This is a genomic window from Veillonella ratti (genome assembly GCF_003992115.1).
Taxonomy (GTDB): Bacteria; Bacillota; Negativicutes; order Veillonellales; family Veillonellaceae; genus Veillonella_A; species Veillonella_A ratti.
In genome coordinates, this window is sequence record NZ_RQUX01000010.1 from 1 (window position 1) to 57,671 (window position 57,671).

At 44.6% G+C, this 57,671-nt stretch carries 50 protein-coding genes and 2 pseudogenes (1 of these 52 running past the window's edge); 44 read left to right on the forward strand and 8 right to left on the reverse strand.

Translation table 11 applies throughout. The features are described 5' to 3' along the window. Window positions 1-364 precede the first annotated feature (364 nt). The 5 genes and pseudogenes from EO124_RS05540 (at window position 365) to EO124_RS05555 (ending at window position 10,274) form a co-directional block, all read left to right on the forward strand. The gene (locus EO124_RS05540; RefSeq protein ID WP_127058749.1) at window positions 365-3,595 is read left to right on the forward strand and encodes an ESPR-type extended signal peptide-containing protein; all 3,231 of its coding nucleotides are present in this window, start codon (window positions 365-367) and stop codon (window positions 3,593-3,595) included. Window positions 3,596-4,254: 659 nt separating this feature from the next. Next, window positions 4,255-5,184: pseudogene (locus tag EO124_RS05545) on the forward strand (hypothetical protein); the annotation flags it as partial. Window positions 5,185-5,262: 78 nt separating this feature from the next. Continuing rightward, window positions 5,263-5,364, forward strand: a pseudogene (locus EO124_RS10475) (hypothetical protein); the annotation flags it as partial. 118 nt (window positions 5,365-5,482) lie between these two features. Then, window positions 5,483-7,765 carry a YadA-like family protein gene (locus tag EO124_RS05550; RefSeq protein ID WP_127058698.1) on the forward strand — a complete coding sequence of 761 codons (2,283 nt, stop codon included), beginning with the start codon at window positions 5,483-5,485 and terminating at the stop codon, window positions 7,763-7,765. 340 nt (window positions 7,766-8,105) lie between these two features. Continuing rightward, window positions 8,106-10,274 carry a YadA-like family protein gene (locus tag EO124_RS05555; RefSeq protein WP_127058699.1) on the forward strand — a complete coding sequence of 723 codons (2,169 nt, stop codon included), beginning with the start codon at window positions 8,106-8,108 and terminating at the stop codon, window positions 10,272-10,274. A 182-nt stretch (window positions 10,275-10,456) separates the two neighbouring features. Here the strand turns inward: EO124_RS05555 and EO124_RS05560 are convergent, their stop codons facing one another. After that, the gene (locus EO124_RS05560; protein ID WP_127058700.1) at window positions 10,457-11,341 is read right to left on the reverse strand and encodes a LysR family transcriptional regulator; all 885 of its coding nucleotides are present in this window, start codon (window positions 11,339-11,341) and stop codon (window positions 10,457-10,459) included. Window positions 11,342-11,546: 205 nt separating this feature from the next. Between EO124_RS05560 and EO124_RS05565 the strand changes: the two genes are divergently transcribed. Together EO124_RS05565 and EO124_RS05570 are read left to right on the forward strand one after the other, a co-directional pair. Next, entirely contained in the window at window positions 11,547-12,029 is a 483-nt protein-coding gene (locus tag EO124_RS05565; protein ID WP_127058701.1) for a flavodoxin, read from the forward strand. Window positions 12,030-12,151: 122 nt separating this feature from the next. After that, complete coding sequence (locus tag EO124_RS05570) at window positions 12,152-13,138, forward strand: carboxymuconolactone decarboxylase family protein (protein WP_127058702.1); 987 nt, start codon at window positions 12,152-12,154, stop codon at window positions 13,136-13,138. A gap of 82 nt (window positions 13,139-13,220) precedes the next feature. On the opposite strand, the gene EO124_RS05575 is transcribed toward EO124_RS05570, so the two are convergent. From EO124_RS05575 to ispE, 3 genes are all read right to left on the reverse strand, one after another. After that, on the reverse strand, window positions 13,221-14,723 hold the full coding sequence (locus EO124_RS05575; protein WP_127058703.1) for a DASS family sodium-coupled anion symporter: 1,503 nt from the start codon (window positions 14,721-14,723) through the stop codon (window positions 13,221-13,223). Window positions 14,724-15,269: 546 nt separating this feature from the next. After that, the gene (locus EO124_RS05580; RefSeq protein WP_021841633.1) at window positions 15,270-15,959 is read right to left on the reverse strand and encodes a GntR family transcriptional regulator; all 690 of its coding nucleotides are present in this window, start codon (window positions 15,957-15,959) and stop codon (window positions 15,270-15,272) included. Further along, window positions 15,959-16,843 (reverse strand): 4-(cytidine 5'-diphospho)-2-C-methyl-D-erythritol kinase, encoded by an 885-nt coding sequence (gene ispE / locus EO124_RS05585; protein ID WP_127058704.1) that lies wholly within the window; start codon window positions 16,841-16,843, stop codon window positions 15,959-15,961. The genes EO124_RS05580 and ispE overlap by 1 nt, the downstream gene beginning before the upstream one ends. A gap of 182 nt (window positions 16,844-17,025) precedes the next feature. On the opposite strand from ispE, the gene EO124_RS05590 reads away from it, so the two are divergent. From EO124_RS05590 to EO124_RS05685, 20 genes are all read left to right on the forward strand, one after another. Then, complete coding sequence (locus EO124_RS05590) at window positions 17,026-17,982, forward strand: YitT family protein (RefSeq protein ID WP_127058705.1); 957 nt, start codon at window positions 17,026-17,028, stop codon at window positions 17,980-17,982. Between the two features lie 115 nt (window positions 17,983-18,097). Continuing rightward, window positions 18,098-19,006 (forward strand): YitT family protein, encoded by a 909-nt coding sequence (locus tag EO124_RS05595; protein WP_127058706.1) that lies wholly within the window; start codon window positions 18,098-18,100, stop codon window positions 19,004-19,006. Between the two features lie 105 nt (window positions 19,007-19,111). Beyond that, complete coding sequence (locus EO124_RS05600; RefSeq protein WP_127058707.1) at window positions 19,112-20,794, forward strand: phosphoglucomutase; 1,683 nt, start codon at window positions 19,112-19,114, stop codon at window positions 20,792-20,794. A gap of 97 nt (window positions 20,795-20,891) precedes the next feature. Further along, entirely contained in the window at window positions 20,892-21,161 is a 270-nt protein-coding gene (locus tag EO124_RS05605; RefSeq protein ID WP_021841628.1) for an ACT domain-containing protein, read from the forward strand. An 8-nt stretch (window positions 21,162-21,169) separates the two neighbouring features. Then, complete coding sequence (locus tag EO124_RS05610) at window positions 21,170-22,528, forward strand: PFL family protein (RefSeq protein ID WP_127058708.1); 1,359 nt, start codon at window positions 21,170-21,172, stop codon at window positions 22,526-22,528. A gap of 24 nt (window positions 22,529-22,552) precedes the next feature. Continuing rightward, window positions 22,553-23,602, forward strand: a complete 1,050-nt coding sequence (locus EO124_RS05615) for a glycosyltransferase family 4 protein (protein WP_021841626.1) — start codon at window positions 22,553-22,555, stop codon at window positions 23,600-23,602. Between the two features lie 83 nt (window positions 23,603-23,685). Then, complete coding sequence (gene wecB, locus EO124_RS05620; RefSeq protein ID WP_127058709.1) at window positions 23,686-24,831, forward strand: non-hydrolyzing UDP-N-acetylglucosamine 2-epimerase; 1,146 nt, start codon at window positions 23,686-23,688, stop codon at window positions 24,829-24,831. Between the two features lie 425 nt (window positions 24,832-25,256). Beyond that, window positions 25,257-25,463 carry an AtpZ/AtpI family protein gene (locus EO124_RS10435; RefSeq protein WP_021841624.1) on the forward strand — a complete coding sequence of 69 codons (207 nt, stop codon included), beginning with the start codon at window positions 25,257-25,259 and terminating at the stop codon, window positions 25,461-25,463. A 12-nt stretch (window positions 25,464-25,475) separates the two neighbouring features. Further along, window positions 25,476-25,862 (forward strand): ATP synthase subunit I, encoded by a 387-nt coding sequence (locus EO124_RS05630; RefSeq protein WP_021841623.1) that lies wholly within the window; start codon window positions 25,476-25,478, stop codon window positions 25,860-25,862. Window positions 25,863-25,927: 65 nt separating this feature from the next. Further along, on the forward strand, window positions 25,928-26,602 hold the full coding sequence (atpB, locus tag EO124_RS05635; RefSeq protein ID WP_127058710.1) for a F0F1 ATP synthase subunit A: 675 nt from the start codon (window positions 25,928-25,930) through the stop codon (window positions 26,600-26,602). 74 nt (window positions 26,603-26,676) lie between these two features. Continuing rightward, a complete protein-coding gene (atpE, locus tag EO124_RS05640; protein WP_127058711.1) occupies window positions 26,677-26,934 on the forward strand; it encodes a F0F1 ATP synthase subunit C in 258 nt (85 codons plus the stop codon). 73 nt (window positions 26,935-27,007) lie between these two features. Next, the gene (gene atpF / locus EO124_RS05645; protein ID WP_127058712.1) at window positions 27,008-27,499 is read left to right on the forward strand and encodes a F0F1 ATP synthase subunit B; all 492 of its coding nucleotides are present in this window, start codon (window positions 27,008-27,010) and stop codon (window positions 27,497-27,499) included. A gap of 5 nt (window positions 27,500-27,504) precedes the next feature. Continuing rightward, window positions 27,505-28,071: an ATP synthase F1 subunit delta gene (gene atpH, locus EO124_RS05650; protein WP_127058713.1), complete on the forward strand. Its 567-nt coding sequence runs from the start codon at window positions 27,505-27,507 to the stop codon at window positions 28,069-28,071. 2 nt (window positions 28,072-28,073) lie between these two features. Further along, window positions 28,074-29,612 (forward strand): F0F1 ATP synthase subunit alpha, encoded by a 1,539-nt coding sequence (gene atpA / locus EO124_RS05655; protein WP_127058714.1) that lies wholly within the window; start codon window positions 28,074-28,076, stop codon window positions 29,610-29,612. 3 nt (window positions 29,613-29,615) lie between these two features. Then, entirely contained in the window at window positions 29,616-30,482 is an 867-nt protein-coding gene (gene atpG / locus EO124_RS05660) for an ATP synthase F1 subunit gamma (protein WP_021841617.1), read from the forward strand. 31 nt (window positions 30,483-30,513) lie between these two features. Further along, complete coding sequence (gene atpD / locus EO124_RS05665) at window positions 30,514-31,938, forward strand: F0F1 ATP synthase subunit beta (protein ID WP_021841616.1); 1,425 nt, start codon at window positions 30,514-30,516, stop codon at window positions 31,936-31,938. A gap of 3 nt (window positions 31,939-31,941) precedes the next feature. Further along, window positions 31,942-32,355: an ATP synthase F1 subunit epsilon gene (gene atpC, locus EO124_RS05670; protein WP_127058715.1), complete on the forward strand. Its 414-nt coding sequence runs from the start codon at window positions 31,942-31,944 to the stop codon at window positions 32,353-32,355. A gap of 934 nt (window positions 32,356-33,289) precedes the next feature. Continuing rightward, window positions 33,290-34,249: a homoserine O-acetyltransferase MetA gene (metA, locus tag EO124_RS05675; RefSeq protein ID WP_127058716.1), complete on the forward strand. Its 960-nt coding sequence runs from the start codon at window positions 33,290-33,292 to the stop codon at window positions 34,247-34,249. A gap of 135 nt (window positions 34,250-34,384) precedes the next feature. Then, window positions 34,385-35,656 (forward strand): O-acetylhomoserine aminocarboxypropyltransferase/cysteine synthase family protein, encoded by a 1,272-nt coding sequence (locus tag EO124_RS05680; protein WP_021841613.1) that lies wholly within the window; start codon window positions 34,385-34,387, stop codon window positions 35,654-35,656. A 314-nt stretch (window positions 35,657-35,970) separates the two neighbouring features. Further along, complete coding sequence (locus tag EO124_RS05685; protein WP_127058717.1) at window positions 35,971-36,369, forward strand: MerR family transcriptional regulator; 399 nt, start codon at window positions 35,971-35,973, stop codon at window positions 36,367-36,369. A 370-nt stretch (window positions 36,370-36,739) separates the two neighbouring features. Here EO124_RS05685 and EO124_RS05690 read toward each other — a convergent pair whose 3' ends face one another. Then, a complete protein-coding gene (locus tag EO124_RS05690; RefSeq protein ID WP_206512542.1) occupies window positions 36,740-37,111 on the reverse strand; it encodes a winged helix-turn-helix transcriptional regulator in 372 nt (123 codons plus the stop codon). A gap of 265 nt (window positions 37,112-37,376) precedes the next feature. On the opposite strand from EO124_RS05690, the gene EO124_RS05695 reads away from it, so the two are divergent. Then, window positions 37,377-37,892 carry a flavin reductase family protein gene (locus EO124_RS05695; protein ID WP_127058719.1) on the forward strand — a complete coding sequence of 172 codons (516 nt, stop codon included), beginning with the start codon at window positions 37,377-37,379 and terminating at the stop codon, window positions 37,890-37,892. An 832-nt stretch (window positions 37,893-38,724) separates the two neighbouring features. Here the strand turns inward: EO124_RS05695 and EO124_RS05700 are convergent. Then, the gene (locus EO124_RS05700) at window positions 38,725-40,161 is read right to left on the reverse strand and encodes an aminoacyl-histidine dipeptidase (RefSeq protein WP_127058720.1); all 1,437 of its coding nucleotides are present in this window, start codon (window positions 40,159-40,161) and stop codon (window positions 38,725-38,727) included. 286 nt (window positions 40,162-40,447) lie between these two features. On the opposite strand from EO124_RS05700, the gene EO124_RS05705 reads away from it, so the two are divergent. After that, window positions 40,448-41,431, forward strand: coding sequence for an asparaginase (locus tag EO124_RS05705; RefSeq protein WP_127058721.1), 984 nt, complete (start codon window positions 40,448-40,450; stop codon window positions 41,429-41,431). A 154-nt stretch (window positions 41,432-41,585) separates the two neighbouring features. Here EO124_RS05705 and EO124_RS05710 read toward each other — a convergent pair whose 3' ends face one another. Beyond that, window positions 41,586-42,380, reverse strand: coding sequence for an adenosylcobinamide amidohydrolase (locus EO124_RS05710; RefSeq protein WP_127058722.1), 795 nt, complete (start codon window positions 42,378-42,380; stop codon window positions 41,586-41,588). Between the two features lie 222 nt (window positions 42,381-42,602). Here EO124_RS05710 and EO124_RS05715 point away from each other — a divergent pair, with 222 nt between their 5' ends. From EO124_RS05715 to yfbR, 3 genes are all read left to right on the forward strand, one after another. Beyond that, entirely contained in the window at window positions 42,603-43,526 is a 924-nt protein-coding gene (locus EO124_RS05715) for a mechanosensitive ion channel family protein (RefSeq protein WP_127058723.1), read from the forward strand. Between the two features lie 13 nt (window positions 43,527-43,539). After that, window positions 43,540-44,505 (forward strand): D-alanyl-D-alanine carboxypeptidase family protein, encoded by a 966-nt coding sequence (locus EO124_RS05720; RefSeq protein WP_206512543.1) that lies wholly within the window; start codon window positions 43,540-43,542, stop codon window positions 44,503-44,505. Between the two features lie 108 nt (window positions 44,506-44,613). Further along, on the forward strand, window positions 44,614-45,225 hold the full coding sequence (yfbR, locus tag EO124_RS05725) for a 5'-deoxynucleotidase (RefSeq protein WP_127058724.1): 612 nt from the start codon (window positions 44,614-44,616) through the stop codon (window positions 45,223-45,225). On the opposite strand, the gene EO124_RS05730 is transcribed toward yfbR, so the two are convergent. Next, window positions 45,204-46,184 carry an epoxyqueuosine reductase gene (locus EO124_RS05730; protein ID WP_127058725.1) on the reverse strand — a complete coding sequence of 327 codons (981 nt, stop codon included), beginning with the start codon at window positions 46,182-46,184 and terminating at the stop codon, window positions 45,204-45,206. The genes yfbR and EO124_RS05730 overlap by 22 nt on opposite strands. A 122-nt stretch (window positions 46,185-46,306) precedes the next feature. Here EO124_RS05730 and EO124_RS05735 point away from each other — a divergent pair, with 122 nt between their 5' ends. The 12 genes from EO124_RS05735 to glmM form a co-directional block, all read left to right on the forward strand. Then, complete coding sequence (locus EO124_RS05735) at window positions 46,307-47,095, forward strand: FAD binding domain-containing protein (protein ID WP_127058726.1); 789 nt, start codon at window positions 46,307-46,309, stop codon at window positions 47,093-47,095. Continuing rightward, entirely contained in the window at window positions 47,086-47,541 is a 456-nt protein-coding gene (locus EO124_RS05740; RefSeq protein WP_127058727.1) for a (2Fe-2S)-binding protein, read from the forward strand. Before EO124_RS05735 ends, EO124_RS05740 begins: the two co-directional genes overlap by 10 nt. Further along, a complete protein-coding gene (locus EO124_RS05745) occupies window positions 47,538-49,850 on the forward strand; it encodes a xanthine dehydrogenase family protein molybdopterin-binding subunit (RefSeq protein ID WP_127058728.1) in 2,313 nt (770 codons plus the stop codon). Before EO124_RS05740 ends, EO124_RS05745 begins: the two co-directional genes overlap by 4 nt. Before the next feature lie 53 nt (window positions 49,851-49,903). Continuing rightward, a complete protein-coding gene (gene yqeC / locus EO124_RS05750) occupies window positions 49,904-50,662 on the forward strand; it encodes a selenium cofactor biosynthesis protein YqeC (RefSeq protein WP_021841596.1) in 759 nt (252 codons plus the stop codon). Window positions 50,663-50,721: 59 nt separating this feature from the next. After that, entirely contained in the window at window positions 50,722-51,333 is a 612-nt protein-coding gene (locus EO124_RS05755; protein WP_127058729.1) for a nucleotidyltransferase family protein, read from the forward strand. Then, entirely contained in the window at window positions 51,330-52,178 is an 849-nt protein-coding gene (yqeB, locus tag EO124_RS05760; protein WP_127058730.1) for a selenium-dependent molybdenum cofactor biosynthesis protein YqeB, read from the forward strand. Before EO124_RS05755 ends, yqeB begins: the two co-directional genes overlap by 4 nt. A gap of 19 nt (window positions 52,179-52,197) precedes the next feature. After that, a complete protein-coding gene (locus EO124_RS05765) occupies window positions 52,198-52,914 on the forward strand; it encodes an XdhC family protein (protein WP_021841593.1) in 717 nt (238 codons plus the stop codon). A 2-nt stretch (window positions 52,915-52,916) separates the two neighbouring features. After that, window positions 52,917-53,231, forward strand: coding sequence for an XdhC family protein (locus EO124_RS05770; RefSeq protein WP_021841592.1), 315 nt, complete (start codon window positions 52,917-52,919; stop codon window positions 53,229-53,231). A 124-nt stretch (window positions 53,232-53,355) separates the two neighbouring features. Next, window positions 53,356-54,174, forward strand: a complete 819-nt coding sequence (gene cdaA, locus EO124_RS05775; RefSeq protein WP_021841591.1) for a diadenylate cyclase CdaA — start codon at window positions 53,356-53,358, stop codon at window positions 54,172-54,174. Continuing rightward, entirely contained in the window at window positions 54,171-55,127 is a 957-nt protein-coding gene (locus EO124_RS05780; RefSeq protein ID WP_127058731.1) for a CdaR family protein, read from the forward strand. Before cdaA ends, EO124_RS05780 begins: the two co-directional genes overlap by 4 nt. After that, window positions 55,111-56,736 (forward strand): NAD(P)/FAD-dependent oxidoreductase, encoded by a 1,626-nt coding sequence (locus EO124_RS05785; RefSeq protein ID WP_127058732.1) that lies wholly within the window; start codon window positions 55,111-55,113, stop codon window positions 56,734-56,736. Before EO124_RS05780 ends, EO124_RS05785 begins: the two co-directional genes overlap by 17 nt. Beyond that, window positions 56,736-57,671 carry the 5' portion of a phosphoglucosamine mutase gene (gene glmM / locus EO124_RS05790; protein ID WP_127058733.1) on the forward strand. Its footprint extends 420 nt past the window's final position, so only the first 936 of its 1,356 coding nucleotides appear in the window; the start codon lies at window positions 56,736-56,738; the stop codon falls past the right edge of the window. The genes EO124_RS05785 and glmM overlap by 1 nt, the downstream gene beginning before the upstream one ends.

Genomic DNA, 57,671 nt, shown 5'->3' on the forward strand with positions numbered 1-57,671 from the left:
AGCCTGGCCTTGTGCATTTACTACTTCACCAAGTACACCGATTGCTGCCGTATTCGTTTCAACCTGAGTTTTAATTGATTGACATGATTATTGAATGAATTATATAATACACTTTAATAGAAAAAGAAATCTAATTATTTAAATATAAACATATAATTTTAGTATGAAAATTATATGTTTATATTTTCAAATTTAGTGAAAAAATTTTTAAAAAATTATATTTTAAATTTGTAATAAAAAAGTGGTTGGGTGATTTTTGTATTAAATTTTATGAATAACTCGTCGTGTTTTTGTTTATTGGTAATGGATAAATCTTGTGAAATGGGAGAAGTTTGCAAGATAAAGAAGTTTGGAGGCGTGCTGAATGAATAAGATTTTTAAAATCGTTTGGAGTAAAACAAAGGGATGCTATGTTGTGGCTTCGGAGTTTGCTAAATCTCACCAAGGTGGTGTAACGCGTGCATCGCGCAAGGCTGTAGCGGCTCTATTATTGAGTAGTATGGTGTTAATGCAGCATTCTGTATACGCAAGTTATATCACCGCTGATAAGGGTTTTATGGATGGAGATAACTCCGTAGGATTTGATACTGGTAATGTAGGTTCGTATCGTTTATTATTACGTGGTATTAACGGGATTACTACAACATTGACAACATATAATAGTTCTGCTGCAGATGGTGTTGGTAACGGTAATGCTACGACGAGTTCAAATAAACAAGTATTAACTATCGGTTTAAGTACGGAATCTCAAGAGAAATTGAATCAAGCGGCGTCTTCTGCAGCATCGTCGGCGGCAAGTGCAGAAAGCTCTGCATCGAGTGCAACTGTGGCTGATAGCAGTGCATCTAGTGCTGTTTCTAGTGCAAGTGATGCTGAAGATAGTGCAAGTAGCGCGGAATCTAGTGCTAGCTCTGCTGCATCAAGTGCAGAAAGTTCTGCATCGAGTGCCACTGCTGCTGATAGTAGTGCGTCAAGTGCATCATCAAGTGCAACAGCAGCAGATAGCAGTGCATCAAGTGCATCATCAAGTGCAACAGCCGCCGGTAGCAGTGCGTCAAGTGCATCATCCAGTGCCGCAGCAGCAGATAGCAGTGCATCCAGCGCCTCATCAAGTGCTACGGCAGCTGATAGTAGTGCATCCAGTGCATCATCAAGTGCAACAGCGGCTGATAGCAGTGCATCTAGTGCATCATCAAGTGCAACAGCAGCAGATAGAAGTGCATCAAGAGCATCGTCGAGTGCGACCTTAGCTGATAGCAGTGCCAGCAGTGCCGCGTCTAGTGCTGCGGCTGCCGATAGTAGTGCAAGCAGTGCCGCATCGAGTGCGACATCCGCAGATAGCAGTGCGTCTAGTGCCGCTTCAAGTGCAACAGCAGCCGATAGTAGTGCCAGCAGTGCCGCGGCGAGTGCGACAACGGCTAATAGTAGTGCTTCTAGTGCATCATCTAGTGCTACGGCTGCCGATAGTAGTGCAAGTAGTGCGGCCTCTAGTGCAACGGCTGCTAATAACAGTGCAAGCAGTGCGGCATCCAGTGCCGATGCATCGGAGGGGTGGGCTAAACAGGCAGCTAGCAGTGCAGTAAGCGCAGCGACAAGTGCAGAAGCATCTTCAACGAGTGCATCCTCATCCTTATCTAGTGCTATTGTTTCTGAAGAATGGGCCAAACAATCTGCATCCAGTGCAAACAGTGCGGCCTCTAGTGCGATGGCTGCAGATAGTAGTGCAAGTAGTGCGGCCTCTAGTGCAACAGCAGCCAATAGCAGTGCAAGCAGTGCCGCATCGAGTGCAACATCCGCTGATAGTAGTGCCAGCAGTGCGGCCTCTAGTGCAACAGCAGCCGATAGTAGTGCAAGTAGTGCCGCATCTAGTGCAACAGCAGCCGATAGCAGTGCCAGCAGTGCGGCATCGAGCGCAACAGCAGCTGATAGCAGTGCCTCTAGTGCGGCATCGAGTGCAACATCCGCTGACAGTAGTGCGTCCAGTGCATCAACGAGTGCGTCTAGCGCTGCGTCTAGTGCAACAGTAGCATCTACTAGTGCATCTAATGCGGCCTCTAGCGCGACTGAAGCCTCAACAAGTGCAAGTAGTGCCGCGTCTAGTGCCACTGAAGCCTTTACGAGTGCGTCCAGTGCCACTTCTAGTGCTAGCTCCGCATCAACAAGTGCGTCCAGCGCAGAATCCAGTGCCACCGAAGCATCCACAAGTGCAAGCAGTTCAAAATCTAGCGCAACTGAAGCCTCTACAAGCGCCTCTAGTGCCGCATCGAGTGCTACTGAAGCTTCTACAAGTGCCTCTAGCGCCGCCTCTAGTGCTAGCTCCGCATCAACAAGTGCGTCTAGTGCTGAATCTAGTGCAACAGTAGCCTCCACCGGCGCCTCTAGCGCCGCCTCTAGTGCTACTTCTGCCTCAACAAGTGCAAGTAGTGCAGCATCGAGTGCCACGGAAGCTTCTACGAGTGCGTCCAGTGCTGCGTCTAGTGCTACTTCTGCATCAACAAGTGCATCTAATGCTGAATCCAGTGCAACAGTAGCATCTACTAGCGCATCTAATGCGGCCTCTAGTGCAACTGAAGCTTCTACGAGTGCATCTAGTGCAGCGTCGAGTGCAACAGCAGCCGATAGTAGTGCAAGTAGTGCAGCGTCGAGTGCAACCGCCGCTGATAGCAGTGCAAGCAGTGCCGCATCGAGTGCAACGTCCGCTGATAGTAGTGCATCGAGTGCAGAGTCTAGTGCGACCGCCGCAGATAGCAGTGCACAAATAGCAGTTGATGCAGCGTCCACGGCAACAAGTGCGGCTTCTACCGCCAATAGTATTTTAGATACATTAAATCAGGGTGGTATTGCCGGCGGCACAATTGATGGTGAAGGTGCATTAGCAACCGGTAAAAATTCACAAGCAATTGGTGATTATACTTCAGCTTATGGAACCAATGCTGCAGCTACTGCTGATAATGCAACGGCTATAGGTGCTAACTCTCAAGCAACTGCTGAAAATTCGGTAGCTTTAGGTGCCAATTCTGTGGCTTCTGAAGCAAATACTGTATCTATTGGTTCGGCGGGTAATGAACGTCGTTTAACCAATGTGGCCGATGGTGTTAATGATACGGATGCTGTAAACGTACGTCAATTGAATGAGGTATCTAATAAGGTTGGCGAAGTACAAAGTGAAGTTAAAAATGTTGGGGCATTAAGTGCCGCATTGAGTGGTTTAAAACCAATTCAATATGATCCGGCAGAACCAACTCAGATTATGGCAGCTCTTGGTACTTATCGCGGCCATAATGCAATGGCATTAGGTGTTGCTCATTATGTAAATGATTCGACCATGTTTAATGCAGGTCTTGCTTATGGCAGTGATGATTCTAAAGTGATGGCAAATGCCGGTGTGACATGGAAATTTGGTACGTCCTCACAAAAAGAAGCTGCAGCAAATCAGCAATTGGCTGGTAAGGAAGCGCAACAGCGGATTAATCAATTGACAGCGGCTAATCAGGCACAGGCTACGCAGATTCAGAATCAGCAAGCTGAATTAACTGCTCAGAACGATCGCATTGCTAAATTGGAAGCTTTGGTACAGCAGTTAGTTCAAAAATAATTTTCCTATACTATATTAATAGTTTTAACTAAGAGAACTTAAGAGAGATATAATTCAAGTTAAAATAGAAAAATATTTCTCTAAGTCCTCTGTAGAAGGACAACTAAATAACACTAAAGAACTCGCTTAAAAGCCATGACTAGTGGTTTGCAAATATGCATGAAAATTGTTTATTTCTAACCTCAGTCATGGCTTTTTTGTATTCTTAAACAATTCGTGTAAAAATAATGCTAAAATGATATAAATTTATTTACTAAATGGCAAAAATATATTGAGAGTAAGATGAAAGTCATAGTGGCAAAAAACACAGATTTCATATAGATAGATTTAAATATTAAGATATATAGCTAAATGATAATGAACTGAAAAAGTGATTAAAAAAACAATAAGTGGCATTAAAATGGAAAAATAGAGAATGAAATTCCTATTGTGGAGATAGGATTAATGTGATATTATGAATTGGCAATGAAACGAAAAATATCGATTTAGAAAGTTCGAGCTTTATGATGGAATTGTAATTAAAGTTTAGATAGTCCTTCATAAGTTTTTTTGATTGTTTGAGTTTATTTATTGAAAAATAGAACGAAATTATTATTCGAGTGAGTAAGGAGAAAAAAATAATGAAAAAAAGATTAAGTGTGGGTAAACGTTTAGCGGTAATGGGAACAGTACTTGCTGTAACAGGTACTTTCTGGGGTGGACAATCTGTGTTGGCTGCAACTAATACAGAAGGTACCGGATTAGGTGTAGCAATTGGTCAAGGATCGGCTGCTTCGGTGGCCAATGCTGTGGCTGTAGGTCAGAATGCATCTGCTCCGGGTGGGTCGGCAACCGCTGTTGGCTCCGGATCTCAAGCAACAGGTGGTTTTGCTACTGCTATTGGCAACTCTGCTGCGGCAACTGATACTTACGCAACAGCCTTAGGCTATAAAGCGACCAGTGCGGGGTCCTCTGTATCAATTGGTAGTGAATCGAAGTCTAATCAGATTGGTGGTGTTGCATTAGGTGCAGGTGCTAGTACTACTGCAACAAATACACAAACTATGAGAATGGCTGTTGCTATTGGTTATTCAGCGGCTGCTAGTAATGCTAAAGCAATTGCGCTTGGGGCTCAATCTGTAGCTTCTGGTAATGAAGGTGTAGCCCTTGGCGGTAGTGCTACTGCATCCGGTAATCTTGCTGTGGCAGCTGGTGGTGGAGCAAAAGCAACTGGTTATAAAGCAATATCTCTAGGTAATTTAGCTAACGCTAGTGCCGAGAGCGCTACAGCATTTGGCTACCAGTCAAAGGCTCAGTCCAAGAATAGCATTGCGATAGGTGAAACTGCCACAGCCGGTACTACTGCTACTAATACCACTATGGCTATAGCTGTTGGTTATAAAGCTACAGCTACTAATAATGAAGCAATTGCGATTGGTCAAAGCGCCACTGTTAGCGGTAATAAAGGTGTAGCTGTTGGTGGCGGTTCAAGTGTGACCGGTAACCTTTCTGCAGCACTTGGCGCTAATTCCGCTGTTAGTGTGATGAACGGTACTGCTGTTGGTAATGGTGCTAATGTTTCTTTGGCGAATTCCGTGGCGTTAGGTTCCGGTTCGGTAGCAGAATCCAGAACAAGCTTTAATACAGCCGCTTATTTATCCGGTGAAAGTTTTAAAGCTACACAAGGTGTTGTATCTGTAGGTAGTTCTACTAATACACGTCGTATCGTAAACGTAGCCGGTGGTTATGATGATACTGATGCCGTTAACGTTGCACAGTTAAAAGCCGCTGTAAGTAGATAAAGGTACGGGAGACGGTTTATCTGTAGGTGGATCGGCAGTAACCGGTTCTGCTAATGCGGTTGCAATTAGTCCTAACCATGAGAGAAATATCTTTGCTGCAAGAGCTTTGGCCGGTTCTTCGACAGCTGTTGGTAGTTACACACTTGCAGATCAAGCTTTTGCTACGGCTTTAGGCGCTAGTGCTAAAGCGCAAGGAAATTCTTCACTCTCGCTTGGCTATGCTGCTAATAGTTCAGGTACAAGAGCGGTTGCATTAGGCTCTATGTCTAATGCTGCTGGTGATGACTCTTTTGCTATGGGGAATAAAGCTTTTGCAAATAGAAAATTAAGCATGGCTATGGGTCAGAATGCATTAGCCAACGGCACGCAATCTACGGTAATTGGTGTAAGTGGTGAGACTGCAGTAGGTGCACATAACGCTATCGCAATGGGGTATAAATCCTATGTAGGTGCCATTAATGCTGATCATCCTTCTGTAGTTGCGACAACTAATACAGGAACAACTGATCCAATTGATAATAAAACATCTGTAAGTCCTATTGATGGTACCGTGAATTATGAACTTAGTGAAGACTACTATCCTGTTACGACTAATGATAGAACTTCCACTGATCCTGAAAAAATTTATGAAAACTCTATTGCTCTTGGCATGGGGGCGAAATCTTATGGTTTCCAAACATTGGCTATCGGTGGTGTTGCCGAAGCACATGATTCTAATACAATTGCAGTAGGTCTTGCTGCTATTGCACAAGGTCACTACTCTGTAGCTATGGGTCAACAGGCTCGTACATCCTCCAATAATGCCTTGGCGATTGGTCATTATGCAGAATCCCATGGTGAAGAGTCTACCGCTATCGGTTACTTCTCCCGAGTTGCCGGTGCGAATAATATTGCCTTAGGTAATAACACTCGTTTACAAGGCGTTAACAATTCCGTGGCTCTTGGTTCAAGTGCACGTGCTCAGCTTAACAACTCTGTAGCTATCGGTCATAACTCGGCAGTCCTTCCGGATTTGTCTTTAAACGAAGCAGCTTACTTGACTGGTGAAGACTATGATTTAAGCCATGGTGCCGTATCCGTAGGTAACATTCAATACACGGTAACTGCCGGCAATACAAGCACTACATACCTTGCGAATACTCGTCGTATCATGAATGTAGCCGGTGGTTTCTTAGATACTGATGCGGTTAACGTGGCACAGTTGAAAGCGGCTCTTGCAGATATCAACATTCAGGCAGCTGACGGTATTACTGTAAACCGTGAAGGTAACAAATTCACTATCGGTTTAAATGTTGAAGGTGTAGAAAATCCTTCCAATACTGTAATTATTAAACCAAGTGAAACTGCCACTGAAAACCCAACAAATCCTACAGAACCTACTGAGCCTACTGATCCTACAACTCCAGCTGAATCTGCGAACCCAAGCTATCCTAACTCCGGCAATCCGGTACAAATCGGCGTAGATATTAAACCAATCGCTGTAGGTGGCGATAGAGGTAATGCTAATGTTACCCCAGGTGCTGCATTCAATGTAGTTGGTGGTGACAATATTACTACAACTGCGAGCGAAGTAACTGTTAACGGAACTACAGTTCCTAAATTAGAGGTAGCTCTTAACAAAGACTTAACCGGTTTAAACAGCGTATCTACTAATGGTTTAACTATTAAAGGTGCTGACGGTAAAGATACTGTTGTTATCAAAGGTGATAACATTAGCATGGGCAACAATATCATTCATGATGTGAAAGCCGGTGTGAAAGATAACGATGCTGTTAACGTAAGTCAGCTTCGTCAAGAAATTCAAGGTGAAACTCGTGTATCTGCTGATGGTGCGTTCATTAAGAAAGACAACACGGTAGCTCAGAACATTACTGCTTTGGACAACCAAGTACAGGCTAACAGCGAAAGCATTAGCTCCATCAATGATAGCATCACCAACCTCAACGGTGGTGTATCCAACTTGAGCAACCAAGTAAGCAAATTAGACAATCGTCTTGATCGTGTAGGTGCCGGTGCCGCCGCGTTGGCAGCCTTGCATCCACAGGATTTCGATCCAAGTGCAAAATGGGACTTCGCAGCCGGTTACGGTAACTACAAAGGTGCTAATGCGGTAGCGTTAGGTGCGTTCTATCGTCCGTCTAACGACGTAATGTTCTCCGTTGGTACCAGCATGGGTGGCGGTGAAAACATGTTCAACGCCGGTGTAAGCATTAAATTCGGTAGCAGCAATGAGTACTCCAACTACTCCAAATCTGCTTTGGCACAAGTTGTTTCCGACCAGGCTTCTACAATTGAAAACTTGAATAGCCGTGTGGCAAAACAGGAACAAGAAAACCAAGAATTGCGTGCACAGATTCAAGAAATCTTGAACCAGTTGGCTAGCAAATAATAATTAAATAATACATTTACATCTTTCGTGTAAATAAAATAAAAAAGACTGATTAAGGCAAGGATTATTGCCTTAGTCAGTCTTTTTTGGAATACAGAATTTATTATTTTGAGATTATATTAACCAAAAATAGCATTATATATGATATATAATGTCAAAAAATATTGTTAAAATTAAATTGATATGATATTCTGAAAACAGGATGAATTCAAAAAAATCGATTTATGGTTTGCGGATTCAAAAAGCATCAAAATCTAATAAGCAGTTCATAATTTGTTGTTCGTTTTATTTATTGGCAATTGGTATTTAAATTGTTATTTAGACGAGTAGGGGGAAGATTATGAAAAAGATTTTTGGCAGAAGAAAACGTTTAATCGTAATGGGAACTATCTTTGCTATTATGGGGAGTTTGTTTAGTACTAATACGGTGTGGGCGGCTTTAAATGATGCCGGAACAGGAAATGGTGTAGCCTTTGGTACTGGCTCTAAGGCTCCCGGCGGTAATTCTATTGCTATAGGCTTTAATGCTAATACAATTGAAGGGAAAGCCTCTAATATCGCTATTGGTTCTAGCGCATCTGCTAAAGAGGCGTTTGCAATTGCAATAGGTAGTAGTTCGTCGGCTTCAGGCAACCGAGCAACAGCATTAGGCCCTACCGCGCAATCTGCAGGAGAAAGAGCTGTTGCTATAGGTGCTGAAGCTAAAGCTGATGCTAAAAACTCGCTAGCGGCTGGAAATAATGCTCGGGCTTGGCTAGAAGGAGGTGTGGCGATTGGTTACAAAGCAACGGCATTTGGGAAAGAGGCTGTAGCTTATGGATCCTCTGCTGGGTCGTACGGGGAGCAGTCTGTGGCTTTAGGCGTTTCAACCCAGGCTTTAGTAAAGCAATCTGTTGCGTTAGGGGCGGGATCTGAAGCAAGAACTGAAACGTCAATTGCTATTGGTGCTACCTCATTGATACACGGGCAAGCCGGCATCGGAATGGGAAGAAATACTAAAGTAATAGCAGGTGGTCAGAACTCTATTGCCATAGGCAATCAATCATATGTGGGTGCTCCGGACTCAACAACACCAACTATCACAACCCCACCGGAAAATCAGAATTATGATGTAGATTATACCATTAGCGAACGATATGAAGTTCCTCCGGAAAGTGATGCGGTGCCGGCAAATGCTAATGAAACTTATAAGAATTCAATAGCTTTAGGTTTTAACGCTAAATCTTTCGGATTCCAAACAACGGCTATTGGCTCCGGCTCGGAGGCTCATGATGCGAACACAATTGCCATGGGGATTGCTGCTGTGGCAAAAGGTAACTATTCTGTAGCCATTGGTCAGCAAGCTCATACCGGTTTTGCAAACTCAGTGGCAATCGGTCACTACACTGAGGCGTATGGTGAAGAATCAACTGCTATAGGATATCATTCGCATATCAGTGGTGTGAATAACGTAGCGTTGGGGAACTATGTGAGTTTATTAGGTGTTTCTGATTCTGTAGCGGTCGGTTCTCATACGCGCTCATTATTGAATAACTCGGTAGTATTAGGCAATGGCTCATTGGCTACACCAAGCGCTGATTTTGATAAAGCCGCCTATCTATCCGGTGAAGCGTTTGATAAAAAACAGGGTGTTGTATCAGTCGGTAATGTAGCTTATACAGCAACAATCAATGGTGTGCCGGAGGACTTTGAGGCTAATACGCGTCGGATTGTAAATGTGGCTGGCGGTTACGCCGATACGGATGCAGTTAACGTAAGACAGTTGCGCGCTTTGGCAGAACGTGTAGTACCTGTTTATTCCGGCGGTTCCGGTGAGTCCGGCAGTTATGTTGCAGGTAATACTATTAACAGTACCGGAACACTTAGTACGTTAGCCTTTGATTTTGGTGACGGCTTAAAAGCGGCCGAAGTAGGGGCAGAAGGGGATAAACGAGTATTCGTAAGTGTGGACTCTGATTATATTCAAAATGTTCCTAATGCTGCCGGCGTAACGATTGCAGATGGTCCAACAGTTACTAAAGAATTAGTGGATGTAAATGGTCAACAGATTCATAGTGTGGCTGATGGTACAGCCGTCAATGATGCGGTGAATTTAGGACAGTTGCGTGGTGTAGAGTCGAAACTGGATAAGAAAATTGAAAAAACAGGGGCGATGAGTGCAGCATTAGCGGCACTTAACGGCACTTATGACTTAGATAATAAGAGCACAGCGATTACAGCCGGTTTAGGTTATTATAAAGGTGAATCTGCACTAGCTCTCGGTGTGGCTCATCGCATTAATGATGATGTGCGTGTTAATGCCGGTTTATCTTTTAGCGGTAATAGTGATACCATGATTAATGCCGGTGTATCTTGGTCGGTAGGCAGTGGTGCCAGCACAAGTTCCAATATTCGAAAAGAAAACCAAGAATTGCGTGACCGCTTGGCTAATCAAGAAAGTCGTTTACAGGCTCAACAAGCCGAAATTAATGAATTGAAAGCTGCTATGCAGGCTGTTTTGAATAAGTAAGATTTAAGGTTCTTAAATTTTTATGTATTAATTCCTTTTAAGGATAATGCTTAATATTAAGTATAAGTATTAGATACTATATATTATATGTTATATGCTAAATCCTAACCTGATGCTCCCTAGAGGAAACTAGTCAGGGTAAAAAAACACTCCCAATCCGTTTGGATTGGGAGTGCTTTTGCTTATTCCGTACTAAAGAATTTTTTCAACTCGTCTAAAAATCGTGTCACTGTTGGCGAGAATAATCGGTGCGACGGGGTTACGAGATACCATTTATTCTCGAGGGTGGGCACGATGGGACGATAGGTAAGGGTAGGATGATGCGGCGGTAATAGGCCGCTCAAGGTAACCGCGTAACCCAAGCCTTGATCGACGAGGAACAGCATATTATTGATTAAATTATAGGTGGCCACAATGTTCAGGTTGGAACGGCTGGTGCCAAACAGTTCATAATCGACCGGATTGGCGAAGCCCTGGCGGGATAGAATCAAGGGCAACTCTTTCAGTTCTTCTTTTTGAAGTTCGGTTTTTTGAGTCAGTGAATCGTCCTGGCGCATAAGGAGAACGCTTTTATCGCTGCGACCGATGTAAAAGTAATCGTAGCCTTCACGGAAGTTAGGCTCTACCACGAGGCCGATGTCTAATAAGCCCTTATCCAGTCTGTCCATAACAACGGTGTGGTCGCCGGAATATAGGTGCAGGTGAATTTGCGGATATATTTCTTGTAAGTTCTTGAAGCACTGAGTGATATCTTTCATGTGATGGGTTTCGCCGCAACCAAAGTAGATATTGCCGTTTAAGAGTTCCGTGTCCTCTTTTAAAGCACCTTCCGTAGCGCTCACTAAATCAATGATTTCGCGTGCCCGTTGCTGTAGGTAACGCCCCTCTTCGGTGAGTGTTATTTTACGTTTGCCGCGGATAAAGAGAATTTTGCCCAGTTGATCTTCTAAGTCCTTCATCTGCTTGGATAAGGTGGACTGAGTAATATGGAGAGTTTCTGCCGCTTTACTGATAGTTTCTTCTTGCGCGATAGTTAAAAAATAGACTAGCAAACGTGTTTCTATCATGAGGTGCTCCTTTCAGCGAAGTTTTCATACTTTTTAAAAATGTTCAATATATGCACCTTTATTTTACCATTCCTAAAAACGATAGTAAACAAGTGCTAATAACTGTTAGTCATAAAAGTGAAAGTGGGTTACAATGTAAACAGCTCAAGAAGAGAGCGTATGAGAATAAAAAAGAAAGATATACATTGAGAAGGAGAGGATATATATGAGTAAATCGTTAGTGGCTTACTTCAGTGTAACCGGCACAACCAAGCAGGTCGCACAAAACTTGGCACAAGCAATCAATGCGGATTTATATGAAATTAAACCGGAAGTTGCTTATACGACAGCCGACTTGAATTGGACGAATAAGCAGAGCCGTTCATCGGTAGAGATGGCGGATATGTCATCTCGTCCGGCCATTCAAAAGGACTTGCCTGCTATGAGATATTCTGTTTTATATGTAGGTTTTCCAATCTGGTGGTATCGGGCGCCATCGATTATTAATACATTTTTAGAAAGCTTTGATTTAACAGATGTAGTGGTTATTCCGTTTGCTACGTCCGGCGGCAGTGCTATGGGTAAAACCAATGAAGCTTTGAGCCCATCCTGTGTGGGTGCCGTATTAAAAGAAGGCCGTCGTTTTTCAGTAAATACATCAAAAGATGAATTGAAACAGTGGTCCGAATCGTATAATTTAGGCAATTAAAAAGTGTTATAAACGAGATGATAGCTAGAGGGGTAAAACATTTGAAACGTATAATGCGAATTAGTAAAATGGCAGTTTTGGGATTGCTTTGCATGAGTTTACAAGTAGGAGGAATGAACGTAATGGCAGAAAATACACAAGAATTATCCAATAAAGAGATGCAATTAGTAAGTATCAGTAAGTATACGGCAACCGGTGATCAGGCAAAATTGAAAGACGCTGTTAATGAAGCGTTAAACAAAGGCGTGACAGTTAATGAAGTCAAGGACGCGATGGTACAGTTATATGCTTATACCGGTTTTCCAAGAAGCTTGAATGCACTTAATGTGTTGATGAATACAGTGAACGAACGCCGTGATAATGGCGTGGCAACTGAAGAAGGCAAGGCGGCTACTAAAACAATTTTAGGAGCTGACGCTATGGCGGAAGGGACTAAGACACAAACTGAATTAGTTGGCGGTGAAGTAAAAGGTGCACTCTTTGATTTTGCACCGGCGTCCAATCAGTATTTGAAGAGTCACTTGTTCGGCGATATTTTTGCCTCCGATGTGTTGAACTGGCGTGAACGTGAAATCGTAACAGTAGCTGCTTTAGAAGCCCTTTCTGATGTGGATTCGCAATTGAACGCACATCGCGGCATTGCTAAACACAATGGCGTGACTGATGCACAGCTTAAAGCAATTTCTGAGGCTGTTCATGATGAAAATAATGTATCACCGTTCCCAGCCGGTGCTTTTAATGAAGGCTATGCTCAATATTTCAGCGGCAAAAGCTGGTTGGCACCGTTAAATAGCGAAGAAGTAGGCATCCACAATGTAACCTTTGAACCGGGCAGTCGTAATGATTGGCATGTTCATCATGGGGCCGGTCAGATTCTCGTCGTAGTTGGTGGTAAAGGTTGGTACCAAGAAGCCGGTAAACCGGCACAAGCTTTAGCGGCCGGCGATGTGGTATATATTGCACCGGAAATTAAACATTGGCACGGAGCTACGGCTGACAGCTATTTCTCCCATTTGGCCATGACCGTACAAAAAGAAGGTATATCCGTTACTTGGATGGAACCTGTTTCTGAGGCGGAATATAACGAATTAAAGTGGACACATAAATAAGCATAAAACCCCGCTCCGAAATTTCGAAGCGGGGTTTTGTCTTTTCTATGCAATTAATTGAGCTTGATTTCTATATCTGGTTTTATACGAAACCAATCCAATGCCAGTAAGTGGCTGCGTAAATAAGTAACATAACGTAGCCGATGATGGTAATCGGAATACCGGTTTTCATGAAGGTTTTTACTTCATAGGTGCCGGAACTATAGGATACCATGCCTTGCGGTGAGTTAACCGGCAAGATGAAACCGAAGCAGATGGAGAACTGCGCAATTACCGTGAGGCCAATTGGGTTGATGCCCGGCATATTAACTGCCGTTACGATGGAGATTACAATCGGAATCATGGCCGAAGATAAAGCGGTGGCCGAAGCGAAACCTAAGTGAATCATAATCAAGAAGAGCGTAATTGTTGCCAAAAGAGCGAATATGGACAATGTTTCAAGGGCGAACATGTGAATGAACGCGTTGGCGAGCCACGTAGCGGCTTTTGTTTTCAAAAGTGCCGAACCAAGACTGATGCCGGCGCCGAACATAACGATAGAACCCCAATCGATACGGCTTTGAGCATATTTCCAGTCGATAATACCGATACCCGGCATTAAGAATAAGGCAATCGCTACGATAGTTGTGGTGGTCGTATCGTATTTGTGTAAATGACCGCCCGTAGCCCAGAAGCCGAGCAAGATAACGGAAAGCGTAAGTAATTTTTTTTCGTTAAAAGTCATCGGACCGAGGTTTTGCAGATGTTGCTGCAATTCTTTTTGAGAGCCTTCCAAATCGTGTTCATCCGGCTTTAAGAGCCACATAGACAAGAAGTAGTAGATTACAATCATGACCAAGGAGTAAGGTGCCGCAGCGAGCAACCAATCAAGCCAGGATACGGAGGTATTGAGCTGGGACGAAATGAAGCCGACGGCAACCAAGTTTTGGGCGGCTGCAGTCTGTACCATGATGTTCCAGAGCGTATCCGCTTGGGTGGCCCCGATAACGAGGAGGGCGGCGAGCTTACTTTGACGATTGATGCCCAAGCTGTCCAAAATACCAAGGATAATCGGAATCAAACAGGCTAGACGGGCTGTCGCACTCGGTACGAAGAAGGACAAGATAAAACCGGTGAAAATAACGCCGATGTAAATGTGACTCGTTTTAGTACCGATACGGGATAATACATTCAAGGCGATGCGTCGGTCAAGACCGGTTTTTGTCATGGCCACGGAAATGAACATGGCTGCCGCAACTAAAGCCCAAGCCGGTGTGGAATAACCGGAAATGGCAATTTTTAGCGCATTACTGGTGCCGAGAATTTTAGTCGGAGCATCGATATTAGGTGCCGTCCCCAATAAAACCGCTGTCAAAGCTGTTAACATGGTGGCACTTACCGGATAGGATACGGCACTGCTGATCCAAAGTACAATGGCGAAGAACAAGATGCCAATCATGCGGTGTCCGGCTGTGGATAAGTCGCTCGGCGTCGGTAGCAATAAAATACCGATTAATACAGCAAAACTGAGAATAAGACCGATTAATTTGCTTTTTGGATAACTCGAAGTTGGTGGCGTTGCCGCCGGAGTTGTCTGTGTACTCATGATTCATCATCTCCTTTTGGGAAGAGTTTATTCATATTAATAATAAACTCTGACGATAAACATTAATGAAGAAAAATAATAAAGTCGAAAATAATGACAAATTACTCATAAAATAAGTGTCGCAAAACAAATCGGTCGGATGTTTTGCGAAGGATTTAGAGCAATTAAGAACTCTCTTTTTTCTGTTGTAAAACAACACAATGTTCAGTAAATACACATTGTGTTGTTACTATAAGATTTCGACAATACGGTGGGAATTCCTTCATCGAATTGTTTAAATTTAATCGAAAATACACGAAATGTAAAAAACCTCCTATAACAGGAGGTTTTTTATTATAGTCTTTTGTTAATAAAAGCTAGTGGCTTATTATATGCGTATGTCGAATAAAAAGTTAATAATTGATTATAAATAATAAGCGGAAATAATAGAAAATTTACGGGTAATTAACTGTTATTGACTACTAAAGTGTAGTTAATAAGCTTTAATTATGTGAGTTAGACTGCATACTGCATATCTCATTATGAATACACGCTTCGTCAAAAAAATTATTGCTTATCGATGTTCATTCCTTTTAATAAGGCTTGTTCGGAATGCTCCATATGGATGCGGGCAATTTCACGGGCTTGCGCCGGATTGCGATCGGCAATGGCTTCAACGAGCAGGCGATGCTCTTCCCAGGTTTTTACCAAACGCCCCGGTTGATTCATCGACATGGTACGGAAACGCAAGGTTTGTTCGCGTAAGTTGTGGATGATTTCCACGAGACGTTCGTTACGAGATGCTTTATAGAGTACTTCGTGGAAGTTAATGTCCGCTTCAACCACTTTGTCCATATTTTTTTCTTCCATAAAGGTACCGATTTCGACGAGCATGCGTTCTAAAAACTCGATCTCATCCGGTGTGATGCGTTCCGCTGCTAATTGGGCTGCCAATTCTTCGAGGGCGGAGCGGATTTCGAATACTTGTGTTACGTCTTTTAACGAAATGTCGGCTACATAGGTGCCGCGATGGGGAATCATAACCACAAAGCCTTCCAATTCCAGCTTACGGATGGCTTCGCGCACCGGTGTACGGCTTACCCCTAATTCTTCGGCCAAAGGCACTTCCATTAATCGCTCGCCCGGTTTGAAAACACCGTCGCGAATGGCTTGACGCAAGGTTTCACATACAACTTCACGAAGCGGTTTGTAAGAGTTTAATACGATTGGTTGTAAACGTCCTAGATCTTTGTTCATTAAGCTAAAGCCTCCTTGCCGTGGGTTTTAGTAATTAAGGAAAGCCAATTATGGCCGGCCGCTTTGATTTCTTCTTGCAACGTCAGTGCTTCGCGAGCCGCATCGAGATAAACGACCATGGTAGGACCGCTGCCGGTCATGATAGTGGTATAACCGCGGTCAGTGAAAAATTTCTTGCAACTTTCGAGTTCCGGATGAAGCGGGAAAATTAATTCTTCAAAGGTATTGCCGCTGACCTTCATAGCCTCTTTAATGTCGCCGTCGTGAATGGCTTTTTCGACGGCATCGATAGTTTGGCTGTTAAATTGCGATTCGTTGTTAAAACGACTATAAGCCGCCGCGGTGGATATGGATAATTCCGGTTTTACCACGAGGAGCCAATGAGGCCGGCCGGTCGGCAAGTAGCTCAGTTCTTCACCGCGTCCTTTACCACGCGCTGTGCCGCCCTTCATAAGGAACGGTACATCAGAACCGAGACCGTTAGCGAGGGTCATGAGTTCGTCGTCGGTAAGGCGCAAGTCCCAGAATTTATTAAGCCCCAAGAGCATGGCGGCTGCATCGGAACTGCCACCGCCAAGTCCCGCTGCGGGCGGAACTCGTTTTAATAAGTGAATGGCACCGCCCATAGTGCAACCCGTATAGGTTTGTACGGCTCGTAAAGCTTTGAGGGCCAAGTTTGTTTCGTCGTAGGCCATCATGTCGTTCATGTACTGCGGTAATTCCGGCGCGGAACCGGAGAAAACGACCGAATGATGTTTGGCAAAATAAATGGAGTCCCCCAAATAGATGGACTGAAAAATAGTATCGATATTGTGATACCCGTCATCGCGCTTATTGAGAATAGCTAAACCGATGTTAATTTTGCTGAAGCTCAGTTGCTCCATGGATATCCTCCTTTGTGTGATGAATGGATAGATTACTCGCTTTCATAGGTTAATTATCTAGTTGAAATTATAAGTTGGTTAGGTTAAGATGAACATAGATATATTATACCTTAATAGCTTCTATATTTAACTATAAATTATACGCTATTAACGGACAAATTTCAATTTTTCTAGGAGGAACTATGCAGTTCAAGTGGGGTCAAACCGTAAACGCCATAGTTATGACGACCATCGGTTCATTAATTTTTGCCATAGGGCTTGATGCTTTTATTGTACCACACAAGTTGGTATCCGGTAGCTTAAGCGGTGTCGCATTAATGCTTTATTATCTGACGGGAATTCAGGTCGGTACCTTGAATCTCTTGCTCAACTTACCGATACTCTGGGCCGCCTATCGCTGGCTGGGCCGTTGGCATTTGATGATTACCATCTTCGGAACGGCGGTAATTTCCCTCTTAATCAACGTCTTTGAATTTATGGCCGATTATCATATGACGCAGGATCCTTTAATCGGTTCGTTACTCGGTGGTATTTTGTGTGGTCTCGGGCTCGGGGGTGTGTATCGCTCCGGCGGTAATACGGGCGGGTTGGACCCGATTGCTATGATTATTCGTAAATATTACGGCCTTCAGATGGGCAGTATTATTTTTGGTATTAACTTTGTCATCTTGGTGGCAGCAGCCATTGTCATCAGTGTGGAAGCGGCCGCTATTACGCTCGTAAGTATTTACGTACAAGCTATGGTTACCAATAAAGTGGTGGTGGGCTTTAACCAGCGTAAAGCCATTTTTATTATTTCCACATGTCCGTATAAAATTTGTGATGTTATTATTCATCAAATTGGTCGCGGTGCTACCATTTTAAATGGCGAAGGTGCCTATACGCATCAGCACAAACAGGTTATTTTGGTTGTGGTCGGCCTTATGCAGGTGGCAAAGTTGAAAGCGGCCGTGCAAAAAGAAGATCCGTCGGCGTTCATGATTTTATCCGATGCGGCGGAAGTTATCGGTCAAGGTTTTACGATTCCATTGGCCACGCCGGCTACGGTGAATGCCGCCATTGAACGATCCGTGCAAACCGGCACTATGAGTGAGGCGTTGCCGGAGCAACCGACCGGTACAGGCGAAAATAAAGCGTGAGCTGCTCGTAAAGGCCAGACTGAGTAGGCCTTTACTGCACTTAGCTATGTATTTTTATCCGGAATTGAGAGATGAGTGAGTCAGATTTTTGACAACAGAGAATAGGGGGAGCAACATGGAAAAAGACTGGCGTACAACGATAAAGGTCATGATTTTGGTGACGTTCGGGACGATGCTGTTTTCCTTTGGGGTCAATTCGTTTATTGTACCTCATAAGCTCGTGAGTGGTGGTATCAGCGGTATTGCGTTGATGTTATATTACTTAACGGGTATTCAAATCGGTACATTGAACTTAATTTTAAATATTCCGATTTTGTATGCGGCCTATCGTTGGCTCGGCCATTGGCATTTAATGATTACCATCTTCGGTACGGTTGTTTCATCGTTCATGATTAATGCGTTTAGTTTTATGAACGTGTATCATTTGACGACGGATCCGTTGGTGGGCGCTATTTTAGGCGGGATTTTTACCGGTCTCGGTATGGGGACTATTTATCGGTCCGGCGGTAATGCGGGCGGCCTTGATCCCATTGCGTTGATTATTCGTAAGTATTACGGGCTCCAAATGGGGAGTGTATCACTGGGCATCAACTGTGTGATTCTCTTTGTGGCCAGCTTCATAATCAGTGTGGAAGCGGCGGCCATTACGTTGGTTTGCATTTATATTGCGGCCATGATTACGAACCGTGTAGTAGTCGGTTTCAGTCAGCGTAAGGCAGTGTTTATTATTTCCTATAAACCATACAAGATTTGTGATTTGATTCTGTATCAATTCGGCCGCGGGGCTACGATTTTAAATGGTGAAGGGGCCTATACACATCAGCATAAGCAGGTGATTCTGGTGGTAGTCAGTCTCATGCAGGTGGCTAAGTTGAAAGAAGCGGTACAAAAAGAAGATCCTACGGCGTTCCTCATGGTTACTGATGTGGCGGAAGTTATTGGCCGCGGTTTTTCCATCAAATCTTCAGCAGCCACGCAACAAGCCATTGAGCGCGTTCGCGCACGCGTTGAAATGAATGATTAAATGAGTTTTACGATACATGAAAGTTAAACGTTTATATTTTAGTAGATAGTCATTCCTAATCTTAGGGAATTTTACAGTATATTCAAAACAATTGGAGGCTGCACTATGGCACATGAATTAGCAGGTAAATTAGTACGTCCGGAGGATTTGATTGATTTAGAGGCGGTAATTGAGGCTTATTATAATCAAAAACCTGATTATGAAAAGCCGGAACAGCGCATTTCATTCGGCACATCCGGTCATCGCGGTAAATCGTTAGCGGGCAGTTTTAATGAACTTCATGTGGCAGCCATTGCACAGGCTATTTGTGACGGACGTAAAGAGTTTGGTGCCACCGGAGTTTGTTTCGTCGGGCATGATACGCATGCCTTGTCGGAACCGGCGTTGGAAACGGTGCTTGAAGTCTTGGCGGCGAACGGTGTCGTGGCGGCGGTAGACGGTGAAAACGGCTTCGTGCCGACACCGAGTGTTTCCCGTGCCATCATTCGCTACAATGAAATTATTGATAAACAAGAGAAGATCGCCTTTGTGCCGGACTTTTTAAAAGAAAAAGTAGGTCACGGCAAAGCGGACGGTATCATCATTACACCGTCTCATAATCCGCCGGACCAGGGCGGTATCAAATACAATCCGATTAACGGTGGCCCCGCTGATACGACGGTGACGAAGTGGATTGAAAATAAGGCCAATGAATATTTGCAAAACGGCGGCGAAGGTATCCGTCGGGTGGCCATCGATGAAATCGATTCGGCGTTGCAATGGGAATATGATTACAAAGGCCTTTATGTTAAAGAGTTGGCTGATGTGATTAACATGGATGCCATTCGTAAAGCTAAACCTAAAGTGCTCATCAATGCCCTCGGCGGCAGCGGCATGGAATACTGGGAAGCTATCGGCGAAGAGTATGGTCTCGATTTAGATATTATTAACAATGAGTACGACCCGACGTTCAGCTTTATGCCTTATGACCATGACGGCGTAGTACGTATGGACTGCTCGTCTGAATATGCCATGGCCGATGTAATTGCCAAAATCGGTGATTATGACTTGGCCGTGGGAAATGATCCCGACTACGATCGTTACGGTATTGTTACGCAAGATGGCCTTATGGCGCCAAATCACTTCTTGGTGGCAGCCGGCGCGTACCTGTTTTTGAATCGCAGTTGGCAGGGCAAAGGTTTTGGGAAAACTGCTGTTGTGACTCAGATGGTGGATAAATTCTGTAGCGATAACGGCATTAAAGTATATGAAGTGCCGGTGGGCTTTAAATATTTTTCTTCATTGCTATTTGACGGTACCATCGGTATCGGCGGCGAAGAAAGTGCCGGCGCATCCTTCCTCAAAAAAGATGGTACAGTTTGGACCACGGATAAAGACGGTATCATTATGGGCCTCTTGGCTATGGAAATGTATGCCGTTACCAATGGCCTGACGCCGGATGTTCTCTATACATTCCTTACGAAACGTTATGGCGATCCCGTGTTTGAACGCATTGATGCCCCTTGCAGTAAGGCCGCGAAGGAACGGTTGAGTCAATTGCAACCGAGTGATGTGACGGCTACGGAGCTTGCCGGTGAAGCCATTGAAGATATTCGAACCACCTCGCTGTATGGCGATTATGCTATCGGCGGTTTGCGCATTACGACGGCCAATAGCTTTTTGGTAGCCCGCCCGTCCGGCACGGAAGACTTGTATAAGGTGTATGCAGAAACATTCCAAGGTAAAGAAGCGTTGGCGCAACTTTTGAAAGCCGGTCAGGCTTTGGTTGATGAAGTAACGTCCCGCTAGCACTGTATGTGGTATTGCGCCACGAATTGTGGTATAATATAACATCATTGAAATTAGAGAGTACTGATAATGTAGGTATAAGGGAAAGGTGAATCGCATGAAAGTAGTTGTAACCGTAGTAGGGGTAGACCGAGTAGGTATTATTGCGCGTGTAGCTACCGTATTGGCTGAGAACGATGTAAATATTGTATCGATTAACCAGACGATTTTAGACGGTATGTTTAACATGATTATGATGTGTGAAGCTAAGGATCAGACAGCTTTACCTAAAGTGCAGGCAGCTTTGAAAGCTGAAGGGGAAGCTTTGGGCGTTCAGATTCAGGCACAACATGCGGATATCTTCCTCAGCATGCATCGTATAGGGTAGGTGATGATATGTTAAGTATTGAAAATATCCTCGAAACCAACCAGATGATTCATGACAATAAATTGGATGTTCGTACCATTACGATGGGCATCAGTTTGTTGGGGTGTACAGCCGTTGACGGCAATACCCTTTGTGATCGTATTTATGATCATATTACAAAAGAAGCGGAACACTTGGTGGCCACCGGTGAAGCCATTGAGCGCGAATACGGTGTGCCGATTATTAATAAACGCGTATCCGTTACGCCAATTTCGCTCGTTGCAGCCGGTAGTGATTTAACCAATTATGTACCCGTAGCCAAAGCTTTGGATAAAGCAGCCAAAGCTGTGGGTGTTAACTTTATCGGCGGTTTTTCCGCCTTGGTAAGTAAAGGTTATACCGATGGCGATCGTCGTTTAATTGCGTCCATTCCGGAAGCCTTGGCGACGACTGATTTAGTATGCAGTTCTGTAGGTATCGGTTCCACTAAAGCGGGTATTAATATGGATGCCGTAGCAGAAATGGGCCGTATTGTTAAACAAACAGCCGAACTTACAGCGGATCGTGATGCTTTCGGTTGTGCGAAGCTTGTTATTTTTTGTAACCCTGTTGAAGACAATCCGTTTATGGCCGGTGCCTTCCATGGTGTTACGGAAGGTAATACGACGATTAGCGTCGGTGTCAGCGGACCGGGCGTTGTTAAGCATGCCTTAGAAGCAGTACGGGGACGACCTTTTGACGAAGTGGCCGAAACGATTAAACGTACGGCTTTCAAAATTACGCGCGTGGGTCAATTGGTGGCCCAAGAAGCGTCGCGGCGTTTGGGTAAGCAGTTCGGGATTATCGATTTATCCTTGGCGCCTACACCTGCTGTAGGTGATTCGGTAGCGCATGTTTTGGAAGAAATGGGCATTACCTCTTGTGGGGCTCATGGTACTACGGCGGCATTAGCTTTATTGAATGATGCCGTTAAAAAAGGCGGGCTCATGGCATCGTCTCATGTAGGCGGCCTCAGCGGTGCTTTTATCCCTGTAAGTGAAGATAAAGGCATGATTGATGCCGTATCCGTAGGCAGTTTAAGTTTAGAAAAATTAGAAGCCATGACCTGTGTGTGCTCTGTAGGGCTTGATATGATCGCCGTACCGGGGGACACATCGGCAGCTACTATTTCGGCAATTATTGCCGATGAAGCGGCTATTGGTATGATTAATAATAAAACAACAGCTGTTCGTTTGATTCCGGTTCCGGGTAAAACTGTGGGCGAAATGGTTGAATTCGGCGGCTTATTGGGCTATTGCCCAATCATTGAAGTAAGTCCGTTTGGGGCGGAAGAGTTTATCAAACGCGGTGGACGAATTCCGGCACCTGTACGCAGTCTTACGAACTAAGAACGAGCACGAGGAGGTGCGGTAATGACGGTGTACGTGTGGGCATTCGTGGTGGCGTTGGTCATCTCGTTTGCGATTACACCGCTGATTAAAAGGTTGGCGATTAACATTGGGGCTATGGATAAGCCGGATGCGCGTAAGGTGCATCACGGTTCCATTCCTCGCTTAGGTGGCTTGGCCATCTTTATAGGCTATATTGTTTCGGTTCTCTATACCGTAAAAGATTTGCAAGCCGTTATGGGACTCTTATTGGGCTCCGTTGTGCTTGTGGGTGTCGGTATTTGGGACGATGTGAAGCAAATTGGTCCAAAAACAAAATTAACAGGTCAAATTTTAGCGGCGGTTGTAGTCGTGGCCTTTGGTAACCAGGTTGAATTTATTACCAATCCTTGGGGTCATGTGTTCTACTTGGGCTTTTTGTCGATACCGCTTACCATCTTTTGGATTGTAGGCTTTACGAATATTGTAAACCTTATAGATGGTCTTGACGGTTTGGCAGCCGGCATTTCATTGATTTCAAGCCTGACTATTTTCACAATTTTGTGGCAAATGGGCCAGGTTGACTTAGCGTGCGTTGCGTTGGCTTTGGCCGGTGCGGCGCTCGGTTTCTTGCGTTACAATTTCAACCCCGCAAAAATCTTCATGGGTGATACGGGCAGTATGTTGTTGGGCTATACAATGGCCACAATTTCCGTTATGGGTGCCGTAAAAACGGCCGCCACCATTTCGTTGGTAGTACCGGTAATTGTATTAGGCCTGCCTATTTTAGACACTACCTTTGCCATCATTCGTCGTAAGATTAACGGCCGACCGGTATTTAAGCCGGATAAAGGCCATATGCATCATCGCCTGTTGGCACTCGGCTTGTCGCAAAAACAAGCTGTATTGTTGATGTATGCCGTTACGGCGTTGTTGGGCTATGTAGCTATTTTGTTGGCAAAAGTAAATATATTGGTCGGCATTATTATAGTGTTGGCTATTTTGTGTGTTTGCGTGTTTATTGCAACTAAATTGGGGATGATTGCGAAAGACGAAGTCATTGCCGAGGAAAATAGAGCAGCAAATAGACATTAATATAGGTGCGCTTGTACGCTTGTACAAGCGCCTTCGTAGCATACAGGGTATGTAGGCTGGCTAATCATGGGAGGTATTATTACATGTTGAAAGTGATGACAATTTTTGGGACTCGTCCCGAAGCGATTAAGATGGCACCGGTAGTTAAGGCTTTACAAGCCGCTCCGGATATGGAAGCGATTGTGACGGTAACGGCACAGCATCGTGAAATGCTCGATCAGGTTTTGGATTTATTTGCGATTACGCCGGACTATGATTTGAACATCATGAGTCAGGGCCAAACTTTATATGATGTGACAACCAGAGCCTTAGAAGGGCTAAAGGATGTGTTAAAAGAAGCAAAACCTGATGTAGTACTCGTTCATGGTGATACGACAACTACTTTTGCCGGCGCATTAGCCGCTTTTTATCAGGAAATTCCGGTAGGCCATGTAGAAGCCGGCCTCAGAACGGGTAATATTTACTCGCCGTTCCCTGAAGAAATGAACCGCAAATTGACCGGGTCTTTGGCAACCTATCACTTTGCTCCGACTTCCAGTGCGGAAAAGAATTTGATGAAAGAAAATATCGGTTCGGCTCATTTATATGTGACCGGCAATACCGTTATTGATGCCCTTCAGACTACGGTTAAAGATAACTACCAATTTGAAGAAGATTTGCTTAATAATTTAGATTATAAAAATCGGCGCATTGTGCTCGTAACGACTCATCGTCGTGAAAACCTCGGTGAACCGATGCGTCATGTATATCAAGCCATTCACCGCTTGGTCGATGAATTTGATGATATTGAAGTGGTATTCCCGGTACATAAAAATCCGAAAGTTCGTAAAATTGTTAAAGAAGTATTGGGTGATGTAGAACGAGTTCACTTAATCGATCCGCTCGAATATGAACCGTTTGCTAATTTAATGGCTCGTTCTTATTTATTGATGACCGATTCCGGCGGGATTCAGGAAGAAGCGCCGGCTTTGGGCAAACCGGTATTGGTACTTCGCAATACGACGGAACGTCCGGAAGCGGTAACGGCCGGTACGGTACGTCTTGTAGGGACTGATGAAAATACGGTCTATGATACGGCCCATCGATTATTGGCGGATAAAGATGCTTATGATGTGATGGCCAACTCCGTAAATCCGTATGGTGACGGTGTAGCGTCGAATCGTATTGTCGAAGCAGTGCGTTTTGAATTTTTACACAGCGGTAAAAAACCGAGCCGTTTCGGCTATTAATTGATAGTGTTTAGGTAGTAAATAGCTGATGTTATTAACGTCCTCAGTTATATATATCAGCTAATGTATCTACCGCTCATAAGGCCGTTTTTTTATTAAAAACTTTGAAAAAGTGGCCCTTGTATTCGTAAAAAGTATACACAACATTCTTAAATATAATAAAAAGATTAGTGATGAATTATAATTAAAAACGAAAAAAGCATCGATGGATAGCTTGAAACTTGTATTGTTTTAAAAATTGAATTCATTAATATTTTTTATAATAAGAAAATTGGATAAAAGTATACTTGTTATAGGTATATTGGCTAAACGTATGACAAAATGTTATAATTTAGTGAAAGTTGAATTTTGTTATAATAAAGAAGTTAGAGATTAGTAGTATTCATAGTTTCCCCGTTTTAACCATCACAAAGAAGGTGATTCCAATGAAGCGACTCGATCCAACCACACTAAAAGCACTGAATGTGGCCTTGTCGGCAGGTTTCTCCCTGTTGGTCAGCATTCTGGGTTGTCTGGCTATAGGCCGTGGCTTAGACTATCTGTTTGATGCGTCACCATGGTTTACGCTGATAGGAGGGTTAGTAGGAGGATTAGGAGGCCTGTACTCCTTGTATCTTCGGGTTGTGTCGTGAGGGGGCTTAATCGTGGAGGTATTCTTGGATTTTGTAAAACGTATGACTTGTTACCTTATCGTGGTAACCGTAGCATCTACATTGTTATTAGAAGTCTTTGATTACGAGAGATACATTTTAGGCTGGGTTTGGGGATGTGCTATTAATTTATTATATTTATTGATTTTAGGTTTATGGGTTTATAAACTTCGCCATAAAGAACTACGTACTATTGAAAAAGCGACTAAGCTTGGTACTTTAATTCGTATTACGCTGGTCGCCATCGGCACCTTGTTGGCCGTTTATTTATTTGAGAATTTTCCGTTTGTACCATATATGTTGGGTTTGATGCTATGGCGTCCGTTGACGATATACGAACGCATCAGGTATAACCAAGCGGATAGTCCCAATGTGATTTAATGTGTATTAATCAAAATTTCGATAGAGTAATGGGGTAGCAATATAGGCGAAAGGAGGTGAACCTTATGGAATTACATACCGGGACTCATGACGTCGTTCACATGTGGGGCATGGCTTTTAATATGGATACTATCTATATGACTTGGGTAGTGTTTGCTATTATTATAGTCGTTGCCTTTTTTGCTACACGGCAGGTCAATATGGTTCCATCAGGCGTACAAAATGTAGTTGAGTTTATTTTAGAAGCTATTGGAAGTCAATTAAAAGGTCCTTTAGGTAAACACTTTAGTAAGGTAAGTTCGCTACTATTTACTTTCTTTGTTTTTATCTTAGTAAGTAATGAATTGGGGCTGATACCGAGTCCCCATATTTTGACATCGCCTACTAACGATTTAAATACGACCTTAGGTCTGGCCCTGGCCAGCTCAGTGAGTATTTGGGTTATTGGGGCAAAGATGAAAGGACCGTCTTATTTTAAGCATTTCTTTCAGCCGTTTGCCGTATTTGTTATCTTCCACATCATGGAAGAAATCTCTAAGCCGGTGACGCTCAGCTTTCGTCTATTCGGCAACATTGTAGCAGGTGAAATTGTATTAGAGTTGTTGAACGGTTTGGCACCGTATTTAACACCGATTATTTGGCTCGTATTCAGTTTATTTGTCGGCGTTATTCAGGCCTTCGTTTTTACAATTCTCGTGACGTCATACTTGGGTATGGCAATCAACGATGAGGAACATTAATCACCACAGTATTACCAACCATTATTTTGAGTATCTCAGGTTGTATTCGTAACATTTTCTAGGAGGATTTTATTATGGAAAAAGCAATTTTGTTGTCAGTAAGTGTATTCAGTGCTTGTTTAGTGGCAGGTTTGGCAGCGATCGCAGCAGCTTTTGGTGATGCATTGGCAGTTCGTAAAGCATTTGAAGGTATGACTCGTCAGCCTGAAATGGCCGGTAAGATTATGACTAATTTATTTATTTCCATCGGTTTGATCGAATCTATTCCTATCATTGCTACCGTTATCGCCATCGTACTTGTATTTACTGATGTTATCGTTGGTAAATTATAATTCGGTTCTTTATTAAATTGAACAGACATAAGAAGGCAAGTTATAATTCCAAGTTTAAGAGGGGGTTACGCCGTTGGTAGAAATAAACGGTACATTGCTGGTTCAATTTATCAATTTCTTTATTTTAGTTGCTATTTTAGCAAAATTTGCGTTTAAACCTTTAGTCGGTGTGATGGAAGCCCGTCGCAAGAAGATTGAAGGCGATTTGGCGAATGCACAGGCTACTTTGGATTCTGCGGAAGCTACCAAAAAAGAGTATGAAGCACAATTAGCCAATGCTCGTAAAGAAGCTCAAGCGATTGTTGAAAAGGCAGCCCAATTGGCTGAACGGAATACGCAGGCTCAAATTAAGGAATTAAAAGAACAGCTAGTACGTGAAAAAGAAGAAGCTCGTAACGAAATTGCCCGTGAACAAGCAAAAGCTATGGAAAAAATGCGTGAAGATATGATTTCACTTTCTATGGCCATTGCCGGCAAAATTGTTGCTAAGAATATGGATAGTCAAGCCAATGTGGACCTTGTTAAAGAAGCCATTGAAAAGCTTGACAGTAAAGCATTAGGGTGATTGGTATGAGCGTAGACATTGTAACAGATAAATACAGTACCGCTATCTTTGAATTGGCGCAGGAACAGCAAATTCTGGAACAAATGGAAAGGGATCTTTCCTACGTAAAAGAAGTTATGGATACGCAGCCTGAATTAGGCACCTTATTGTTGTACCCGGCCCTCGATGCAGAGGCAAAATGCAATGTTTTGGCCAAAATATTCGGTGAAGCCATTAATACGATGGCACTTAACACCTTATTTGTTATGGTCAAACGCGGACGCATACGGTATATTCAGTCTGCCATTGCTGAGTTTATTAACAAAGCACGGGAAGCACGTGGCATTTTCTCCGCCACTGTTACAGTGAGTGAAGCAATGCCGGACGAGATTTATACGCAGTTGGCCGATAAATTAAAAGCGATTACGGGTAAGCAATATATTTTTACAATCAAAGTGGACCCAACCATTCTGGGCGGCTTTATTATCCAAATTGGTGATACGCGTATTGATGCAAGTTTGATGCGTCGTATGGAGGATTTAAAGAAATATTTGCTTAAGTCCGATACAACAGAGATTGGGGTGAATGGTTAAGTATGAAAATGAAGCCTGAAGAAATTACTGCCATAATTAAACAGCAGATTCAGGACTATGATGTGGAACTTAACGTTGATGATGTGGGTACCGTACTCGAAGTAGGTGACGGTATTGCGCATATTTACGGTCTTGAAAAGGCCATGGCAGGTGAATTGTTAGAATTACCTCATGGTGTTTATGGGATGGTACAGAACCTCGAATTAGATAACGTAGGGGCTGTATTGTTAGGTAATGATTTCCTTATTAAAGAAGGGGACCAGGTACGCCGTACAGGCCGTATCATGCAGGTTCCTGTAGGTGAACAACTTATCGGTCGTGTAGTTAATGCCTTGGGCCAGCCGATTGACGGCAAGGGCTCCATTACGGCAGAAGATCATCGACCAATTGAATTCCCGGCACCGGGCATTGCGGATCGTAAATCCGTATTTGAACCGTTGCAAACCGGTTTGAAAGCAATCGACGCCATGGTACCGATTGGTCGTGGCCAGCGTGAACTTATTATCGGTGACCGCGGTACCGGTAAATCGGCGATTGCCATCGATACCATTTTGAATCAAAAAGGTCAGGATGTAATTTGTATTTATGTGGCTATCGGTCAGAAAGAATCTACCGTAGCTCGTGTAGTACAGAAATTACAGGAAGCCGGCGCTATGGATTACACTATCGTAGTATCGGCCGGTGCTTCCGAAGGCGCTCCTATGCAGTATATCGCTCCATATGCGGGCGTTGCTATGGGTGAACATTTCATGTACCAAGGTAAACATGTACTTTGTGTATATGATGATTTATCTAAACAGGCAGCGGCCTATCGTGCCATGAGTTTGTTACTTCGTCGTCCACCGGGACGTGAAGCATATCCAGGGGACGTATTCTATTTACATTCTCGTTTGTTAGAACGAGCTGCTAAATTATCTGATGAATTGGGCGGCGGTTCCATTACGGCCTTGCCGATTATTGAAACGCAAGCCGGTGACGTGTCCGCTTATATCCCTACGAACGTAATTTCCATTACGGACGGTCAGATTTTCCTTGGCACCGATATGTTCTACTCCGGGATTCGTCCGGCTGTTGACGTAGGTTTATCCGTATCCCGTGTAGGCGGTAGCGCCCAGATTAAAGCGATGAAACAAGTTGCCGGTAAATTGCGCCTCGATTTGGCGCAGTATCGTGAGTTGGCAGCTTTTGCTCAGTTCGGCTCCGACCTTGATAAATCGACTAAAGCACAGCTTGATCGCGGCGAACGTTTGACAGAAATGTTAAAACAGCCTCAGTACTCACCTCTTAAAGTTGAAGAACAGGTAGTTTGTCTATATGCCGGCATTAACGGTTACTTTGCATCTATTGAAGTAGCCGATGTTCCTGCATTCCAGAATGAATTATTGCGTTATGTTCACAGCAACTACAGTGAAATTTTAACGAATATTCAAACATCCAGAATCTTAGACAAAGATACGGAAGAACTTTTGATAAAAGCGATTAATGAATGCATTGAATCCTTTGGTACTTCCCATCACTTGATTACTTCTGAGGAGGCGTAGGCGATGAGCAGTGCACAGGATTTACGTAAGCGCATTAAAAGTGTTACGAATACGCAGCAGATTACGAAGGCCATGAAAATGGTAGCATCTGCTCGATTGCGCCGTGCACAGGCCAAAGCAAAATCTACGGAACCATATGCAGAAAAGTTAGGTCAAATCCTCACAAATGTATCTGCTACATTAGAACCTGAGGTGTTGGCGTCCTATCCGTTAACGGCGGTACGCGAGGTTTCGCGAACCTTATATATTCTGATTGGCGCCGACAAAGGCTTAGCTGGTGCTTATACCAGTAATTTGATTAAATATTTTGCACAGGAAACTCGTGAAAAAGCACCTGATACGTATGAGACGATTACGGTTGGTCGCAAGCCGACTGATTACTTGAAGTATCATCAGTATCCGGTAACGAATTCTCATGTAGGTTTTTCCGATAAACCGGAATATAGCCATGCTAAACAAATTGTAGATGAAGCATCTAAGTTGTTTTTAGAAGGCGAAGTTGACGAAGTTATCTTGATTTATACTCATTTCGTAAACTCCTTAACGCAGAACGTGACCAGCGTGAAATTATTGCCGGTTGTCACGGAACCGCATCATGAAGGGGAGCTTAATGAGCTATATATTTATGAACCTTCGGAAAAAACTATTTATGACCAATTGTTGCCTAAATATTTGGAAATTACTGTGTATAACGCTTTATTGCAAGCTTCCGCCAGTGAGCTTGGCGCTCGCATGACGGCTATGACTTCTGCAACAGATAATGCAGGGGATTTAATCAGCTCACTTAATTTGGAATACAATAAATTACGACAAGCCGGCATTACCAATGAAATTTCTGAAATTGTCGGTGGTGCTAATGCCTTGCAATAGGTATAACTACAAAGGAGGAGAGACCTCTTAAATGAGTAATAATATCGGTAAAGTTGTACAGGTTATCGGACCGGTAGTCGACGTTCTCTTTACGGCGGGAGAGCTTCCGGCTATTTACAACGCAATTCATATTAAAAAAACAAGCGAATCCGGCAAAGACGAAGTGATTGTGGTTGAAGTAATGCAACACTTAGGTGATGACACCGTGCGTGCCGTTGCCATGAGTTCTACGGATGGCCTGACTCGCGGTATGGAAGCAGTGGACACAGGTGCCCCTATTTCCGTGCCGGTTGGTGATGGCGTGCTTGGCCGTATCTTTAACGTACTTGGTGAAACGGTTGACCATGATGATACGCCGGTAAAGGCGTCTGAAATGTGGCCGATTCATCGTCCGGCACCTAAATTTGATGATTTAGCTCCGGAAACCACCATTTTGGAAACAGGTATTAAGGTTGTTGACCTTATTGCGCCGTATGTAAAAGGTGGTAAAATCGGTTTATTCGGTGGTGCCGGTGTAGGTAAAACCGTATTAATCATGGAATTAATCCATAATATCGCAACGGAACATGGCGGTTACTCCGTATTCTCCGGTGTAGGTGAACGTACTCGTGAAGGTAATGACCTTTGGAACGAAATGAAGGAATCCGGCGTTATTTCCAAAACAGCATTAGTTTACGGCCAGATGAACGAACCACCGGGAGCGCGTATGCGTGTAGGCTTAACGGGCCTCACCATGGCTGAATATTTCCGTGACGTACAGAAACAGGACGTGCTCTTATTCATCGATAACATTTTCCGTTTCATTCAGGCCGGCTCGGAAGTGTCCGCGTTGCTCGGTCGTATGCCGTCGGCCGTAGGTTATCAACCAACCTTGGCCAATGACGTAGGGGCTCTTCAGGAACGTATTACCTCCACTAAAGAAGGTTCCATTACGTCCGTACAGGCCGTATACGTACCTGCCGATGACTTGACTGACCCGGCTCCGGCTGCTACGTTTGCGCATTTGGATGCGACCACCGTATTGTCCCGTTCCATCGCTGAAATCGGGATTTATCCGGCTGTGGATCCGCTCGACTCCACCAGCCGTATCTTGGATCCGTTAGTATTGGGCGAAGAACATTATAAAATTGCTCGCGGCGTACAGGAAGTATTGCAGAAATATAAAGATTTACAAGATATTATCGCAATCCTCGGTATGGAAGAATTGTCGGAAGAAGATAAATTGACCGTTGCCCGTGCCCGTAAGATTCAACGTTTCCTCAGCCAGCCATTCTTCGTAGCCGAAGTATTTACCGGTTCGCCGGGTAAATATGTACCGCTTAAAGAAACTTTGCGCGGCTTCAAAGAAATCTTGGAAGGTAAACATGATGATTTACCGGAAAATGCATTCTACATGGTAGGCACCATTGATGAAGCCATTGCTAAAGGAAAGGAATTGACGGAGAAGGGGGAATAGTTCATGAGTGAAGGCAAGACCATGCATCTCGATGTAATTACCCCTGATAAAAATGCCTTTTCGGGTGAGGTTAAATTTGTGGTAGTGCGCACTGAATTGGGCGAACTCGGTATTTTACCGCGCCATGCCGATTTAGTGGCAGCCCTTGAAATTGCACCGTTACGCATCGATTTACCGGACGGTACACGCCAGTTTATGGCTAATTTCGGCGGTTTTATGGAAATTAAAAATAATGTAATTACCATTGTAACGCCGAATTGCGAATTACCTGACGAAATCGATGAAGACCGTGCTAAACGGGCTAAAGCACGTGCGGAAGAACGTTTGAAATCAAGAAATGCAGACATAGATTTCCATCGCGCTGAGCTCGCGCTACAACGTTCCTTATTGCGTATTGATGTTAAGCACAAAGTATAAGTCATACGCATAAGTACAAAAAACAAATACAATTTAGGGACTGCTTCGGCAGTCCCTTTTTGATGTAGCTAAAAAGTACTATAGGAGTGTACTGATTTATAGTTGTTAATTTTGGTTTGCTATAGTTTAGAGCTATAGCAACAGCCGGCTGTGATTGTAAACCTATATATTTTTAATTCAGTTATATTGCTGACTTTTGCCATAAATTGCACTAAGTATACACTTTGAAATATGATGCAAAACTGCTTACTGAGTGTCCACTGTGAAAAGAATGACGTAAAACTCTTGTTGACAGCTTTTTGAATGATTGGTATAGTTATCACATCGAAACGACAACAAGTCATCGATAGCCTACATCAACATACAGAATCGACGATGAAGAGATAAGTAAACGCAGGGCGTTGGCACAGAGAGTCCCGTAAGGTGGAAGGGGATGCAAAAGAATGCGAAGAAAATGGTCTTGGAGTATCCGAGGTGGAATGCGCAAGCTTTAGTCTCGGCGGATGCAACCGTTATAATGCCACGGTATAACCTTACGATTAGAGTAATATAGTTAGCGTACTTTAAGAATAAATACTACAATGTTACTTTTGTAAGACGTACCGGCTGAGGGTGAAGTCGTGAGGCTTTGCTAAATCAAGGTGGTAACACGTTATAGACGTCCTTGTTCACAGCGGTGAATGGAGGATGTTTTTTTATACCGGTTTTAGCGGTAATGAACAGTAACCACATAGAAAGTATGATAATGGTAAAGAGGATAGTAAATGTTGAAGGCGTTAACAACTGTAAACGAACAGCGGAGTTGAGAGGCCGTTGCTCAGATGGGGCAGTGAGTGTTAATTAAATGATAAACATAAGTAGTAAGAAATGAGTTTTTCAACGTTTGAGAAAGAAGAGAGAAGAGAGTAACGGGCTTAGGGAGGAGTGATGCAAAATGCCCATAACGGTAGTGAAAGACTTGCCGGCCATTGCCAAACTGGCGGAAGAAAACATATTCGTCATGGATACGGTAAGAGCCGAAACACAAGACATTCGGCCGCTACAAATTTTAATCGTTAATCTGATGCCGACTAAAGAAGTAACGGAAACACAGATTTTAAGAGCATTAAGCAATACGCCGTTACAATTGGACATCACCTTACTTCATATGGCGAGTCATAAGGCGGCGCATACATCGGAACATCACCTCAGTTCGTTCTATCGGACCTTCGATGAAATCAAAGATAAGTTCTTTGACGGGATGATTATAACCGGTGCACCGATTGAGTTGATGCCGTTTGAAGAAGTGAATTACTGGCAGGAGCTGACCGAGATTATGGACTGGAGCGAAAACCACGTGTATTCGACCCTCTACATTTGCTGGGGCGCTCAAGCCGGACTGTATTACCACTTTGGTATCGACAAAGAACTGTTGCCGACGAAGCTGTTCGGGGTTTTTGAAAACGAGGTCCTCAATAAAAGACCGATGTTACTTCGCGGTATGGACGAGATTTTCTACATGCCCCATTCAAGGCACACGACGGTATCGGTTGATGAGATAAAAGCGAATCCGAACTTAGAGATTTTAGCTGCTTCTAAAAAAGCCGGTGCTGCCATAGTTCGTAGTCTGGACAACAAACACATTTTTGTGTTTGGCCATTCGGAATACGATCGAGATACCTTGCAGCGGGAATATGAGCGGGATAAAAACTTGGGACTCGACATTGATGTTCCTGAAAACTACTATCCCGATGATGACCCGACAAAGGCGCCTATCGTGCGTTGGCGGTCCACGGGGACGCTGATTTTTACAAATTGGCTTAACTATTACGTGTATCAAGAAACGCCGTATATTATTGAACAAATTCAAAAAATGAAACAGCAATGTAAACACAATCAAACACAAGCTGTTTAAAGTAGTGTAAAGACCAACCTTAATTGGTCGAAAAAATGGTATCGACAGCCCAAGCGGTTGTTATATATAAAATAAAGAGAGATTAGGGATTGTCGGCGTGAGAAACCGACGGAGAGAAAAAGGAGAGATTTTATTATGAGCAAACAGTACAAATTCGAAACAATCCAATTACATGAAGGTCAAGTTATCGACGAAACAGGCGCCCGTGCAGTGCCGATTCACCAAACTACAAGCTATGTATTTAAAGACGCGCAGCAAGCGGCCGACCGTTTTGCCCTCCGCGATCCGGGTGCCATTTATTCCCGCCTCGGTACACCGACTAACGATGTGCTTGAAAAACGTATAGCTGCTTTAGAAGGCGGTGCCGGTGCATTGTCCGTAGGCTCCGGTTCGGCAGCCATTACTTACGCCATTGAAAACGTAGCCGGTACCGGCGATAACATCATCGCTGCGTCCACTTTGTACGGCGGTACATATAACTTATTCAGCTCTACCTTGCCACGTTTTGGCATTACGACTAAATTTGTAGACCCTGATGATTTGGATGGTTTTGAAAAAGCCATCGATGACCGCACCAAAGCGATTTATGTGGAAACCATCGGTAATCCGAACATCAACCTTATCGATATTCAAGCAGTGGCGGATATTGCCCATAAACACGGCATCATCCTTATCGTAGACAATACTTTCGGTACCCCATACCTCATTCGTCCGATTGAGCATGGTGCCGATGTGGTAGTTCACTCCGCCACTAAATTCTTAGGCGGTCACGGTACGACTATTGCCGGTGTCATCGTTGAAAGCGGTAAATTCGACTACAAAGCCAGCGGTCGCTACCCTGATTTCGTAGCCGGCGACGTTCATTATAACGGCCTCGTATATGCAGACCTTCCAATTCCATTCACCGTAAAAGTACGTGCTCAGTTGCTCCGCGACACCGGTGCCGCTTTGACACCGCTTGCAGCATGGCTCATTTTACAAGGTGTTGAAACCTTATCCTTACGTGTAGAACGTCATGTTGAAAATACGCGCAAAATCATCGACTTCTTGGTAAATCATCCAAAAGTTGCTTGGGTAAATTATCCGGAATTGAAAGACAGCAAATACAAAGCCTTGGCTGATAAATACTATCCAAAAGGTGTGGGCTCTATCTTCACTTTCGGTATTAAAGGCGGCAAAGATGAAGGCATTAAATTCGTAGATGCTCTTGAAATCTTCTCCAACTTGGCTAACGTAGGCGATGCAAAATCCCTCGTAATCCATCCGTCCAGCACGACTCATGCGCAGCTTAATGAAGAAGAACAAAAAGCAGCCGGCGTAACACCGGACATGATCCGTATCTCCGTGGGTATTGAAAACGTGGAGGACTTAATCGATGATTTGGCACAAGCTTTGGAACACGTTTAAGTCGACGAACCCGGCTAACAATGAATACGCCTTTACTTTGTACTGGTGGTATTAAAAGGTTATCACTTCAATGACAATTTAATTTCATTGCATTGTTTCGGTTTTGATTGAAAATTGATTACTTTAACTTCATTACTCCAACTTACAATACGACTTGAATAAAAATGACAAGACCCTTGAGAAAAACGCTTCAAGGGTCTTGTTTTTTATAAATAACTTGACTTGAAGTTAGCTCAAAGGGGTACAATAGGTATAGTAAATAAACTGTCAAATGTATAGTATAGAATAAATAAAAAATACAAGGAGATGATACAATGACAATAAAAGAAGTTGCTGAAAAGTTTGATATTACAACGGATACCCTTCGTTATTATGAACGCATCGGTTTGATTCCAAGCGTGCCGCGTACGGCATCAGGCATCCGCGATTTTGACGAAGTAACCATCAAGTGGGTTGAATTTGCCCTTTGCTTTAAAAAAGCAGGCGTACCTTTGGAAGGTATCGTGGAATATGTAAAACTTGCCTTGCAAGGTACCGGCACCGAACCGGCTCGCCGTGAAATCCTCGTGGAAACACGGGATAACTTGCTTGAAAAATTAGAAGAAATTCAAAATTGCTTGGAACTTTTGAATCATAAGATTGATGTTGTGTATAAAGACTGCGGTTCATATACACAACAATTGGTGGAAGATTGGAAAAAGAGTCAGCAATAAAATATTCTCGCGCAGCTCTTCGCTAACATGTTGTAAAAGCATTTAGTAAGAGCGAAGCAAAAAAGACTTCCCCTCGTAGTGCGATCGTTTCACGCTAAAGCACTACTCCGGGGAAGTCTTTTTTTGCTTTGTGCTCATAGAGCAAATGGCGTTTCTACAACATGTTAGCTGCAGAGATATACTGCGAAGAGAATGTTTTGTTGCTGTAGGGAGTATAAAAAATATGTCCTCTCGCACCGCTGGGTTGCAAGCAACAAGGCGATGCTCCGAGGACATATTTTTTATTTGCGGAACTAACATCTCAATTCAAAGCATGGGGGGATATTGCAAGTGTATGATTAAGAACAAACTTACTTTGAGGAGATCTTTTTTATGGTCTGAGGCCGTCATCTTCGGGAGCGGTGACTTCTACGGTTTCACCGGCGGCACGACGTGCTTCTATCAGTTCGGCACCCCAGTCTGACATTTCGCCTAAAATGCGGCGTAGGCTTTGACCGCGTTCGCTCAAGCTGTATTCTACACGCGGTGGGACTTCGTTATATACAGTGCGGGTGATAATGCCCGCATCTTCCAATTCGCGAAGTTGGAGGGTGAGCACACGTTGCGAAATGTTTGGCATTAAGCGTTTTAATTCGCCGGTGCGCAAGGTGCCGTGACCTAAATGGCAGAGAATAGATACTTTCCATTTGCCGGTAAGAGCTTCTAACGTAGCCTCAATGGCTAAATGATATAAGTTTCGCAAAAAATTTTCACCTCCAAAACATTGAATATAGTTAAATTGTAACATTTATGTTCCTATAGTACAAAAAAGTGCTGTCTTTTCAAAGTTGTTAAAGTTTTTTATAATAAAAGTGCTTACAAGTCACAAATACTTATCGAGAAATTTATGGTAATTTTCTTTTTTACAAAAGACTAAATCGTGACGATGATAGGTTCGCTATTGATGAATGAAGTTTAGTTTTGAAAATAGTTAAAGTAGCAATTTAAGGTAGAAAGGAAGATAAATAATGAAAGAAATTCAAGTAAAAGATTTACAATTGAATCCTATGACACTTATTTCTGATGGTTGGATGTTGATTACGGCCGGCAACGAACAAAACGGTTTTAATACGATGACCGCCAGCTGGGGGCATTTAGGCGCTATTTGGGGAACCAATAAGGGCTTACCTACGGCGACGGTGTATATTCGTCCGCAACGCTATACTAAAGAGTTTGTTGATCGTGAAGCGGAATTTACTTTGTCCTTCTTTAGTAACGACTATAAACGCCAATTGGCATATTTGGGGACACATTCCGGCCGCGATGAAGATAAAGTGGCAAAAATGGGCTTAACACCTGAGTTCGTGGATAATACCACTTACTTCAAAGAAGCCGATTTGGTGCTGGTTTGCCGTAAAATCTATAAAGCACCACTTGTTGAGGAAGGTTTTCTTGATACAAAACTAATTACCGAAAACTATCCGGAAAAAGACTTCCATACCATGTACATAGGAGAAATTAAAAAAGTGCTGGTGCGCGAATAATAACTCGCCTTTACGCTATGTATTTTAGGAGATGTTTTAGGGCAATCCGATAACTTAATATATATTAAGTAAATGCCACATACCTTCCTTGGACCCTGGCTACACGTAGCAAAAGGGATCCTTCAGAAGGTATGTGGCATTTTTATTACATTATGTGCGAGTAAGTCAAATTCGGATTACCCTAAAACACTACCGAGAAATACCACGGCGACTAAAGGCGAGTTATTATAATATGCGTACCAAGCCCTGTTTTGAAAAGGGGAGGAGGGAAAATTAGATTGAATTAAAGCTTGTTGTTTATTAACTGAAAAATGATGAAACGATTAGCAAATAATAATAGATAAGTAATCTGATTTGAAACGATACATCCCCACTGGAAAAAAGATTTCCTCGGAGCAGTGCTTTAGCGTGAAACGATCGCACTGCGAGAGGAAACCTTTTTTCTCTCCCTCCCCCAAGTTGATTACTTGAAGGTTTTGCAGGAGCTCTACATAGGAAGCCGCCATACCTTCAGAGGATTGCTGTTTGCTGTTAAAAATTTGGCGTGTTTTGCGCTAAATCAGAAAGTTTATAGAGGCCCCATGCCTTCTGGTGTATAGGTTTTTCAGCGCGATGTTGTAAATTGAGATGATGTAAACATAATAAAAAAGATGTCCTCGGAGGAGTGCTTTAGCGTGAAACGATCGCACTACGAGAGGACATCTTTTTTATTTTGTATATCTTTTATTACATACCACGGGAAGGCAAGCAAGGCATGGGCCTTTTCTGTTTTTTGCTATTAAGAGCACGCCAAAATTTTAACAGCGCGCAAGCACTGTCGGTAGGCGGCTTCCTACTTGAGCTCCTTCAACAAAACCTTCAAGTAATCATAAATATGCTCTACTGATGGCAAGTGCAATCGTTCTTGCGGTGTATGGGCATGGGTAATGGTTGGCCCGAAGCTGATCATCTGGGTATTAGGCATAACGGCTTTCAAAAGACCACATTCAAGACCGGCATGGATAGCGGTTACTTTAGGTTTTTGACCGGTTACTTTTTCATAAAGAGCAATGGCTTGTTCTTCTAAAGCACTACCCGGTTCATATTCCCAAGCCGGATAGGAGCCGGCAATTTTAGATGGCAGACCCAAGGTGGAAGCTAAGAGATGGATTTTCTTGGTTAAGAAGTCCATGGAGCTTTCGGAGAGGCTGCGAATAGAAATCAACAGGTGAATGGTGTGTTCCGTTTCTTCCACGATGGCGATGTTGTTACTTGTTTCAACAAGGCCTTCCAAGGAATGGTTCATGGCAAACACACCGTTTGGTGCGAGGTATAAGAAGGTAAGTAAGGATTCAGCCGTGTCACCGCCGTATACGGTATCAGGTAATTCAGCATCGCTTACGAGGATATTGATTTTTTCATCCTGTGGTGTAAATTCACTGCGATAAGCTTTCATTTTTGCTTGAATCCAAGTGGTTACCGGTTTAACATCCGCTTCTTTTACGAGGATAGTGGCAGAACCTACGCGAGGGATGGCATTGTGTTTAGTGCCGCCCGTGAAGGAAGCTAATTGGTAATTATATTGAGCCGCTAATTCATATAAGAGACGGCCGAGAATTTGGTTGCCGTTGGCTCTTTCTTTGTGAATTTCAATACCGGAGTGGCCACCCAAGAAGCCGTCTAAGGTTAACTTCAAGCCGTGTGTGAATTGGGAGTCGCGATTATCGCGAAGGCGTGGAATTTCAACGTCCACACGGCACCCGCCGGCGCAACTTACTACGAATTCACCTTCTACTTCGGTGTCGATATTAAGGAGGTATTGACCGTGAGTTTGACCTTCTTTAACAGCCAAAGCACCGTCCATACCGGTTTCTTCGCTTGTTGTAAAAAGACATTCCAACGGACCGTGTTCGATTTCGTCGGAATCGAGTACAGCAAGACTCATGGCAACGGCGATACCGTTGTCGGCGCCCAAGGTTGTTTCGTTGGCATGGAGCCATTCGCCGTCAATAATATGTTCAATCGGATCGGTTAAGAAATCGTGGGTTGAAGCGTCACTTTTTTCACAAACCATATCCATATGACCTTGCAAAATGATGCTGGGGCGGTTTTCATAACCCGGTGTAGCCGCTTTGCGAATAAGTACGTTATTGGCACTGTCCTGTTCAACTTCCAAATTACGTGCTTTGGCGAACGCAACGAGCCAGTCGCTGACAGCTTTTTCATTACCGGAACCACGTGGAATTTGATTCATTGCTTTAAAAAACTCTAATACTTTTTGTGCACTCATAAATACACCCCATTTACTAAATATTGTTTAAGATTGTATACAAATGTATACGAAGAAAAAACTACAACTTTATAGTAACACATTTATGTTGATTTGTAACAAAAATATTCTTAACTATATAGTATAGAAATTAGAATTCATGATGAAATGTCATTAAAAAAGTTGTACACTGAAATTATTGACACATCGATTTTTATAGATAAAATTACCCCTTTGCATAGCCAGTGAAAGGAATTCTTTGTTATAATAATATTGTAAAAACCTTGAATTAAGAGGAGGGTATGCTATGGCATATACTAAAAAAATTGTTGTTATCGGTACGGGCGGCACTATTGCGGGACAAAGTGGTTCGGCCGAAGACTTGACGGCTTATCAGGCAGGGGAACTTACCATTGACGAAGTGCTGGCTATCGTGCCGGGCGTTGAAAATTATGGCCCTTTTGAAAGTAAACAACTCTGTAATATTGACAGTTCAGATATGATGATGGCTATATGGATGGAGCTTGCCCGGACGGTTCAAGCTGCGGTGGATCGTGAGGATGTAGCGGCGGTAGTCATTACGCATGGCACCGATACAATGGAAGAAGGTTCCTATTTCTTGCAGTTGACGGTGCAAACGAATAAACCAATTGTCATGGTAGGGGCTATGCGCCCGGCCTCCGCTATCAGCGCGGACGGACCGCTCAATTTATTACAGGCTATGCAAATAGCCCGTTCCCCTGAGGCGGTAGGTAAAGGGGTGCTCGTTACTTTGAACGGTACGATTAACTGTGCCCGCGAAGTGGTTAAACAACATACAACCGGTTCCGATGCGTTCGGCAATGACTTTTTCGGTCATATCGGATTTGTGCAAGACGGCATAGCTCGTTTTTACTATGAATCCTTGCGTAAACATACGGCGGCCAGTGAATTTGCACCGCTTACGGCAAAAGAATTGCCTACGGTGGCGCTTGTTTATTTGTATGGTGGTATTGATTCCAATGTATTACACTCCGTATTACAAACAAAGCCCCATGGCTTAGTACTCGCAGGGCTTGGGCATGGTATTTTGCCGGAACGTATCCGTCAGTTGGTTGAAAATCTTGATATTCCGGTGGTTCGTTCTTCGCGCACCGGTAGCGGAATGGTATCGGCTATGCCGAATGACAGCCGCCACGGCTTCATCGTTAGTGATACCTTGGCTCCTTCGAAAGCACGCATTTTATTGACCTTAGGTTTGACTAAGACGAAGGATAGAGCCGCTTTGCAGGAATATTTTTACGAATATTAGTACAAGTAACAGTGTAAGCAGCAGTGTAAGTAGCTTAGATTTTGGCATACAAAAACGTGCTATCTTAAGCCATGGTATTTCTTAAGATAGCACACATATAGTAGGTTAGAGGATGTTAGAGTAGGTTAGAGTAGCTAGGAGAGCGTTGGCTTGTTTAGGCCTCAGTCTCAGCTTGTTCCTTTTCATAGGCCGCTTTAGCTTTTTCATAGGCTACTTTTCGCTGAATGTTTTCAAAAGCCCGTTTCATAGCGAGACGAACGCATTTGGCTAAGGTGTCGCCGAATAGGGAATAGGTACCGCTATCGGTTAATATCTCTCCATTCGTATCGATGGTGAGGACCACGCCGTCGGTGGCTGTACCGGTGGCGTAGGCACCGCTTATAAGGCTGTGAATTTCTTCTTCCCGAAAGGCTGCGCATTTAGCTTCCGTTACGGTGATTAAGGCTTTGGTTAAGGCCCCGTCGGTTAAGGCCTTATTGGTAAAAATTAAGAGATTGATTGTCCCGGGCTGGCGGAATTTACCGTCCTTTTCTTCATAGTAATAACCGTCGCCGGCGCAATGAGCGGTCGCTTCAAAACCGCCGGTCGCAATGGTTTCTACAATGACATCACCGGCCGTTACTTTGGCATACGCATGAAACTCCATGGTCGCGCTGGTAATGAGACCGGTGCAGAAGTTTAAGGGATAATCTTCCTGCTCGAATTCAGCGCTCAAATAACCGGCCGCGGAACCACCGGGTAATTCCTTTTCCGTTTCTACAAAAAACGGCAGGTTTTGATTGCGGATAGCCATGATGTGATGGAGACCGCCGTTCAAAGGACCGGTGCTCAAGCTGTAGCGCACATCGTCAAAGGCAACGACGATGGCTGTGTGGTGAAGCTTGACTTGACCGCCTACGGCTAATTCCGAAGGGGCCGTATATGGATTCTGTATAGTTGGTTTTGTCATAACTGACTCCTGTTATTTTGATGTATATGATATATTCTGTACTACAGTTATACTGTGGGTGATGTACCTGACATATTTTAGCCGATATATAAAGGGTATATCGACACATAGTGTTATCATATATGTTTTTTTATATTTTGTCATCCATTGTTTTTTTCAAAAAACACAATAAAACAAGTGGTAAAATGTTAGTTAATTATTAAAAGAAAGAGAGGCGTTTATATGTTAGTTGCAAGTGTACAAGCGGCTGAACCGGTGTCGAATGCAGTTAAAAACCAAGTGGCGGACAGCATGAGTTATGTGGATAAGCTTATTAATTTCTTTATCGATCGCGGACCAAGCCTGATTGTGGCCGTCCTCATTTATATTGTGGGGCTCTATATTGCTCGTTTTATTCGTGATGTGGCCATGCGTATGATGCGCCGTGCCAACTATGATCACACGGTTGTATCGTTTGTGAGCCAAATTATTTACTACGGTGTGTTAGCTATTGTGCTTTTGACGGCTCTTAATTCGGCAGGCTTCTCGACAACGTCCTTATTGGCAGCCTTTGGTGCCTTAGGTTTGGCCATCGGTCTTTCCTTGCAAAGCAACCTGTCAAACTTTGCATCCGGTTTGTTAATTTTGATTTTCAAACCTTTTAAAGCGGGCGACGTGATTACGGTCGGCTCCGTAACGGGTACGGTTCGTAGCATTCAGTTCATGAATACAACCATCGTAACTAAAGAAATGCGCACCGTATTTATTCCGAATTCCATGCTCACGTCTCAGCAGGTTACTAATGCTACGTATCAAGATACGCGCGTGGTACCGTTTGTATTTGATATCGGTTATGATAATGACCATCATAAAGCAATTGACGTTATTCGTGAGGTTATGGAGAATGATGAGCGCATCGTCAACCGCGAAATGGTTGAAATCGGCATTTCCGAATTTGGCGATAACTCCGTGCGTATCGCGGCGTATCCGGTGGTGGAAAACCGCAATTACATGCAGGTGTTCTATGATACTATGTCGTCCGTAAAAGATCGTTTTGATGAAGAAAATATTGATATTCCATATCCTCAACGAGTTGTTCATATTCAGCGCAGTGGTCTTGATGAAAATGCGAAACCTATGAGCGATATGAGTCAATATGTAAAATAAGGATTGTTAGACTATGAAATGTTGGCAAAAAATAGTAAGTGTTTTTGTATTAACCGGTAGTTTGTTTACCGGTGCGGCACTATCGGGAGTAGCGGTTTTGGCTGCTTCTGATAACGCAGTAACCTCGAAGGCTGCGGTAGCTTCGGGTAGCCGAACCGGTACGCCTGAATTAGCCAAGCAGGCAGAGGTGTTTTTGGGTGAAAAAAATAGCTCTGTAAAATCGGTTGTTGTGCCTGCTTTTGCCGCCGAAGCGGCGGTTCTGATGAATGCCGATACGGGTGAAGTATTGGTAGCCCGCAATGAAAATAAACGAATGCATCCGGCCAGCACGACTAAAATGGTGACCCTATTAACGGCCTTGAAATTACAGGGGACGCGTCTTGATGAATTGGCGACGATAAGTCCTTATGCGGCATCCATGGAAGAATCCAATTTAGGGGTGAAAACGACAGATCAGTTGCCGTTGCAGGCTGTGGCGGAAGGCATGATGGTGGCCAGCGGCAATGACGCGGCTGTGGTAGTGGCTGAAAATGTAAGTGGCAGCGTGTATCGTTTTGCCCTGGAAATGAATGAAGTCGCCAAAGAAGCGGGCGCTACAAAGAGTCACTTTTTGAATCCTCATGGACTCACGGAAGTGGGCCATTATTCGACGGCGTTGGATTTGGCTAAAATAGCCGCATACGGCATGAATATTCCGATGTTCCGTGATTTTGTAGGCGATGATTTTTACAAAGTGCCTTATGAAAACCGTAAACCGGTTTGGGTGCGCACGACGAATCATTTTATTCGCAGCAAGTATGAAGGGGCGAATGGCCTCAAAACGGGCTACACCGAAGCCGCCGGTGAATGTTTGATTGCGTCCGCAACGCGCGACGGCCATACTTTAATCGTGGTCCTTTTGAATGACGATAATCGCTGGGTTGATGCGCCGGCATTGTTGGATTACGGTTTTGCCAAATTGGGTGTAACCGGTAAATAGGGCAGGTCGGTGACATAAAATTGGTCGCAGCGGGGAATTTTAAATAAATTGGGAGCCGAGCAAAAGAGCTTAGCATACATAGAGATTAGGTATAGGATGAGGGATAGTATGAAAGAAGCAACAAGTAAGACCAGTGCATTTTTTGCATTTTTGCGGCGGTTGCGATTTATTCGTCGTTGGGGCTTGATGCGTAATATGGAACCTGAAAATAATCAGGAACACAGCCTTGATGTGGCGTTTATCGTTCATAACCTGGCGTTGTTACATAATTTAAACGGCGGCACGGTAGACGTTAATCGTCTGGCCGTAGCCGCTATGTATCATGATGTAAGTGAAATTTTTACCGGCGATATGCCGACGCCGATTAAGTATTTTCATCCGACGCTACGTGAATTGTACGGTCAGGTGGAACGATTGGCACAGGAGAAAATGCTCCGCACGTTGCCGGCAGAACTTCAAAAGGCCTATGAGCCGTATTTGCTGGGTGAACTCGACGAAGTAGAAACGAAGCTTCTCAAAGCGGCTGACACGATGGCGGCGTTTATGAAATGTGCCATTGAGAAAAAGGCCGGCAATGAGGAGTTTAACGAAGCGTACGACAGCATATTAAAAAAGCTCCACGCTATGGAGTTACCGGCAGTGGAGCAGTTTTTAACGTTATATTTGGAGCCTATGAGCGCGTCCTTGGATACGCTGAATTATTCGTCCTTAGACGAATGATGGTTAGCTGATGCGGGTGTTACGTCGGCTGAGTCGGTAGGACCGGCAGATTCAGTAGCGGTGATGGCGCTGGTGGTTAGAGTGTCGGCTACATAACCGGTATTGCGCAGCAGTACGGCTTTACCGCGCCACGAGAAAGCACGGTCTCCATAGGCCGCTTTGAAGGTCTTATTGGTAAGGCCTTCAAGCGTTGCCGGACTGACATAGGGCTCAATGGTTTGAAATTCCGGAATTGGCGTGGTAGGCACATTGCGGTTGTGCGGGCACACTTCCTGGCAAATGTCACAGCCCCAGATGAGCGGCGTTTTTTGAATAATAGCCACTTCATGAGGCGGCAAGTCGCCTTTTTTCTGGGTAAGATAACTTTTGCAGGTTTCAAAACCGAATTCTTTACGGCCCAGTGATTGGCCGGGGCAGGCGTTAATACAGCGGTTGCAGCCATAGCAGGTACCGGGCATCGGCGTGTCCGGCGTGAGCTCGCAGGAGGTCAAAAGGGTGCCGATAGAGGTATAGCTGCCCCAAACGGGATGGATGAGGGCGCGGTTTTTACCAAACACGCCAAGACCCGCGAGGTATGCCACATAGCGGTCGGCCATGGGGGACGTATCGCAGTGAATTTCAAATTCCACGGTGCTGTCTATTTCCTGTAAGGCTGTGCCGAATCGCTTGAGGTACTCGGGAATGACCAGATGATAGTCGGGGCCCCAGGCGTAACGCGGTAAATTGATGGGCTCATCGGTTTTCACATAGTACGGAAAGAGGCAAACGATGGCACTCTTAGGTGACTGTAACGCCGTATTGGCGGTGAGTCGTTCCTCTAATGTGCCGTTGATGAACGGACAGGGATTGGCGGTGTCGATATAGTTTGCCGCATCGTCCGGTAACGGCCATGGCGCAATGCCTACGGCGGGAATATTTAATTTTTTGGCTATTTGAAAAATGTCGTTTCGTGTTATCATAATACAGTTATTATGACAAATTTTCCTCAAAAAAGCGAGAATTTTATGTATTGCTGACGGTAGACTTTTATAATAAAAGTGTACAACAATTCAAGTTTTATAGGTATAATTAGGAGGACATCATGTTGATGTATCGGCAATTATTGCAGCCGAAGACGGTTGCCGAGGCTTATGAAATGGCCTTGAAATTTAAAACAGCTCCATTTTTGGCCGGCGGTTGTTGGATCGGCTTAGGGAAATGGCGTTGGCCTTCGGTTATTGATATGAGCGGGTTGGGACTTGATTATATTCGTGAAGAAGACGATTATTATGCTATCGGTGCCATGGCCACGCAAGGTGACGTGGAACGGTTTGCGCCGTTTCAGACTTATGCGAAAGGCCTTTTGGTAAAAGCTGTGCATCCGATCTTGGGCGTGCAATTTCGCAATATGGCCACTATGGGAGGATCCGTGGCGGCACGCTTCGGTTTTTCGGATATTTTACCCGCTTTATTGGCTTTAGAAGCAGAAGTCGTGCTTCATCAGAACGGCGTCATGCCATTATCCGAGTACATGAATTTTAAGGAAAAAGATGTGCTCGTTGAAATCCGTGTGCCTAAGAAAGTAACAGCCGTGGCTATTAATACTTTGCGTAAATCGACGAGCGATTTTCCGTTTTTGACCGGCTCTCTTCGTAAAGATGAAACGGGTTATCATATTTATATCGGCTGTCGTCCCGCAGCAGTGCGTGAAGCGGTTAAGGCCGGTGAATTATTGAGTGCCAAAGGGATTGCGGCTCTCGACGAGGCGATGACCGCCGCAGCCGATGAAATCGCGTTTCAGACGAATTCTCATGCGTCGGCAGACTATCGCGCAGCTATGACAAAGGTATTGGTAAAACGTTTGGTGCAGGAGGTAGAGCAGTGGACGTAAGTTTGATAATAAATGGTAAAAAACTACAAGTGTCGGTTGAACCGGATGAAATGTTATTGACTACATTGCGCGGTCAAGGCTATTTCAGTACGCGTCGCGGTTGCGATACGCTGAATTGCGGCCTTTGTACAGTATGGCTGGATGGTAAGACTATCTTATCTTGTTCCTATCCGACCTATCGGGCGTCAGGTCATGAAGTGACAACTTTGGAAGGCCTCGCCGATGAAGCAGCGCTTTTAGCGGATTGTTTGGCTGCCGAAGGGGCTGATCAATGCGGCTATTGCACGACGGGCATGATGATGAGTGCCATGGCGTTACGCCGTCAAAATCCGAATCCCACAGACGAAGAAATTAAAGATTTTCTCGTAGGTAATTTATGCCGTTGTACCGGTTATGAATCGCATTTACGCGGCATTCGTCGTTACTTGGAGGAGGTAGAGGCATGAGTGAAGAGTTAAAGGCGCGCCAACATGTAGGCAAGTCTTATAAAAAAGTAGATGCCGCTACAATTTTGAGCGGTCGTGCTGCGTATACTGAAGATTTTGTGCCACCTCACGCGTTGGTTATTAAGGTACTCCGTAGTCCTCATCCGATGGCTAAAATTTTAGACATTAATGCTACGGCAGCTCTAAAATTACCGGGTGTGGAAGCGGTTTTCACCTATAAAGATGTGCCGAAGACGCGGTTTACTTTGGCAGGTCAATCCTATCCGGAACCATCCGCCTATGATTCCTTGATTCTGGATCAGTATGTACGTTATGTAGGTGATGCGGTAGCTCTCATCGTAGCGAAGGACGAAGCTACAGCTTTGCAGGCCATGAAAGTAGTACGGGTGACTTATGATGTGATGGAGCCGGTTCTCGATATGCGTACTGCGCTGGACCATCCGACGGTGATTCATCCGGAAGATGATCTTCATTACAATATGCCCGTAGGCGGCGATCCGAAGCGCAACTTGGCATGTTCTTACAGTCGTGTGGTAGGCGATATTGAAGGCGAATTGGCTAAGTGTGATTATGTGGTGGAAGACACCTATTTTGACCAAGCTACCTTGCAGACGGCGATGGAAACATTCCGCACCTTCTGTACGCTCGATCAGTTCGGTCGTTTAGTTTGTACCAGTTCGACGCAAATTCCGTTCCATGTGCGTCGGCATATTGCCCGAGCCTTGGAAATTCCCGCTACGAAAGTGCGCGTAATTAAACCGCGTATCGGCGGTGGCTTTGGATCTAAGCAAACAGCCTGTACGGAACTATATGCCGCTTTTGTCACTTGGACTTTGAAAAAACCGGCCGTTTTGATTTATGACCGCCATGAAGCTAATAACTGTTCAACCAGTCGTCATGCTCGTGAATGGAAGATTCGTTTGGGTGCCACTAAAGACGGTATCATTCAAGTTATCGACATGGTGTCTATCTCGGATGCCGGTGCTTACGGCACTCACGCATTTACCACCTTTACGGCGGGCGAACATAAATCGGTACCGCTTTACAATAAGGGCAAAGCGGTTCGCTATGAATCTAATATTGTGTACACCAATCACATGGCTGGCGGTGCGTTCCGTGGTTATGGTGCTACAGAAGCCTTGTGGCCTTTGGAATGTGCCGTAACGAAATTGGCTAAGAAAATGGGCGTCGATGAAATTGAATTACGCCTTAAAAACCTTATTAATGTGGGTGAACGTTCGCAGGTTTACGCACCGGACGAAGTGCTTGAATCCGGTCTTTTGAAAGAAGCGATTGCGAAAGCCAAAACGATGGCCCGTTGGGATGAACGCCCGCACAGTTGGCAGATTGACGAAACTCATCGCGGCGGCTTGGGCGTGGCTTTGGCCTTCCAAGGGTCCGGTGTAGCCAATGTGGATACGGCATCGGTAGAAATTAAGCTCCAAGATGACGGTTATTACACTTTGTATACCGGTTCCACTGACATGGGCACTGGGGCTAACACGATTTTGATGCAGATGGCCTGTGAAGTATTGGGCTGTCCGATTGACCATATGACTTGCTATGAAGCAGATACCGACGTAGTACCGTTCGATCCGGGTTCTTATGCGTCCAGTACAACCTATGTAACGGGAACGGCCACTAAATTGGCAGCGGAAGATTTACGGGCTAAATTGCTTAAGACGTTTGCTATGTATTTAGAAGTGGCCGAAGAAGATATTGATTTTGACGGTGTAACGGCTAGAACCAAGGATGGTCAAAAATCCATGACGACCCAGGAATGGGCGCCGAAGTTGATGGTCAGCTTTGGTCATGAAGCACAGCAACTCGTTGGTTTTGCCACCTGGGGCAGCCATACGTCACCGCCACCGTTCATGGTAGGTATTGCGGAAGTGAGCGTCGATACGGAAACGGGTCAGGTAACACCGCTTGATTATTATGCCGTAGTAGATTGTGGTACGGTGGTGAATCCGAAGCTTGCCAAAGTGCAGGCGGAAGGCGGTATCGTGCAGGGCATCGGTATGGCTTTGACGGAAGAAATTAACTATTCCAGTACGGGCCGTTTGGAAACTAATAATCTGATGCGTTATAAGATTCCGACCCGCCTCGATATGGGAACGCTCCATGTAGATTTTGTAGAATCGCATGAGCCAACCGGGGCTTTCGGTGTGAAATCTATTGGCGAAGTAGTCATTAACACATCCTGTCCGGCCATTCAAGGGGCCATCTTAAATGCTTGCGGCGCAGAATTAACTACATTACCTATGATTTCAGAAAAGGTATTTCAGGCCTTGATGGCGAAACAATAAAAGGTAGGTATTTAATTTCGAGCTAAACGTGCTCGTGCTGAGGAGGAACGGCCATGATGATTCAAGCTAAACATTGGAATTCGTTGATTGAACCGGGGATTACAGCCATTGTAGGGGCTGGCGGTAAGACAACTGTATTGTCTAAATTGGTAGAATATGCAGGTTTAATAGGACAACCGACATTAGTTACGACGACTACCAAACTGTATGAATCTCAGGTAGCTTTGTGGAATCCCTATTACGGGACTGATTTTAATGATGCGGAAGATGCATGTCACAAAGCTATGCAGCGGGGACGGTGTGCAGCTTGGTTCAGCGGTGTGGACGGCACCAAAGTAACCTCATTGAAGCCCCAGGCTATTGATGCGATGTATATGGTACATCCAAACTGGCAAATTTTGGTTGAGGCGGACGGTGCTAAAGAAAAATGGGTAAAAGCACCAAAAACGACGGAACCGATTATTCCATCCAAAACGACGACTACCATCGGGGTAGTAAATTTACAAATGCTCGGCACTGAACTTACGGAGGAACATGTTCATAATTTAGGCGCAGTAGCGCAGATTATGGAACGTGCCGAAGGGGCCGTAGTAACGCCATCCATGTTGGCCCGTTTGGTACTGCATCCGCAAGGTCTGTTCCAGTATAGCCAAGGTAAGCGAATTTTATTCTGTACCGGTTATGATACGGTGCAGCATCGCATTATCGATTCCTTCCTTGACGCTTTAGCGGACAGCAAATTCTCTATGATTGTTTTGGCCGACGGCTATAAAGCCAGCTGTGAAATTGCCCGTGTCATTCAGTGGCAATAAAAGGGGCCTAAGTTTAGGTATCAGCAAGGCTAAAAATTGATAGTGATTAGGAATACACAATGGAAATTGATGTAGTGATTTTGGCGGCCGGACTCAGCCGCCGTATGGGGACCTCCAAAGTCTTGTTGCCATGGCGCGGAGGTACTCTGTTAGAAGCCGCCTGTCAGGTATACGGTGGCTTGGGAGGCAAACAAATTGTAGTTATAGGGGGAGAACGGGCAGAGGAAGCGGCACGCATAGCAAATGCAAGTGGCTTTACTGCTGTTTATAACGAAAAACCGGAAGAGGGGCAAAGTCGTTCATTGGCTCTGGGAATCGCCGCCCTGGCCGATTCCTCAAGGCCGGTGCTTTGCGCCGTGGCGGATCAACCGCTGATGACTAAAGAGGCGGCAGGGCAAATGCAAGTTGCTTACAGTAAACTTGAGCAAAACGATAAGCCCATTCTGTGTCCCTTGTACGGACCGAATAAAGAAAGGGGCAATCCGGTTATTTTTTCACCTGATTGGAAAGACGCTTTACAACAGTTAGTGGGGGATGAAGGGGGTCGCCGTCTGATTCGAGGGGCGGCTAAAGAGTATGTGCATTTTATCGAAATTTCAGAACCTATCGGCGTCGATGTAGATACGCCGTTTGAATATGAACAGTTGTATAATAGGCGAGGAAAAATATGAAACCATTAATATTAATGCGCAGTGGCGGCGATATTGCCTCCGGTTGTGTGTATCGCTTACGCCGCGCCGGTTTTCCTGTTGTGATTAATGAATTACCGATTCCTACGATGATTCGTCGCAAGGTGTGTTATGGGGCGGCTGTGCATCGCGGGGAAGTTTTATTGGAACGTTACGTGGCGCGTCATGTGACTTTGGCGGAAGCTAAAGCTATTTTGGAACGCGGCGAAGATATAATACCGGTAGTGACTGAGGACTACCGAACCGTGCTGGAAGCCTTGAAGCCGGATGTGGTGGTGGATGCCATTTTGGCCAAACGCAATGTAGGCACGCGCAATGACGATGCGCCGCTGGTAATCGGTTGCGGACCGGGCTTTACCGCCGGTGATGATGTAAATGTCGTAGTGGAAACTATGCGCGGTCACACTTTGGGGCGTTGTATTTATGACGGTTCCGCATTACCGAATACGGGTGTGCCCGGTAATGTAGGCGGCTATACCATTGAGCGGGTTATGCATTCCCCGTGTGACGGTTTATTTACGGCTCGCCGTCATATCGGTGAAGAAGTGGAAGCCGGTGAAACCATCGGTTTTGTTGACGGAACACCGGTTGTCTCTCAGATTGCCGGCATTTTACGCGGCGTTTTGGCATCCGGTCTGATGGTAACGAAGGGCTTTAAATTAGCTGATGTGGACGCCCGTTGCGAGAAATCTCACTGCTATAGTATTTCCGATAAGGCCTTGGCGGTAGCCGGCGGCGTTATGGAAGCTATAACGGCATTTTTGTATGAAGAATCTAAAAAGCAGACGGCCAATAAAGCAATGGCGTCCGATATAGATTTACATTAAGGTAGAATTTGAGGTTTTTATGAGTTTATATGATGTAATTGAAAAGCGTTTGTCACAAGATGAAAAATCAATCATGGTGACTGTTTTAAGTGGTGAACGACAAGGAGATAAAGTATTGTATAGTGAAAAAGGCGAAGTTGTATATGGTGATGCGGTAGATGGCATCTGCATCAATCCGGAGCAACGCCCCGAAGTGTTGAATTTGGGCGCTATGGAATGCTTTGTACAACCGGTTGAAAAAGATCCGGAAGTATTAGTGCTGGGCGCCGGCCATGTGAGTCGCTGTATTGCGGATATGTTATTATTTATCGGCTGTCATGTAACTGTAGCCGATGACCGTCCCGAATATTTACGCCCCGACTTTTTCGATGAACGCGTTCGTCGTCAATGCATTGATTTTAATAATCTGGCAGCGAAATTGCCGCTTAACAACTATAAGGGTATCATCATCGTAACCAGAGCGCATGAATACGACAGTATTTGTCTTCATCAGGTACGTCATTTGGTAGATGCCACCTATATGGGCATGATGGGTAGTCATAAACGGGTGTATCATGCCTTTGAAGTATTAAAAGAAGAAGGCTGGACTCAGACAGAATTAGATAAAATTTACGCACCTATCGGCTTGTCGTTGGGAGCACAAACACCGGAAGAAATCGCATTATCTATTGTAAGCGAATATCTGGCAGTAACTCGTGGTCATAAGGGCGGTTTCTTATCGGAAGGAGCGAAGTAAGAATGAAACGAGAATTTGTCCGCTACTTACAGGGACATGAGAAAGATACCTTGGCGATTGCCACAATTTTGCAGACTCACGGATCTACACCGCGCAAAGCGGGTACCACTATGGTGGTACATCCGGACGGCTCTATTTTTGGTACCATCGGCGGCGGCCGGGCGGAAAACGAAATCCGTTTGAGTGCCTTAGAGGCTCTTAAGTTAAAAGAAGCTCATCGTCGAATTATGGTGGATTTGAATGATGATGCTGCTGTTAAAGAAGGCATGGTATGCGGCGGTAACCTGGACGTTTGGATTGAAACGCAGAATGTATAATCCGTTGTAATTATTGGTTATCAAATTTACAGCACTCTCAAAATAAGGTAAAATAAAAGAGTACCTGTGCGTTAGCGCAGTGTACTCTTTATTTATTTGTGAACCTCCTGAGGAGTGGTTATATATGATGGCACAGTTGCAAGGTTTAATTGAAACATTCCGCTTCGGTGACTTAGTCGATATTTTATCGGTAGCGGTTTTATTATATTATCTATATAAACAAATTCGAGACACTCGCGCTATGGCGCTGTTAAAAGGTCTTATCGTACTTGGTCTTATTAATGTGGCCAGCCGTTTCTTTGATTTACACGTTATCAGCTGGTTATTGCAGCAAGGGATGACGGTCTTATTGGTTGCGTTGCCGGTAGTATTTCAGCCGGAATTGCGCCGTGCGTTGGAACGCTTGGGCCGTGGACGACTTTTTTCAAAATCACAAGATGTGAGTGAAGTTGAAATCGATAGTTTAGTGAACGAAGTAATGGCATCGGCGAAAGTTATGTCCCGTGATCGCATCGGTGCGTTAATCGTATTTGAACGTGAAGTGGGGCTTGGCGAAATTATCGATACGGGCATCGAGATTGACGGTAAGGTGTCCCGAGAACTTTTAAATAACATATTTATTCCGAATACACCGCTTCATGACGGTGCCGTTGTTATTCGCGGCAATCGCATTATGGCGGCGGGCTGTCTATTACCGTTGACGCAGGATCGGTCCTTAAGCACTGAATTGGGGACGCGTCACCGTGCGGCTATCGGCCTCAGTGAACAGGCTGATGCGGTAGTATTGGTAGTGAGTGAAGAAACCGGTAAAATTTCCTATACTTACGGCGGTCATATTTACCGTCATTTACCGGAAGAACAATTGCGCGAATCCTTACGTGCCTTCATGGAACGTCCTAAGAACGCGTTGTCCTTCTTGAAGAAATGGAGGGCTAAAAAATGATGCGTTTTATTCATAAAATTCAAGGCCATTGGATGGCTAAAATTTTGTCCCTCTTAGGTGCCATTTTATTGTGGTTTTTTGTAATGAAGGAACAAAATCCGATTGTGGATATTAATTACACCGTACCGGTGCAAATGCAAAACTTGAACTCCCAATATGTAGTTGAAAATATTCCGTCGGAAGTGCATATCCACTTGCGCGGACCGCGTAATTCTATCTTAGCTATTAATCAAAGCACCCTTAAAGCCTATATGGATATGGGGGATGTGGCACCGGGGCAGCAAAATATTCAGGTGCAGTTTACCCCGCCTTCCGGGGTAAGTCTTGTGAGCATGACGCCGGATTCGGTGAACGTAAATGTGGATGAATATACTTTGCGTGAAGTACCGGTAGAGGTACAACAGCTCGGCAAAGTCCCTGAAGATGTGGCCATTAAATCCATTAACACGGTGCCGAAAGTGGTAACCGTAAGCGGTGCTAAACAGCAAGTTGATGCGGTAGCCCATGTGGTACTGCGCGTTAAAATGAATGATCGCCGCGCTGATTTTACCGCCTCCGGTATGATGGTGGCGGTTGATACAGCGGGCAAGGCGGTAGACAATGTAACAATTACGCCACGCCAAGGGCAGGCTCAAATTGACTTAGAGCAGATTCGTTTTGAAAAAAACTTACCGGCCGTAGCCAATTTAACCGGCACCTTGAGCAATGAGTATGCAGTTAAGAGCGTTACCGTAGAGCCGCAACAAGTTCTTGTGAGCGGCAAAGAAGGGGTCATTAAAGACCTCACTGAAGTTCGTACCATAGATATTCCGCTTAGCGGCCAAGTTGCCAATATTGAAGGGGACTATGATTTAGTATCGAACGAAAACTATACGGCAACTCCGGCGAGAGTGCACGTAATTGTAGAAATCGTCAAAAAATATTTAGGAGACACTAATGCTCAGAATAATTAATTTTCGAGTGGATGTAAAAAATAAGAATCCCCTGGAAGCCTTACTTGTTCATAAATTTCCTGTCTTAAAAGATCAGATTCAAGAGATTCATGTAGTGAGACGAGCCGTAGATGCTCGTAAAAAACCGCATATTACCTTCGTGTACACCTTGTTTGTGGCGGTGCAGAACGAAGCTGTGGTTATGAAAAAGCTTGGCCGTGATAAAAATGTGAGCACCATGGAGCCTATCGAACCGGAACCGATTGTACATGGCGAGCAGGTTCTAAAAGAGCGCCCGGTGGTGGTCGGCTTTGGTCCGGCCGGTATGTTGGCGGCTTTTTACCTCGCCCGTGAAGGCTATCGTCCCATCGTATTGGAGCGCGGCCAAGATGTAGATCAACGTTCTCACGATGTGGAAACGTTTTGGCAAACCGGCGAATTCAAAGCCGAATCGAATGTACAATTCGGTGAAGGCGGTGCCGGTACTTTCTCTGATGGTAAATTAACCACCCGCGTTACCCATCCGCGACTCCATGAAATTGCCAAATATTTTGTACAATTCGGGGCGCCGCAAGAGATTCTCTACAAACATAAACCCCATGTAGGGACCGATGTTTTGCGTGGTATGGTAAAAGCCATGCGCGAGCAGATTATCGCTTGGGGCGGTGAAGTGCGCTTCGGTGCGAAACTTACTAAACTTCAATTGGCAGCTAATCAGGTGGTAGGCGTTGAAGTGAATGATGAAGAAATAATTCCGACGAACCTGGTATTGGCCGGGGTCGGTCACAGTGCTCGCGATACCTATGAAATGCTCTATAATACGGGCATTGCCATGGAAAGTAAACCCTTTGCCGTAGGCGTGCGTATCGAGCATCCGCAGTCCATGATTGATATTTCGCAGTACGGCATCGAGCCGGCTGAATTGGGGCTGGGGGCGGCGGAATACTCCGTTGTCTACCACGATAAAGAAACCGGCCGTACGGCGTACAGCTTCTGTATGTGCCCGGGCGGTGAAGTAGTGGCCTCCGCTTCGGAAGACGGCCATGTGGTTACGAACGGCATGAGCTTATATGCTCGTGCTAGCGGTGTGGCCAACAGTGCCTTAGTAGTTACGGTTGGGCCTGATGATTTCGGGACCCATCCGCTCGGCGGCGTAGCCTTTCAGCGTGAATGGGAAAGGAAAGCCTTTGAGTTAGGCGGTCATGACTATAAAGCACCGCTGCAGACGGTAGGCGATTTCTTGGCCCGTCAAAAAGGGGCTGTGCCGGAAGGGAATGCGGCAGCACCGCATTCCTATCGTCCCGGCGTAGTGGCGGCAGATCTCCATGAATGTTTGCCAACCTATGTGACGGACGTAATGGAGCGAGCGTTACCGTATTTCGGACGTCGTATTAAAGGATTTGATGAACCTCAGATTTGTATGACCGGTGTAGAAACGAGAACCTCCTCACCATTGCGCATTTTGCGGGATGATGATCGGCAATCGCCGACGGTCAAGGGACTATACCCTATGGGTGAAGGAGCCGGCTATGCAGGCGGTATCATGAGTGCCGCTTTGGATGGTGCGGAAACAGCCATTCGTGTTATGGTTGCGTATAAGCCGTTGAAGGCGCAGGAAGGAGAAGCGTAATGTCTAGATTATTTGGCACCGATGGGGTGCGTGGCGTAGTAAATGCTTTTTTGACGCCTGAATTGGCGTATCATTTGGGACGTGCGGCAGGAGCCTATTTCGGCCGCCAAAAGAAACGCCCTGTATTTCTTATCGGGCGCGATACTCGTATTTCCGGGGCTATGCTTGAAAACGCATTGGCGGCCGGTATTTGTTCCGTAGGCGGCGATGTAGTGGTAGCCGGTGTTGTACCGACCCCTGCTGTTGCCTATTTAGTGCGCAAACATGGTTGGGATGCAGGTGTTGTCATTTCCGCATCTCATAATAAATTTCCTGATAATGGGATTAAATTTTTCGACGGCGAAGGTTTTAAATTGCCGGATGCCGTAGAAGATGAATTGGAAGAATTATGCAGCCAGAGCAGTGAAAATAATTTGGAACGGCCTACGGGTGCCGATATCGGGCGCATTTTGAACAGCCGTGAATTGGCTCATGAATACGCCGCTTTCGTAGAAAGCACTGTAGATGTGTCCCTCGAAGGCTTGACTGTAGTGTATGATGGTGCCAACGGGGCCGCCTCGGCCGTAGGTCCTGAAGTGTTTGAGAAATTAGGCGCCAAAGTTATCGCTATCAATGTTGATCCTGACGGCGTTAATATTAATGAAAACGCCGGTTCCACTCATATGGAAGGCCTCCAGGCCGCTGTTGTGAAATACGGCGCCGATGTGGGGATTGCCAATGATGGTGATGCGGACCGTTGCCTTTTGGTTGATGAAAAAGGCCAGGCCCTCGACGGCGATCAAATCATGTTACTCTGTGCCAAACAGCTTAAAGAACAGGGCCGTTTGAAGCAAGACATGATTGTTGGCACCGTTATGAGTAACATCGGTTTCCATAAAGCGGCTAAAGAAATGGGCATGAAAACCTTTGCTACCGCGGTAGGCGATCGCTATGTA

What these genes read in the sequence shown, in the direction of transcription:
- EO124_RS05705 (WP_127058721.1), top strand. Translation starts at nt 40,448, where the DNA reads ATGGCATATACTAAAAAAATTGTTGTTATCGGTACGGGCGGCACTATT.
- EO124_RS10435 (WP_021841624.1), top strand. Translation starts at nt 25,257, where the DNA reads ATGAAGCGACTCGATCCAACCACACTAAAAGCACTGAATGTGGCCTTG.
- EO124_RS05685 (WP_127058717.1), top strand. Translation starts at nt 35,971, where the DNA reads ATGACAATAAAAGAAGTTGCTGAAAAGTTTGATATTACAACGGATACC.
- EO124_RS05590 (WP_127058705.1), top strand. Translation starts at nt 17,026, where the DNA reads ATGCAGTTCAAGTGGGGTCAAACCGTAAACGCCATAGTTATGACGACC.
- atpD (WP_021841616.1), top strand. Translation starts at nt 30,514, where the DNA reads ATGAGTAATAATATCGGTAAAGTTGTACAGGTTATCGGACCGGTAGTC.
- EO124_RS05570 (WP_127058702.1), top strand. Translation starts at nt 12,152, where the DNA reads ATGGCAGAAAATACACAAGAATTATCCAATAAAGAGATGCAATTAGTA.
- EO124_RS05540 (WP_127058749.1), top strand. Translation starts at nt 365, where the DNA reads ATGAATAAGATTTTTAAAATCGTTTGGAGTAAAACAAAGGGATGCTAT.
- atpE (WP_127058711.1), top strand. Translation starts at nt 26,677, where the DNA reads ATGGAAAAAGCAATTTTGTTGTCAGTAAGTGTATTCAGTGCTTGTTTA.
- EO124_RS05765 (WP_021841593.1), top strand. Translation starts at nt 52,198, where the DNA reads ATGAGTTTATATGATGTAATTGAAAAGCGTTTGTCACAAGATGAAAAA.
- EO124_RS05680 (WP_021841613.1), top strand. Translation starts at nt 34,385, where the DNA reads ATGAGCAAACAGTACAAATTCGAAACAATCCAATTACATGAAGGTCAA.
- yfbR (WP_127058724.1), top strand. Translation starts at nt 44,614, where the DNA reads ATGAAAGAAGCAACAAGTAAGACCAGTGCATTTTTTGCATTTTTGCGG.
- EO124_RS05600 (WP_127058707.1), top strand. Translation starts at nt 19,112, where the DNA reads ATGGCACATGAATTAGCAGGTAAATTAGTACGTCCGGAGGATTTGATT.
- EO124_RS05700 (WP_127058720.1), bottom strand. Translation starts at nt 40,161, where the DNA reads ATGAGTGCACAAAAAGTATTAGAGTTTTTTAAAGCAATGAATCAAATT.
- yqeC (WP_021841596.1), top strand. Translation starts at nt 49,904, where the DNA reads ATGATGATTCAAGCTAAACATTGGAATTCGTTGATTGAACCGGGGATT.
- EO124_RS05755 (WP_127058729.1), top strand. Translation starts at nt 50,722, where the DNA reads ATGGAAATTGATGTAGTGATTTTGGCGGCCGGACTCAGCCGCCGTATG.
- EO124_RS05595 (WP_127058706.1), top strand. Translation starts at nt 18,098, where the DNA reads ATGGAAAAAGACTGGCGTACAACGATAAAGGTCATGATTTTGGTGACG.
- EO124_RS05610 (WP_127058708.1), top strand. Translation starts at nt 21,170, where the DNA reads ATGTTAAGTATTGAAAATATCCTCGAAACCAACCAGATGATTCATGAC.
- EO124_RS05770 (WP_021841592.1), top strand. Translation starts at nt 52,917, where the DNA reads ATGAAACGAGAATTTGTCCGCTACTTACAGGGACATGAGAAAGATACC.
- EO124_RS05715 (WP_127058723.1), top strand. Translation starts at nt 42,603, where the DNA reads ATGTTAGTTGCAAGTGTACAAGCGGCTGAACCGGTGTCGAATGCAGTT.
- cdaA (WP_021841591.1), top strand. Translation starts at nt 53,356, where the DNA reads ATGATGGCACAGTTGCAAGGTTTAATTGAAACATTCCGCTTCGGTGAC.
- EO124_RS05605 (WP_021841628.1), top strand. Translation starts at nt 20,892, where the DNA reads ATGAAAGTAGTTGTAACCGTAGTAGGGGTAGACCGAGTAGGTATTATT.
- yqeB (WP_127058730.1), top strand. Translation starts at nt 51,330, where the DNA reads ATGAAACCATTAATATTAATGCGCAGTGGCGGCGATATTGCCTCCGGT.
- atpH (WP_127058713.1), top strand. Translation starts at nt 27,505, where the DNA reads ATGAGCGTAGACATTGTAACAGATAAATACAGTACCGCTATCTTTGAA.
- atpC (WP_127058715.1), top strand. Translation starts at nt 31,942, where the DNA reads ATGAGTGAAGGCAAGACCATGCATCTCGATGTAATTACCCCTGATAAA.
- EO124_RS05565 (WP_127058701.1), top strand. Translation starts at nt 11,547, where the DNA reads ATGAGTAAATCGTTAGTGGCTTACTTCAGTGTAACCGGCACAACCAAG.
- EO124_RS05580 (WP_021841633.1), bottom strand. Translation starts at nt 15,959, where the DNA reads ATGAACAAAGATCTAGGACGTTTACAACCAATCGTATTAAACTCTTAC.
- EO124_RS05710 (WP_127058722.1), bottom strand. Translation starts at nt 42,380, where the DNA reads ATGACAAAACCAACTATACAGAATCCATATACGGCCCCTTCGGAATTA.
- EO124_RS05785 (WP_127058732.1), top strand. Translation starts at nt 55,111, where the DNA reads ATGCTCAGAATAATTAATTTTCGAGTGGATGTAAAAAATAAGAATCCC.
- EO124_RS05695 (WP_127058719.1), top strand. Translation starts at nt 37,377, where the DNA reads ATGAAAGAAATTCAAGTAAAAGATTTACAATTGAATCCTATGACACTT.
- EO124_RS05555 (WP_127058699.1), top strand. Translation starts at nt 8,106, where the DNA reads ATGAAAAAGATTTTTGGCAGAAGAAAACGTTTAATCGTAATGGGAACT.
- atpB (WP_127058710.1), top strand. Translation starts at nt 25,928, where the DNA reads ATGGAATTACATACCGGGACTCATGACGTCGTTCACATGTGGGGCATG.
- atpG (WP_021841617.1), top strand. Translation starts at nt 29,616, where the DNA reads ATGAGCAGTGCACAGGATTTACGTAAGCGCATTAAAAGTGTTACGAAT.
- ispE (WP_127058704.1), bottom strand. Translation starts at nt 16,843, where the DNA reads ATGGAGCAACTGAGCTTCAGCAAAATTAACATCGGTTTAGCTATTCTC.
- atpA (WP_127058714.1), top strand. Translation starts at nt 28,074, where the DNA reads ATGAAAATGAAGCCTGAAGAAATTACTGCCATAATTAAACAGCAGATT.
- EO124_RS05720 (WP_206512543.1), top strand. Translation starts at nt 43,540, where the DNA reads ATGAAATGTTGGCAAAAAATAGTAAGTGTTTTTGTATTAACCGGTAGT.
- EO124_RS05780 (WP_127058731.1), top strand. Translation starts at nt 54,171, where the DNA reads ATGATGCGTTTTATTCATAAAATTCAAGGCCATTGGATGGCTAAAATT.
- metA (WP_127058716.1), top strand. Translation starts at nt 33,290, where the DNA reads ATGCCCATAACGGTAGTGAAAGACTTGCCGGCCATTGCCAAACTGGCG.
- EO124_RS05735 (WP_127058726.1), top strand. Translation starts at nt 46,307, where the DNA reads ATGTTGATGTATCGGCAATTATTGCAGCCGAAGACGGTTGCCGAGGCT.
- EO124_RS05615 (WP_021841626.1), top strand. Translation starts at nt 22,553, where the DNA reads ATGACGGTGTACGTGTGGGCATTCGTGGTGGCGTTGGTCATCTCGTTT.
- wecB (WP_127058709.1), top strand. Translation starts at nt 23,686, where the DNA reads ATGTTGAAAGTGATGACAATTTTTGGGACTCGTCCCGAAGCGATTAAG.
- EO124_RS05730 (WP_127058725.1), bottom strand. Translation starts at nt 46,184, where the DNA reads ATGATAACACGAAACGACATTTTTCAAATAGCCAAAAAATTAAATATT.
- EO124_RS05745 (WP_127058728.1), top strand. Translation starts at nt 47,538, where the DNA reads ATGAGTGAAGAGTTAAAGGCGCGCCAACATGTAGGCAAGTCTTATAAA.
- EO124_RS05575 (WP_127058703.1), bottom strand. Translation starts at nt 14,723, where the DNA reads ATGAGTACACAGACAACTCCGGCGGCAACGCCACCAACTTCGAGTTAT.
- EO124_RS05560 (WP_127058700.1), bottom strand. Translation starts at nt 11,341, where the DNA reads ATGATAGAAACACGTTTGCTAGTCTATTTTTTAACTATCGCGCAAGAA.